Below are 50,671 nucleotides of genomic sequence, written 5' to 3' on the forward strand. Positions count from 1 at the left end.
GAAGCCGCTGCCGCCGGATATCATCTTGCGCCCCGCCTCCGCCAGCTCCGGGGTTATCACGGAGCTGGGCTTGGCTATGTTCTCCTTCATGACCATCTCCGCCTTCGGGTGGCACACTATGTTGCCCTCCCGGTCAAGGAGGAACCCGTAACCCTTGCCGAACACCGTGTAGGAGGTGATCATCTTCGAGAGCACCGCCAGGTCCACGTCTATGCCCGCCACACCAAGACGCTTGCCGGAGGAGTCCTTCACCGGAGTCGCAACGGTTATGACCAGCCCTCCGGTGTTGGCGTCCACGTAAGGGGCGGTGAGCACCACCTTGTCCTCCTGCACCGCCTGGATGTACCAGGGGCGCTTCCTGGCGTCGTAATCGGGCTTCTCCACCCAGTCGCCGCCGGTCCCCACCTTGCCGGAGGACTCCAGCCCCACGTACATCTCAAGCACGTTGAGGTCCTTGGCGGAGGCCTTGAAATACCGGGCCATGATGGGCTCCAGGTCGTCGTCGGTGACCGCCTTGCCGGTCTCCAGGAGCTCCGCAGCGCCGCTTGCTATGCCGAGGGTGAGGGTCTTGAGCTCGCTGAAGTACTGGTCCACCTGGTTGGCGCTGTTGTTTATCATCTCAAGCCCCAGGGTGTTAACCTGGTTGTTCAGGATGGAGTGGCTTTGATAGGCCACCGCCAGCACCATGGCCCCCAAGAGGACCGTTACCCCCAACCCCAACACCAACAGCTTCTTGGCTATGGAAAGGTTTCGCATAGGATGCCCCCCTCCGCAAAATATGATGCCTGGCTTCTCATACTACATCCTGTCCGGTTCTGTTGGTAGTGGCATAATTTTTAATTACAGTTGTTACTTAATGCCCCTCGGGGACATCTTTGACTCTGACAAGTTCAAGGCGGGAAGGGCAAGCCCCCTCCCGCCTTGGATCTGCGCCAAAACCTAATCGCTATAGTCACCGCCGCCCTTGGATGAGGAGTTGGGGGCCTTCTCGGGCCCGTACTGGGATCTCACCCCAAGGATCTTCCGCTCCGGGGAGGCGTTGTGGTCCGGACGGCGCAGGGCCACCTCCATAACCTTCTCGGCGGTCCCCTCGGCGCCGAAGGCCTTTATGAACCGCTCGGCCCACCAAGCTATCTCGTCCACTATCCGCTCCTTCACGTGATCCGGCTCCTCCATTATGGCGTCGTGGAACGGCAGGTTCAGCTTCTTGTAGTCACCGCTCTTGCGGCTCATCCCCTTGGAGTCGCACCACTCCACCATCCGGTTCCAAAGCTCCAGGCTCACCCCCCTGGAGGGGTCCTTGACGTATGAACCGTCCCTTATGACCGCGTTGCCCGTGTCCTGGTCCATCTCAAGGCCGAACACCACGTTCTGGAAGAGAGTTGCCACGTTGCCCTTCCTTATGCCGTACTGGCGGAAGGCCTTGACCTTCTCAAGGGGAGTGCCCGATATGCCGTGCTGGGCTATGGCCACCCCGTAGGGGGCTATGGCGTCGGCTATCTCCTTGGTCCTGTTGAGGTCTATCCCCTCCACCACCCCGGCGGAGGCGTCGTAGGTGCCGTGCAGGCTTCCGTTGGATATGGCAAGGTAGTCCGGGAAAACGCCCCAGGCGTTGAGCCCTCCCACGAAGTAGAGGGCCTCCTCCACGGTGGACAGCTCCCCCGCCCCCTTTATCTCCCCCACCTCCACCTCAAGGCCAAGGCCCGAGGGTATCCAGTCCGCCAGGTCCCGGGTGGCCCTGAGGTTCTCGTAATCCGGAAGGTGCGACGCGTCCAGCGCCACGGAGGTAAAGCCCCGGGATATGATGTGCTGCAGGTGGAAGACACCCTTCAGCACGTCCTCCTCCCCCTTGATGCCGTAGTGGTCCACGTGGAGGGCGAAGACCACCCCGTGCCCCATCTCCCGGGAGAACTCCAGGGCGTACTCCGGTATGTTCTCGTAGTTGGCCCCGCAGTAGGTGGACTCCGACTTGGCAAGCTCCAGGTACACCGCGGCGCCGCACCTCTTGGCCCCCTTGAGAACCCCCTTTATCACCAGCGCGTTCCTGGCGTTGGCCGCGAGGGCTATGGCCCCCGCCTCCTTCATGGCCTCCGCTATGTCCCTGCCGCTCACCAAAGCCACGTCCTCCCCGCCGAAACGGGCCTGAACGTTCAACGGCCGGCGCTTCAACAGCTCCTTATAGGAACTTTTGTTAACATCCACCATGGGGAACACACTCTCCTTCCTGTTTAAACGGACCTGCGGCCCGATATGTGCAGCCTTTTGCCCTTTATCTTAATCCAAAGGCAACCCAAGCGCCAGCCTCACGCTCTCCGTGGGGTTGCCCTGGTCATCCCAGCCCATCAGGTTGTAGAACATCATAAGGGCCTTCCGGTACTCCTCGGGGTCTATGGGGCTGTCCTTGAACGGCCCGTGGGGCAGGGGTTGGTGCATCTTCCCGGGGAGCATGTCGTCCTCCATCGAAAGCCCAAGGCGGCGGTTTATTATCCTGGCGGCGCAGTGCCCCCGGTGGCCCATCTTGGATATCTCAAGGAGGGAGGTCTTCCAGCCAGTCATGGACTCCACCAGGTCCGGGATCCGCTCCAGCGGGAAGTAGCTCCGGGGGGCGAAGACGAAGTAACATCCCCCCAGGTGGTTTATGGCCCCCCATATCTTCCAAAGCTCCGCCATGGCCGCCACCTTGGAGGGGGCGAAACCGGTGAGGTCCATGCTGTCCAGTATCCCAAGGGGCTTCACCGCCTGACAGCCGAAGGACTCTGGGTTCGTAAAGAGGGTGTCGTAGGGTACCTGAAGGTGGTCAGCCCCAGCGGCGGCCACCCCGTAACCCAAGGCCACCCCCACCTTTCCCCTGGGGTCGTGCATGGCCATCTCCTGCCCCTTTATGGTAAGGCACAGCTTCTCGCTGCCCCGGCCTATGCGCCGGGCGGCCCTGTAGGTACCCTCCGCCAGAACGTCGCCGATGCCCACCCGGGAGGCTATGAGCTCCACCATGCGGAGCATCCCCTCCGCATCGCCGAAGCCCTTCAGGTTCGCCTCCTCCCATGTGACTATCCCCTCCTCCACGCACTCCATGAGCCACGCTATGGACATGCCGCAGGAAATGGTGTCAAGGCCGAAGCGGTTGCAGAGCTCGTGGGCCTTCAGCACCGCCTCCAGGTCGTCCACCCCGCAAAGGCAACCGAAGGACGCCAAGGTCTCGTACTCAGGCCCACCGTAGCGGGGGTCCGCGTTGAAGCGCCCGCCGCCCGCCACCCGCTTGCACCGGACCGCGCAGGCAAAACACCCCCCCCGGTCCAAAAGGTACCGGTCCGTGAGGGCCTCATGTCCTATCTCATGGGCCCCCTCGAAGATACCCTCACGGAAGTTCCTGGTGGGGAGCATGCCCATTGAGTTAAGACCCATCAGGGTGGCGGAAGTGCCGTACCGGTGAAGCCCCATGGCCCCGGGATGATCCCTCCAGCCCGAGAAGAGCCGCTGAAGCTCCGCCACCATCCCCCGGTCCTTGGGCTCCAGGGCCTTAGGGGGAGGGCACGCCACGGCCTTAACGTTCTTGGAGGCCATGACAGCCCCCATGCCCGCCCGGCCGTTCACGTGGTGTAGGTCGTTTACAAGGCACGAGAACCGGACCCCCCTCTCCGCCGCAGGCCCCGCCACCACGGCGGTGCAGCGGCCGTGCCGCTCGTAAAGGGCGTCCATCACCTCGCCGGTCTCAAGGCCCCGGAGGAACTCACCATCCAACACCGAAACCTCCCCGCCCTCCACCCAGAGGTAGCACATCCTGCCGTGCCGGCCCGTCATCACCACGGCGTCGACCCCCTGGGACCTCATGGCGGGGGCGAAAAACCCCCCCCCCCCGCCCTCCCCGTATCCGAAGGACAGGGGGCTTCTGGCGTAGGCGCCGTAGCGGCACATGCCGTGAAAGGGCATCCCCGTGAGAAGCCCCGCCGCAAGGATGAATACGTTGTCGAGCCCCAAGGGGTCCACGCAGGGGGATAGCCTTTCCATCAACACCGGAAGGGCCAGCCCCTTGCCCCCTCCCCACCGGCGGGTCTCCACCTCGTCCACCTTCTCCCGCCTGGTCTCGCCGGAGGTAAGATCCACCCAGTACCTGTTAAGCTCCATTCCCAGAACCTCCGTTCCTGTTCGAAGAATGCCTGAAACACTCCACCCCGTGGTCGTCCACCGCCCCAACGGCCTGCATGAGGGAATAACAAACCACCGGCCCAACGAAGGCGAACCCCAGGGACTTGAGCCGCCGGGAGAGGGCCTTGGACTCCTCGGTGCTGGCGGGAAGGGCCTCCCATATGCTGCGGCGGTTCACCCTGGTCACCCCCCCCACCGCGGACCAAACCTCATGGGATAGGGACAGCCCCCGGTCCCACATGGAAAGCAGCGCCCTGGCGTTGTTCAGCACCCCCAGGACCTTGCGGGGGCTTCTTATCATAAACGGCGCCTCAAGGGCCCTCATCATCCCATCTTCGTCCATTTCAGCCAACTTGACCGGGTCGAAGCCGGAGAGGGCCCCCATCAAGAAGGGCCTCCTCTTCAATATGAGCAGCCAGGAAAGCCCGCACTGGAACACCTCAAGGCAGAGGTGCTGGAAGATCTTGACCTCGTCCCTCTCGGGAGTTCCCCACTCCCGGTCATGGTATTCGATGTACAGCGGGTCCTTAAGGGCCCAGCAGCACCTTACCCTTTCATCCCCCATGGGACACCCGGGCCGCCTGGGTCCTCACCGCAGCCTCCGCCACCGCCCGGGCCACCGCGGGAACCACCCGGACGTCCAAGGGGTCCGGGATTATCCGGTCCGGCTCCAGGGAATCCTCCACCACCGCCGCTATGGCCATGGCGGCGGCCAGCTTCATCTCCTGATTTATCTGGCACGCCCTCACCGACAAGGCCCCCTTGAATATGCCGGGAAACCCAAGGCAGTTGTTAACCTGGTTCGGGAAGTCGCTCCTGCCGGTGGCCACCACGAAGGCCCCGGCGGACTTGGCCTCGTGGGGAAATATCTCCGGCGTGGGGTTAGCCATGGCGAACACCACCGGCCGCTCCCCCATGGACCGGACGGAATCCCCGCTGAGCAGCCCTCCCTTTGAGACCCCGATGAAAACGTCCGCCCCCTTGAGTGCATCCTCCAGGCTCCCCTTGACATGGGAGGGGTTCGTCCTTTGGGCAAGCTCCCGCTGGCGGTCCGAGAGCCTTGGGTCCAAAGGGTCCATGACGCCGTACCGGTCACAAAGGACCATGTCTTGAGCCCCAAGGTGCATCAGCATCTCCGCTATGGCGGACCCCGCGGCGCCTATGCCGTTCATCACCACCCGGCAGTCCCGAAGTGGGGTACCCCGGAGCTTAAGGGCGTTGATTAGCCCCGCCGCCACCACCACCGCGGTGCCGTGCTGGTCGTCGTGGAACACCGGGATGTCCAGCCTGTCCTGCAACTTCCGCTCTATCTCAAAGCACCGGGGGGCAGAGATGTCCTCCAGGTTTATACCCCCAAAGGATACCGACACCTTGGAGACCACCTCCACGAAGGCGTCGGGATCCCGCTCGTCAACGCAGAGGGGAAATGCGTCCAACCCGGCGAAGGACTTAAAGAGACAGCACTTGCCCTCCATGACCGGCAGCGCCGCCAAGGGACCTATGTCCCCAAGGCCCAACACCGCGCTGCCGTCGGTCACCACCGCCACGGTGTTTCCCTTGGAGGTCAGCTCATAAGCCTCTTCGGGGTCCTTCTCTATGATCCTGCAGGGCTCCGCCACCCCCGGGGTGTAGGCAAGGGAAAGGTCCTCCCGGGTCCTGAGGGGCACCCGGCTCTGAACGGATATCTTGCCCCGGTGGGCCCTGTGGAGCTCCACCGACCTCTCGTAAACGTCGCTCATTGGGAACATCACTCCTTCCGATGTAAAGCTACGCCAAGGATGATGAAAAATCAAATGTTTATCAACCCTACCACAGGGGTTATACTTACAGTTATAGCAGCGCGGGGAGGATGGTTACTTGCGAGCGGCGGACCCCTACAGCTTGATACTGGCGTTCCTGACGGTCCAGGCGGCTGTCCTGGGGGCACTTCTGGCGGACCTCAACAAGGACAGGGACGCCAGGGATTCCGGCTTCCTCCTGGGGAGGGTTCTCCAGATCCTCGGGTGGTCCATGATATTCTACAGGGACGTGCTCCCGGACTGGATGTCCGTGAGCGTGGGCAACTCCGTCATGTTCGCCGGCATATGCCTGGACGCCACCACGTTGGTTAAACTCTCAAGGCCCACACCCCGCTGGTTTCGCCGGGCGGCGGTGGCCATTCTGGCCTCCTTCGTGGGGACGGTGCTCCTGGAGCTCCCAGGGGCCTTGCGGCGGGACCAGGTGATGATGATAGGAACCTTAATCCACGGGAGCCTCATGGCGGTGAGCTCCTACATGTTCTTCTCCGCCCCTAAGACGTCCCCCCTTAGAATGGTGCTATCCGCCTCCTACGGCGCCGCGGCGGCGGTGCTCTGCTGGAGGGCATGGTGGCTTACGGGAATAAGCCTGTACCGCCTCACGGATCCATCGCTGCCCCAGGTGGCCTCCATACTGGCCGCCTTCGGCATATCCACCGTGAGCGCCATATCCTACGGACTCCTCAAGAAGGAATGGGCCATCCAGCAGATGCGGGTCCTGGCGGACCAGGACGGGCTCACGCACCTGTACAACCGCAGGGCCTTCATCCGCATCGGCGGCGAGATGTTCCAGCGGGCCCGTTCCAACGGGACGCCCCTTTGGGCCATGATGATAGACGTAGACAACTTCAAGGATATAAACGACACCTACGGCCACAGCGCCGGAGACGAGGTCATATCGGACTTGGCCTTCATAATACGAAAGGTGCTGGCGTGCCACACCACGTGCCGCTACGGCGGCGAGGAGTTCGCGGCCCTCATCCTCGACGCGGACCACCCCAGGGCCTTAGCCCTGGCGGATGCCCTGATAGAAGAGGTGCGGCGGAGCTCCGTCATGGGCATATCGTACACCGTGAGCATAGGCCTTGCTCAGATGAAGGACCACAAGAACGTCCACGGCCTCATCAACGACGCCGACGCCGCCATGTACCTGGCCAAACGGTTAGGACGCAACCGGGTTGAGGTTTACCGGCCGGGGAACCCCTTTGGGGCGGCACCCCTTATGCCGGAACAGGGAGGGCCAAAGGCGCCGGAAGAGGCCATGCACAGCTATTGACCCCTTAAGGCCCTCATCACCCGGGGCGGTGGCTAAAAAGCGGTTTTGCTGTTACCATTGCCCAAGGCCCGAAGGCCCAAAGGAAGGACGTGATATGATGGGGCTTAAGGTGGAGAAGAACGACCGGGTAAGGGTTCATTACGAGGGCACGCTGGATGACGGCACCGTCTTCGACTCCTCTGAGGGCAGGGAGCCCTTGGAGTTCGTGGTGGGGTCCGGCGCGGTCATAAGCGGCTTCGACTCCGCGGTCATTGGCATGGCGGAGGGGGAGAGCAAGGATGTCAACATCCCCTGCGGGGAGGCCTACGGTCCCTGGAGCGAGGAGCTGGTGTTCAACGTCCAGCGGGAGGCGTTCCCATTCGAGCCCGAGGAGGGCATGGTGGTTCGGCTTAGCCTCCCCTCGGGGGAGGACATGGCCGCCACGGTCTGCGCCGTGGACGAGCAGATGGTCACTCTGGACGCCAACCACCCGCTGGCGGGGAAGGACCTCAACTTCCGCATAACCCTGGTGGAGATAGACCGGCGGTAGCGAAAGACAAAGGCCTGGGAAGGGGGCGGATGCCGTGACGGGACCCTACGGGAGCTTCCTGGATCTCGCCAGGGAACGGTTCAGCTTGAGAAAGTTCTCCAGCCGCCCGGTGGAGGACGGGGTGCTCCTTCGTTGCGCCGAAGCGTCGCGGCTTGCTCCCTCGTCCTGCAACGGTCAGCCCTGGCGGCTATTCATGGCCAACCGCCGGGAGGTGGTGGAGCTGCTAGGGGAAGCCGCCTTCGGCGGCCCTTACGGCATGAACTCCTTCGCAAAGGCCGCCCCCGCCCTGGTGGTGGTGGCCTCGTCCCCCCTGCCCTGGACCGCCCGGATCGGGCAGTTCATAGGCGGCGTGCCCTTCGCCCCCTGCGACGCCGCGGTGGCGGCGGAGCACTTCGTGCTTCAGGCCCAAAGCGAGGGCTTGGGGAGCTGCTGGATAGGGTTCTTCAACTTCAAGGCCGTCGCCCGGTTTCTGAAGCTCGAGAGGGGGCTTAGACCCCTCTTCATGCTGGCCCTTGGATACCCCCCCGAGGGGTTCGCCCAACCCAAACGGGTCCGAAAACCCCTGGAGGAGCTGGCAAGGCTCCTATAGGCCACTGCAGGGGAAGACGTCCCACATAACCACAAGGGCCCGGGGAACAGCCCCGGGCCCTTGCGGCCTTCTGCGTCCCGCAACAGGCTTACGGGGCTTGGGCGCCAGGCTCAACCAAGCCTTAAGAAGACACCGCGGCCCAAGGCCCGTTACGTTAAGGCCCCGGCCCGGCGGGCCTCCCGGATGACGTGGTACATGGAGTCATCCCCCTTGACGAAGCCGTCTATCCCAAGGCTTCCCATGGCGCTCCCCGCCGCGGGATCGTCGGGCCCAAGGGACAACAGGGCGTCGGCGATGCTTTTAGCCCAGGACCCGTCAAGGTCCGCCCGCACCGCCACCGCGTCCTTTGGGATCTCATCGGTGGTGGCCAGCACCACAAGAGGGGAAAGGTCCTTTTTCCTGGCCGCCCCATCCCAGGCGTCGGTGTAGGTGGCCCCCGCGTCCACCTCTCCGGACAACACCGCGTCTATCACCCGGTCGTGGGTACCAAGGAACCGGACCTCCCCCAGGTCCCGCTTGGGATCCAGCCCGGACTTGGCCATCAGCACCCTAGGGTAAAGGTATCCGGAGCCGCTTGAGGCGTCCACAAAGGCGAACCGCCTGCCCTTGAGGTCCGAAAGGCCCCTTAGGCCTAGGTCCTTCCGGGCTATTATGAGCCCCCTATAAGAGGGGCGGCCCTTTACCTTCGGGATCCCAAGCACCCTCATTGGCACCTTCTCCGCCGCCACCACGTACGCAAGAGGCGAAAACCAGGCCACGTCAAAACGTCCTTCCCTCAGCCCCTCCCCAAGGGAGCCGTAGTCATGGGAGACGAAGACCCGGCACCGCCGGCCGAGCTTTTCAGCCAGCCTCTCCACGATGGGGCCGTATGAGGCCCTTATCTCCTCCGGGGACGTGAAGGGCGTAAAACCCACCCAAAGCTCATCCTCTGGCCTCACGGCCAGCACCCTCCTCTGAAGCTCCTCTACGCTGAGTCCCATGCGCCTTAGACTCTCCGTGAGCTTAGCGGCGGACTGGGCCTCCTTCGACAAGAGCCTGTCCATGCCCTGGGCCTCCGACGCCCCCGACGACGCGTCCTCCGCCACGGCGGAGGTGCTCAGGGCAAGACCCTCCGCCAGCTTGGACTGGGCAAGCACCATGCACGTCATCTCCCTAAGGCGCCTCCCAAGCTCCAAGGCCGCGGAGCCCGCCTGCTCCACCGACGACGACGTGGCCCTCATGACCGAGCTACCCTCCAAAAGGCCGTCCCTGGTGCGCTCCATGGCGGCGGAAACCTCCTTCAGCTTAACCCTAAGGTCCCCCATGGATTCGTCTATCCGCTTGGCTATGTCCTGGGTGGAGAGGGCCAGGTTGCCCACCTCCCGGGCCACCACGGAGAAACCCCGCCCCGCCTCCCCAGCCCGGGCGGCCTCTATGGCGGCGTTCAACGCCAGCATCTGGGTCTGTCTGGTGACCCGGCCTATCTGAGAAAGGAGGGCGCTCACCTGGTCCGCCGCCTCCACCAGGCCATCCAAAAGCTCCTCGTTGGCCCGGGCGGCCCGCTCCAGCTGGGACAGGAAACCATCCATCCTCGACATGTCCGACAGGGCCCCCTGGATGAGGTCCTTAGCCCTTGCCTCCGTCCGGGACGCCTCCTCGGAGAACTCCTCCAGCCGCTTAAGCTCCCCCGAAAGGCTTAAAACCTCCCCGGATACCTTCCTCATCCTCTCCCCCATGGCGGACATCCTGTCCCTTATGGACATAACCCCTCTCCTCAACTCCTCCGCCGCCTTGCCCTGCAACGCCGCGTCAAAGAAGGACTGCTGCAGCTTAAGCCCCATCTCCTCCACCGCGTCAAGCAACATGGACACCACGGACCTGTCCTCCGAAGACATGGCAAAGAAAACCTCCTCATATATGGGGGCCCGGATCTATCCCTCTCTTAAGGTTCTCTTGGGAAGGTCCCGTTATTAACGCTTCCAAAGGATTCTAAACAATATAAAGGATACCTTCAATCGCCATGGCATCGAAGGGGCTTTACTTGTCTTAGGAAGGGGTGTAATATCTACCAAAACGATAGAGATGGTGGTGTTTGGATGGCCATAAACCAGAAGTGCCAGTACGCCCTAAGAGCCCTCTACGAGCTGTCCGTCCACTACTCCTCCGGGCCGCTTAAGACAGCCCAGATAGCCCAGTCCCAGGGGATACCCAAGAAGTTCCTGGAGGGCATCCTGGGGCTTCTAAAGTCCCTGGGGTACGTCAAGTCCCACCGGGGCAAGGACGGGGGATACTCCCTGGCCAAGCCGCCGGGGGAGATCTCCGTTGGGGAGGTCATCCGGGGAGTTCAAGGCCCCTTCTCCCCCGTGGAATGCCTCGTGGGGGAGAACCGGTGCCAGTTGAACGGCCGATGCAGCTTCCGCCCCCTTTGGGAGAGGGCCAAGGCGGCCCTGGAGGAGGTCTACGACCGCACCACCTTTCAGGATCTATTAGACCAAAACATACCCCCCGCGTCGGGGGAGCAGCTAAAATCGAAGGGAGGACCCTCGCATGAACCCCAGTAGAACAGTGTACCTGGACCACTCCGCCACCACTCCGGTGGATCCTAAGGTGGCGGAAGCCATGATGCAGTACTTCACCGATCAGTACGGGAACCCAAACAGCCTCCACCGGTGGGGCAAGCACACCAGATCCGCCATGGACGCCGCAAGACAGCAGGTGGCGTCCCTCATAGGGGCGGACCCCAAGGAGATCGTATTCACCGGCGGCGGGAGCGAAGCGGACAACCTGGCCATAAAGGGAGCCGCCTGGACCCTCAAGGACAAGGGACGGCACATCATAACCAGCGCCATCGAGCACCACGCGGTGCTGGACGCCTTCAAGTGGCTGGGGAAGAACGGCTTCGACGTCACGATCCTTCCGGTGGACCGGGAGGGCTTCGTGAACCCTGAGGACCTCAAGTCCGCCATCAGGGACGACACCACCCTGGTGTCCATCATGATGGCCAACAACGAGATAGGCACCGTGGAGCCCATAGAGGAGCTGGGGGCCATATGCAAGGACCGGGGCGTCCTCTTCCACACCGACGCGGTGCAGGCGGCGGGTCACGTGCCCCTGGACGTGAAGTCCCTGCCGGTGGACATGCTCACCATGGCGGCCCACAAGATGTACGGCCCCAAGGGCATAGGGGCCCTCTACGTCCGAAAGGGCTTAAGGCTAACCCCCCTGATCCACGGCGGCGGCCAGGAGTTCGGCTTGAGGTCCGGCACCGAGAACGTGCCCCTCGTGGTGGGCTTTGGGGTGGCGGCTGAGATGGCCTCCCAGCGACTAGCCGAAGGGGAGCACCTAAGGGAGGCGGCCCTGAGGGACCGCCTGATCCGCGGGGTGCTGGACAACGTGCCCGACTCTTTCCTCACCGGAAGCCCCGAAAGGCGCCTTCCCTTCCACGCCAGCTTCTGCATACCCCGCATAGAGGGGGAGGCCATGGTGCTCCGGCTGGACTTCGCCGGCATAGGGGCCTCCAGCGGTTCCGCCTGCACCTCCGGAAGCCTGGACCCAAGCCACGTGCTGCTGGCCATAGGGCTCTCCCACGAGACCGCCCACGGGTCCTTGAGGCTCACCCTGGGCAAGGACACCACCGAGGACGACGTGGACTACGTTATAAGAACCCTACCCCCCATAGTTAAGACCCTGCGGGAGATGTCCCCCTACAAGGCCTAGCGTAGGGGATGAAAATAAAGAGGAGATGATACCATGGCTTACTCCGAAAAGGTGATACAGTACTTCATGAACCCGGTGAACGTGGGAGAGATGGAAAACCCAGACGGCGTCGGGGAGGTTGGGAACCCCAAGTGCGGAGACGTGATGAAGATATACCTCCGCATAAGGGATGATAAAATAGAGGACATAAAGTTCCAGACCTTCGGCTGCGCCGCCGCCATAGCCACCAGCTCCATGGTCACCGAGATGGTGAAGGGCAAGACCATCCAGGAGGCCCTTCAGGTGACCAACAAGGACGTGGCGGACGCCCTTGGAGGCCTTCCGCCGGAGAAGGTGCACTGCTCCCTGCTGGCGGAGCAGGGCATAAAGGCCGCCATAGAGGACCATTTGCGGCGCAAGCGGGGAGAGGCCCCCGCCCAGAACGGGGGGGTGTGCTTCTCCGACCACGACCACCACGAGGGGAGCGATAGCCGTGCCGCCGATTGAGGGCAAGGTCACAGCGGTATGCACGTCCAGGGAGAAGGGCACCGTGAAGGATCGAGTTGGGGAGGCGCTGCTCAAGGCCGATTTCGGCCTTGAGGGGGACGCCCACGCAGGCTCTTGGCACCGGCAGGTGAGCCTGCTGGCCCAGGAGGACATAGACATGATGGCCCAGAAGCTCTCCACCGTGAGGAACGGCAGCTTCGGGGAGAACATCGGCATAAGCGGCATAGACCTTCCATCCCTCCCGGTTGGGACCAAGCTGGAGGTGGGAGAGGCCCTTCTTGAGGTCACCCAGATAGGCAAGGAGTGCCACACCCGCTGCCAGATCTACCACGCCACCGGGGACTGCATCATGCCAAGACGGGGCATCTTCTGCCGGGTGCTCCGCTCCGGGCTGGTGCGGGAAGGGGATGCGGTAAGGGTTTTAGAAGCCTAAGATCCACCCCCCGGGGCTCCCTGCGCGGACCCTGGGGGGCGGTTTTTAAATTTAAAACCCACAGGGGGGTGAGGGGTTGGAGGATAAGAAACGGGTCATTCAGGAATACGTCCCCGGCAAGCAGGTAACGCTGGCCCACATGATATGCAACCCAAGGCCGGAGCTGTGCTCCCTTGTGGGGGTCGAAAAGGTGGGGGCCATAGGGATAATGACCATAACCCCCGGCGAGGGAGCCATCATCGCCGCGGACATAGCATCCAAGTCCGGGGACGTGAGGATGGACTTCATCGACCGCTTCACCGGCTGCGTGCTCTTCACCGGAGACGTGGCGGCGGTGGAGAGCTCCCTTGAAAACGCGGTGCGCACCCTGTGGTCGGTGCTGGGCTTTACGCCGGCCCCCATCACCAGGACCTAATGAACCCCCACCATAGGATAATGGTCATAGGCCCCTCTGGAGCGGGGAAGACCACCCTGCTCAAGTGCCTTGGCCTGTGCGAAACGTCCTGCAAAACCGAGGCGGTGTGCTTCTCCTCCAAGGCGGTGGACACCCCAGGCGAGTTCTTCGAGATACCGCGCTTCTACCACGCCCTCATAACGTCATCCACAAAGGCGGCCCTCATCTTGCTGGTGGCGGATCCCACAAGACACGTACGATTCCCCTCCATGTTCACCAGGGCCCTCAGAGCCCCATCCATCGGGGTGGTGACCAAGGCGGACCTGGCCTCCGAGGAGCTGTTGCTTAAGGCGGAAGGGGAGCTCAAAAGCGCCGGGGTATCCAAGGTTTTCAGGGTGTCTTCGGTCACAGGGCACGGTATGGAAGACCTCAAGGGCCACATAATGGCCCATGGCATCTTCGATCAACAACCCCCTGAGGTGCCAACGGTGGAATGACGCAAAGGGCGGGCCCTACAGCCCGCCCCTCAAAGGTGAAAAACTAAGGCCCCGCAGGATCACATAAGGGCCGCCACCAGATCCCTGTGGGGGGAGGCTATCACCGACGAGCTCACCACGCCGCCCTCGTCGCCCAACCGCTTCTCACAGGCCCTGACCGAGGCCTCAACGCTTCCAAGGTCCCCGGTGAACACCACGAACCCCTTGCCCCCAAGGCCCCGGGCTATCCGAACCTCCAACAGGTTTATCGAAGCCGCCTTAGCCGCCACGTCAGCGGCGGTTATGGCCGCCACCGCGGATATGGTCTCCACCAGCCCCAGGGCCTCCACCCCCCCAAAATCGGCGGTGCCGGTCAAGGCCGGTATGACCGATGGGTGCACGTTGGGAAGCACGTGGGAGTCCACGGTGAAAATCCCTCCCACCAGAACCGCCTTGTTCACCGCGGTCCTCACCGCGTCCACCTCGCCGGATATTATGCTCACGTACTTGCCTGGACATATGGGGGAGGAGAACAGAAGACGGACCTCCGAAGCCTTGAGCATGGCGTCCGCCGCCTCCACCCCCTTGGGCACCGTCTTGTACTCCATAAGACCTATGGCTAAGCTCAAAAACAGCACCCCCTTACGATACCTGTATCACCATGCGATCCCCCAGCACCTCCGACACCACGCCGGGCAAGGGGGCGTGAACCCCGGCGGATACCTCTCCATCGGGGCTGGCCACCAGCTGCCCCTGACGCACCGTATCGCCGGGGGAAACCACCGGAACCGCCGGAGCCCCTATGTGCTGCTTAAACTTCAACACCAACCGCCCCCATGGGAACTCCACGGACTCCCCCAACTCCGTATGTACCGCCCCGTACTTTCCAAGCCCCAGGCGTCCTAAAAGCTTGCCCGCCGGGAATCCCCGGTACTTACGGAAAGGATTGACATCCTTAGGAGCGCTCCTGTGAGGATTCCTTATCCCCAGGCTGGACATCCTGAGCTTCAGCTCCCGGTTAAGCTTCCAGGGCTGAAGACCCATGACGCAGGCCACCTCGCACATGCCGCACTCGCAGCACAGGAAGGCCTCCGTGGACGCCGCATCCCTCTCACAGGTGTCGTTGTACGCCGCAAGACGCATCAGCTTGTCGGGCCTCAGCTTGTGCCCCAAAAGGTATCGGGGGCAAAGGTCCGTGCACAGCATGCAGTGACAGCACGCGGTCTTGGCTAGCCTCATCATCTCCGGCAGCTTCCTCATCTTGGAGACCACCAGGGGATGATCCCTGGGAAGCACTATTATCCCCTTGGTAGTCTTAACCACCGGCTCCGAGGGATCCTCCACCACCTTGCCCATCATGGGCCCCCCGTCTATGGCCACCCAGTCCTTCACCAAAGCCCCTCCGCACACCTCCACCGCCTGGGCAAAGGAGATCCCCACCGGAACTCTTATGGTGGCGGGCTCCGCCACCTCGCCGCAAACGGTCAGGTACTTGTGGGTGACGGGAAACCCTTCCAGAGCCCTTGACACGTTGTACATAGTCTCCACGTTCATAACCACTGCCCCTACCTCCAGAGGTATGCCCCCCTCGGGGACTATCTTCCCTATGGCCTCGTAAACTAAAACCTGCTCATCCCCCGCGGGGTACACGTTGGGCAGGACGTGAAGCCTAAGGCCGGGATACCTGCCCACGGCCGAACCAATCAAATCCAAAGCCCTCTTGTACTTGCCCTTGAACGCAAGAACTCCCTCCCTGGCCCCCAAGGCAGAGACCAGAAGGTACATGGTTTTAAGGAGCTCCTCTCCCCGGGCCGCAGCCAAAAGCTGATCCACCTCAAGCAGGGGCTCGCACTCCGCCCCGTTCAGTATCAGGTGTTCAAAGGCCCCTTTGAGCTTTACGTGGGTGGGGAATCCAGCCCCCCCAGCTCCCACCACCCCCGCATCCCTTATCCTGACAAGAAGATCCTCCATAGGAACCCCTCCCAGCTCAATCCTCAAGAGCCGAACACCAGCGTCTTTATCACCACCGGAAGCACCCGGCCCTTCGCAAGGGGACGGCCTATGTCTATGTAATCCCCATTGCCCACCTTGACCCCGTCAAGGCTTATAACCTTCACTCCCTCGGGCAGCCTGCTGGAAAGGGCGTACCCCAAAGCCTTCCCCATGTCCCGTTCCAACACCACCACAAGAACATCGGTTCCCATAAGGTAACCCCGAAGGCCCTCTATTATGCTCTCCGCCATCCGCTGAACCTGCTCAAACGTGGGGTTCTCAATCCCCCTAAAGGCAAAGGCAACGGTCTGATGGGCCCCTTGGGAATCGATAAACCAAAGGACCTTGTCCCTCAAAGCCTGGGATAGACACCCCTCCTCCTCCGCCCGGGTAAGCTTCAGTATGGGCATGTTCCTTAAGGGGAAAACCGCCTGATCGCTGAAACCTATGGTGCTGCCGCTGAGCTCCACCGAGTGGCTGCCCGCCCCTATGACGGTGGCCCTTATGGTCTCCTTAGGTCTTACACCGCCGCCCAGCGAGAAAAGCCGGGTGCCCCTCACCGCCCTTCCAAGCAGCACCCCAAGGTCCCCGTAGGCGAAGGGCTCCAGGTGGTCGCCGCCGTATACGCAGTCCCCCACCCCGCCGGATATCAAGACTCCATCCAACTTGACGCCCGGATCCCTCAAGTCGTGGGAGGTAAGCATCTCCATGAGCAAAGAGGTCCTTGGAACCAGCCCAAACAGCTCGTCCAAAAGCCCCGCCATCCTGGCGCATATGGCGTTGGCCGTCTCAAGGTCCAGAAAATCCCCCTCTTCCAGCAAAACCCCCATGGACCTTAAAAGGGGCCTTATGGAGGAAGACACGTGCTCCACCCTGCCGCCGCTCGAAACCCTTATCAACCGGCCTCCCACGTTAAGGCACGAGGTGTCCCACACCTCCCCACAGCTGAAAACCGCCGCGTTGGAGGTGCCGCCGCCCATGTCCACGTTGGCCACCACCGACCCCTGGGAGCGGGATAGGGCCTCCGCCCCGGACCCCTTGCCGGCCAAGATACCCTCCAGATCCGACCCGGCGGTGGCCACCACGAAATCCCCCGCCAGCCCCTCCATGCTCTCCAAAACCGCCTGGGCGTTCTCCTTACGGGCGGTCTCGCCGGTTATTATCACCGCCCCGGCGTGCACATCTTCCCTCGACATGCCCGCAAGTCGATACTCCATCTCCACGATCCGTCGGACCGCCTCCGCGTCTATGGCAACCGGCGAGAGGAGGGGGGTAAAATATATGCCGCTCCTGTACGTCACCCTCTTCTCCACCACCGCAACCCGGGGCACGGCGCCAAACCCGCCGCCCTCATCTATTATCAGCTCGCTGAAGACCAGCTGGGTGGTCGTGGTGCCTATATCGATGCCTACGCTGGCAAGACGGTCCGACAAGTCCACCAACCTCCGTGATTCCCGCGCCTCTAATACTCCTTGTCGTAACCGGCGGGAAGGTTCATGTACATTGCCACGTAAAAGGCGCTGCTCAACCGGTTAAGGGCCCTCACTATGTCCTGCCTCAAAAGTCCCTGGTCCTCCCTGTAAAAGGCCGCAAAGGCCGCCAACTCCGCCTCCCGGGTCCTAGCCCTAAGCTGGTTCAAACCGCAGCATATCCGCCCCATCGAGTAGTGGGGCCTTATGTGCCCCCTGCCAAAGGCCTTCCTTGGGTTGTGGGACATGCTCCGAAGGGCGTCCCAGTCATGCCCAAGCAGCGGCGTCTCCTCCACCGGCGAACCGGTCACCTCGGCCCTCAAGATGGACCTTATGACGGTGAGGAAATCCTCCAAGCCCTCCGCCAGACCCTGATTGCCCTCCTCAAAGGCCAAGGCCTGCAGGGCTATGACCTCCGCCTGAAGTAAGTCCAGCTTCCCCCTGAAGGCTATCACCGGATGCCCCTTGTTAACCAACCGGTTGCCGTGGAGGTGGGTCATGTGCTCCGGCTTATGGGCCAAAACACCCCCATCGGGGCCCACGAAACGGGCAGATGCAGCTTCCGAAGACCCCGCCGCGGGGGATGGCGCCGACGCTACCCCGCCCCCCAGCTCCCCGGCGGAATCCCCGATCACCAGCTCTATCTTACGGTCCGACAGGTACTGCCTCGCCGATGGGGTCACTATGGTCCCCCGATCCACCACGTACCGGCGGACGTCCTTCCCCCCTATCTGGGCCCGAAGATCCTGCTCGGTCACAAGCTTCAAGGAGATCCCCCCAATCGCCTCACTGGGAGGCCCAGTCCGCAGGGTAGGTCACGTAAAGGAACCTCACGAAATCAGGGGTGCTGAAGTGTATGGTGCTGTTGGCGGGGATGTATATCACATCCCCCTTGTTGCCCACCACCCTACGGCCATCCACCACTATCTCCAAGGTACCCTCTATGACGTAGTCTATCTCATCGTATCTCAAGGTCCACTTGAAGGCGCTCCTCTCCATCTCCATAACGCCGCAACCGAGCCTCGGGCTCTCCTCAAGGGTGAGAACGTCCTTGAGGAACACCCGGTCCGAATCCTTTCCGGTGTCAAACCTCTCGGGCTTCACCGTCCCCAGCCTTACGGAGAGCACGCCGCTTGGGTCCACCCGCTTCTCAAAGGATGCCTTCTCCTCCCCTGATCCACCCTCCGACAAAAGGTCCTTAATGACTTCCCGTATCATGGATTTGAGCTCTTCCCTGTCCAAACGGCACACCCCCTCATCGGCTCCGTCGTAAGAAGCCAACGGCCTGCGCAAAGAACTCCTATAACGCCATCCCCTCCGGTCCCCACCTATAAGACCCGGGAGAGGATCGGAAAACATCCATACCCTCTTACTTCGCCTCTCCATTGGCAGGGGTGAACTTGCAGGCCAGGATAACGGCAGTTATGCCGCCCACCAGCTTGCCCACTATCATGGCCAATATGAGCCCCCGCTCAACCCCGGCGGTGAACCCCAGGTGATCGCCGAACACAAAGGCGGCGCTGACCGAGAAGGCCACGTTTATTATCTTGCCCCTCTCGTCCATGTCCTTCATCAGGGTGAACATGGGGATGTTGTTCGCCAAGGTGGCTACCATCCCGGCGGCGGAGACGTCGTTCATGCCAAGCCTCTTGCCAAAGGCCATGAGGGGCTCTTTAAACACCTTGGTTATGACCGCCACCATCGGGAAGGCCCCCGCAAGCACTATGGCTATGGCCCCGATCACCCCGATGGCCTCCGAAAGGGGCGCCAAAGCAAATGGGGACCCCTCGGGGAAAAACCGGAAGGGGGAGAGGGCCTCTATTATCCCCATCGCAAGCCCTATGGTTATAACCGACACAACCCCCTTGCCAAACACGATAAACCCCTTGATCATAGCCTCCGGTATCATCTTCAAACCCGCCGCTATGAGCACCGAGAAGAGGACCACCGGGATCAGGTTCATCAACATGACGTTGAAGGGGAACTCCTTGTTCAGCATCAAAAGCCCGCCCGCAAAACAACCAAGGGGTATGGTGACCATGCCTATCAGTATGCCCTTGGCCAGGGCGGCGTGATCCTTCTTCTCTATGATCCCAAGGGCCACCGGTATGGAGAAGACGATGGTGGGCCCCATCATGGCTCCAAGAATGATCCCAGCGAAGCGTCCCACCTGGGGGTTCTGGGCCATCTTCATGGCCAAAGGATACCCCCCCATGTCGCAGGCCAAAAGGGTGGTGGCAAACATGGCGGGATCCGCGCCCATCATCCTGTAAAGGGGAACTATTATGGGCTTGAGCAACTCCGCCAACATGGGGGCTATGGTGATAACACCTCCCATGGCCAACATCAGAGATCCCATGGCCATGAACCCTTCCTCGAACTTCTCACCCAACCCCATCTTGTTGCCCAAGAACGCCTTGTCCACGGCTCCCAAGACCATGAAACCCGTCATCACGTAGAGGATGATATCGTTGATACCCATGAGCGTTCACCTCCATATCCCCACAGTTAACCCCAAGGTGGCATCACCCCAAGAGCGACTCATCCACCTCCACCGAGTCTATGATCCCCACTATCACCGCATCCACCGGCACGTGCTCCCGGTCGAAAACCATCCTCGCGGAACTGCCCTGGGACACCAACACGTGATCCCCTATGCCGGCCCCGGCGGCGTCCACCGCCACAAAACCTCCCCCAGGACCGGACTTCACCGGCTGTACCACGAAGAACTTAAGGCCGTTCAGGCTCTCGTCCTTCTTGGTGGCCCAAACGTTGCCCACCCCCTTGGCTATTATCAACCGCCGCACCCCCTCACCACATCAATCCCCTTGACCCTCAGGAGATCCATGCACAGGGGGGTTATTATGGCCTTGGCATCCACCAGTATCTCCCTGCAACCCTCCGGGCACCGATCCTTTATCTCCCTCTCCGATATAAGCCGCATCCCCCGAAGATCCAGGGCCCCCTTCTCATCCCTCTCTGCCTCAACGATAGCATCGCCCGGGGCCGAGGCCACATGTAAGGGAACCCCCGCAATCTCCGACGGGGACGAAACCAGCCGGACCCCGAAGGAACAAAGCCGCTCAAGGCAGCTCCGGTAATGCTTACCAAGGGGTTCTTGGGGTGGTAGAAGATCCATCCACCCAAGGGCTTCCTTCAGAAGAAACACCTCCGCCCCCCGGGAAAGGCCCCCCACGAGGGCCTTTGACACGGCATCGCACCACATGCCCAAGGAACACGCCACCAGCTGGCATTGATCCAGCCTCGGGACCAACAGGCGGTCAAAGCCCTCCGCCCCCAGGGCCTCCCCCATAAACACCAGATCGCCCCCCCAGGAGGACGGTAGGCTGCCGGGCTCCCCCAGCACAAGGAACCCGCCTCCTCCGGAGCATCCCCCCTCAAGCCGCCTCATTACCTCCTTAACCACCGCGTCTATCAACCTAGCTTGATCCAAAAGGATCACCCCCAAAGCTCAACGCCCTTCAATCGGGCATCCCATGGCTATGCCAAGGGGAGTTACGAGAAAAGGACGGCGCGGCACGAAGGCCCGCAGCCCAACCTCCGAGCTTATCACCCGCTCCATCCCCGGGAACGAGCACGTGCCCCCCACCAGAAACAGGTCCTCGGCCCCAGCTCCTTGGATAAAGCGCTTTATTATGGTGCCCATCTTCTGGAACACCGGCTTGACCACGCTGATAAGCTCCGGCTGAACCCTTGGATCCCGCTTCAACGCCTCCGCCTCCTCAAAGGCTATCCCCCGGTTGCCGGCGATGACCAGGGACACGTGGGTACCACCGGTGGGCTCATCGGTCACGGACACCAGCTCGCCTCCCTTGAAGAGGGCTATGCCGGTGGTGCCGCCGCCTATGTCCACCACCGCCCCGTCCTCCACCCCAAGGACCAGGTTGGCGGCGGTGGGCTCGTCAAGGATCTCCATCACCTCGAATCCAGCCCCCTCCGCCACGTATCGGTGGGCATCGCAGTCCCTTGGGGAAGTGCCGGGGGGAACCGCCACCGCGGCGTCGCAAAGCTCCGTTCCGATGCGCTCCTCCAGCAGGGCCTTAAGCCCCCGGACTATCCGGGAAGCCCCGGCGAAGTCAACCACCAAGCCGTCCCGGACCACCGAGGCCTCCTCCATATCCCACGACACCGGCCGCCCCTGTGAATCAACCACCACCAGCACTATGGAGGCGGTCCCAAGGTCCACCCCAACCCGGAGGGGAGGGACGAAGCTACTAAGGGGCTCCTCCCTAGTCCTAAAAGCCTCTTCCAAGAGGACGTCCACCCGGCGGATAAGCGGCGGAACCTCCAAGCAACGGCCAGGATCGGTCATGGCACTATGTTCCCCCTTACACCCTTTCTATACCCACAGGCGTTGGCCTCGTCGTAGTCTATGTGCATGGCAAGGCTGTACTTGGGGGAGACCCGGACCAGCACTTCCTCAAAGATCACGGGACGCCCCCCATTAACCCTCACCTTTACACGATCTCCATCCCTTACCCCCAAAAGAATGGCGTCATCGGGGGTCATGTGGACGTGCCTGTGGGCCACTATGACCCCCTCGTCCAACCGGACCTCCCCGTTGGGGCCCCTTATGACCAACGAGGCGCTGCCGCGGAGGTCCCCCGAGTCCCTGACCGGAGGGGATATGCCAAGGTTCAAGGCGTCGGTCATGGACACCTCCACCTGGGTCCTATCCCTCTCCGGCCCAAGGACCGCCACGTTCCGCATGTCCCCCTTTGGCCCCACAAGGGTCACCCTCTGGGAGCACAAGAACTGGCCCGGCTGGGAAAGGGGACGCTCGGGGGAAAGGGAAGCCCCCTTGCCGAAGAGGGCCTCCACGTGGGGGGCGCTGAGGTGGACGTGCCTGCCCGAGGCCTCCACCTCAAAGGATATCCGCCCCCTCAAGGCCCACAACACCCGCTCCGCCAGGGCATCCAGGTCAAGCCCATCCGGCAGCGGACCCGCCCCCTCCCTCGGGCTCACCATGGCCTACGCCCCCTGGGGCTTCGACTGGTCCAAGCTCGGAAGTATGAACTCCACCTCCGGGTGGGGCCGCGGGATCACGTGCACCGAGATCAGCTCCCCAACCTTGCTGGCCGCCGCAGCCCCCGCGTCAGTGGCGGCCTTCACCGCACCCACGTCGCCTCTTACCATCACCGTGACCAGCCCGCCACCCACCATGACCTTGCCTATCAACGTGACGTTGGCGGCCTTCACCATGGCATCCGCCGCTTCCACCGCTCCAACCAACCCCTTGGTCTCTATCATGCCCAGCGCCTGCATGTTGTTGCTCATCTTCACTACCCCCTTTTAAGATTTATTAAACACAGCCGAACCGCAACCACTTCAAACCCTCAGCCGGGCATCTCAATGCCCCAGGCGCTTGAGAAGCCGATCCGCTATCCTGTCCACCAACTCCTCCAACTGGCAATCCCGGTCTACCGCCAATCCCGCCTCGCGGGAAGGAGCCCCCTTGAGGTCCCCTATCTCCTTGGTGCCCCAGGCCACCCGCCTTACGTTTATGAGGTGCATTGGCCCCACGTTGTCGGAGGTGGCGTTGTGCCCCGCGGCGCCGCACCCCAAGGTCATGGAGGGGAAAAGCCCCGTGGTGGCCCCCACGGCCCCCAGGGAGGAACCGGCGTTCACTATCACCCTGGAAACCGGCTTCTTGAGCCCAAACTGGCGTATGACCTCCTGGTCGTTGGAGTGTATGGCCAAGGTGTGCCCCGCCCCCTCAAAGTCCAGAAGCCTTATGCACAGCTCGCAGCACCTCTCCCAGCCCTCCTCTGAGTAAAAGGCCAGCACGGGACACAGCTTCTCCTGGGAGAAGGGGTACTCCTTCCCCACCCCTTGCCCCTCCGCCAGGAGCAGCCGGGTGCCCTCCGGGATGCTTATCCCCGCCTCCCTGGCGATGAACTCCGGGCTCCTGCCCACGGTCCTGGGGTTCATGAGCCCCGAGGGCTGGAATATGGTCCTCGCCACCTTGGCCGCGTCCTCCGGGGGTAGGAAGTATCCACCCTGGCGGACGAACTCCCGCCTTACCTCCTGCTCCACCACGCGGTCCACCACCACGGACTGCTCGGAGGCGCAGATGGTGCTGTAGTCGAAGGTCTTGCTCTCCATTATCCGGGACACCGCCCTTTGGATGTCCGCGGTGCGGTCTATGAAGGCCGGGGTGTTCCCGGGCCCCACCCCTATGGCGGGGGTGCCGGAGCTGTAAGCCGCCCTCACCATGGCGGCCCCTCCGGTGGCCAGGATCAGGGACACGTTCTCAGGCCTCATCAGCTCCTGGGTACCCTGGGGAGTGACCATGGACATGCAGCCGAACACCCCCTCGGGTCCTCCCGCCTCCTCCACCGCCTTGGAGAGCACCTTCACGGTCTCCATGATGCAGTTCCTGGCGCTGGGATGGGGGGAGAAGATGATGCTGTTAGCCCCCTTCAAAGCTATCATGGCCTTGAATATCACCGTGGAGGTGGGGTTCGTGGATGGGATGAGCCCCGCCACAACCCCCACCGGCACCGCCACCTCAAACAGCCTGCCCGCCGGGTCCTCCCTTATGATCCCCACGGTGCGCATGCCCTTTATGGCCTCATATACGTCCCTGGCGGCGAAGAGGTTCTTAAGACGCTTGTCCTCGGGCTTGCCGTAACCGGTCTCCTCGTGGGCCATCCGCCCAAGCCGTTCCGCGTTCTCAACCCCAGCCCTGGAGACCGCCGCCACCAGCCGGTCGATCTCATCCTGCCCCATGGAGGCTAGGACCCGCTGGGCCCCCTTAGCCCTGGCAACCAAGTCCCTTACCTCCTGGATCGACATGAGATCCCTGTCCCTAACCTGCACCGCCATCACCTCCTCCCTCTCCCATAAACGACCTTATCTCCCGCAAAAGCTCCTCCTTAGAGGCGAACTTTATCCTCTTCCTGCTCATCCCCACGGGGAGGGACCTCGCAAGCCTCCTAAGCTCCATCACCGTCATTGCCTCCAGCTCACGGTCCGAAGGGGAAGCCTCCTTTTGGGGGCTAATGGGAACTGAGGCTTCGCCTCCACCATTAGGATCCACCAGGAACCCATGGGCTGAATCGGTTTCCTCCGCCGGCTCACTCCCGCCGGAGGGTGGAACTTCCTGGCCGCCAGGGGCCGGAACCAGCATCTGCCAAACCTCCCGGTGAGGGCGGGGTATGACGTGCACCCACCTCATGCCTACCCGAAGCTTCTCCACCGAGGCGGCGGCCGCGTCCACCGCGGCCCTGACGGAGGCCACGTCGCCGGCCAGCAAAACGGTTACTATCCCCCCCTTGACCTTGCGGACACCCAACAGGGTCACCGACGCGGCCTTAAGGGCGGAATCCGCCGCCTCCACCGCCCCCAGCATCCCAAACACCTCCACCATGCCGAGGGCCTTGCCCGTGATGCCGCCGTCCCATCCCATTGGGCAGGCCACTCCCAGAGCCCGGACCCTAGAAGAGCAGCGGGTTCTCGGCCACGAATATCACCGCCTGGGCGAAGGCGTCGCAGGCGGCCTTACAGGCGGACTGGGAACCGGTGAGCAAACCCCCGCCAAAGTTGGTCTCCGAAGGAGGGCCGTAGAAAGCCGCCAGCCTCACGTCCGCGGCCTTCAACGCCGCATCCAGTGCGTACATGGCCTCCAACGGAGGGGCTATCAGGTAAGCCAGGGCCTCCCCCTCCTTTATCCCCGCCACCTTGGAGAGGTAGCTGCCGGTCCTGGATATGCAGTGGGCGTAGTAAGGTATGGTGTCGTCGTCGTTGGCGGACACGAACCACGCCTCGTTCTCTATAAAATCCGCTATGGCGTTGAGCCCGCTGCGGACCTCCGCGGGGTTGGGGCCCGCTATTATCCCGATGATCTCCCCCGCCAGCTTCGTGTTGGCATTCGCGGCCCCGCCGTAGAAGGACTTGGCGTACACCACCTCCACGTCCGCCTTCTTGGTGGCCTCGTCCAGGGCGGTGTAGGTCACGTCGTCGCTGTCAGCGGTGACCATGCCAAGGCTCCTCTGGTCGGGCCTAAGGCCCAGGGCCGATGCCATGTCGGGGTTGACGTTGGGAATTATCTTTACGCTCAAAAGCCTCGCCTTCAGGGGATCTCCCTTCATCTTCCTTCCCTCCTTAAGGGCTCGTTTTAAAGCTTAAGATCTATCCCGCTTACCTTCTTGTCCAGCATCAGCCGGATGATCTCCCCTATGTAGCCCCCCGCCTCAACCGCCGGGGTGCCTCCCCGGTGGATGTTGGACACCACCGTACGCCTGGCCTCGGGCATGCCAACGGTGCCCCGGTAGGTTATGTAGGCGGACATGCTCTCCGCGGTGACCAATCCGGGCCTCTCGCCGATCAACACGCAGACCACCTCTGCGCCGGTAACCTCGGATACGACGTCCATGGCGGGAACCCTGCCGTACTTCACGAAGAAGGGCTTGGGCAGCTTGATCCCCGTGGCCTCCAGCGCCTGGGATATGGCCTTGAAGGTGTCCATGCCGTTGGCCTCCACCGCGGTGGTGCTGAGCCCGTCGGACAGGTAGACCAACACCTTGGGAGGCTGGGGCACCATGGACTTGATCACCCCCTTGGCCTCCTCGGAGAACCTCCTCCCCAGGTCAGGCCTGGTCAGAAACTGGTCCTTGTCGGAGCAGAGGGTCTGGACCAACTTAAGGTCGTTGGCTTTAAGGAACTCGTCGGATATGTCGCTGAACACCGCGTCCTGGGCGGCGGCATGGTCCGCCCTAAAGCGCAGCAGCGTGTCGGTCTTGTAGCGGGGCCCCGCCCTCCAAACCCCCAGCCTGGCGGGGGTCTTCTCCTTCATCGCCATGAGGGCCTTAGGGTCCTTGGGCTCCGGCACAAGACAATGCTTCCTTATGTCCAGCTGGGTTATATCGGGCAGGGCCTCCGCCTCCAGATCCTGAAGGCTGCCCCCCGGCGCCTTGGTGGCCTGGGGCTCCTTCACACCCTCCTGCCCCGCCTCCCGGGACCCCATCTCCATCAGTATCTCCTTCACCAGCTGCTTCAGCTCAAGCTCCGTCACCATCTCTACCATCCCTCCCATCAGCAGAAGATGGAGGCATCCCCGGCCCGGTCGGTCAGGGCGCCGTTCTCCATGATCCCCCATTTCTCAAGCCAACGCTCGAACTCAGGGATGGGGCGCACCTTAAGCAGCTGCCTTAAAGTGGGGGTATCGTGGTAGCTGGTGCACTGGTAGTTGAGCATCACGTCGTCCCCGTGGGGTATCCCCATGAAGTAGTTGCATCCCGCAGCGGTCAAAAGCACCGCCAGGTTCTCCACGTCGTTCTGGTCCGCCTTCATATGGTTGGTGTAGCAGGCGTCGCATCCCATGGGTATTCCAGTGAGCTTGCCCATGAAATGGTCCTCAAGGCCCGCCCTTATGACCTGCTTGCTGTCGTACAGGTACTCCGGACCTATGAACCCAACCACGGTGTTGACCAGGAAGGGCTTGAACCGCTTGGCGAAACCGTAACAGCGGGCCTCCATGGTGACCTGGTCCGAATCGAAGTGGGCGTCCGAAGAGAGCTCCGACCCCTGGCCGGTCTCAAAGTACATGAAATTAGGCCCCACGGACGTGCCCTGACAGGCCGCCAGCTCCATGGCCTCCGCCAGCATCTGGGCGCTTATGCCGAAGGCCTCGTTGCCCTTCTGGGATCCCGCTATGCTCTGGAAGAATAGGTCCGTGGGTGCCCCCTGGCGCACCGCCTCCATCTGGGTGCTTACGTGGGCGAGCACGCAGATCTGGGTGGGTATCTGGTACCTCTCCTTTATCTCCTGGAAGCTGTGAAGTATCTTCTTCACGTTCTCCACCGTGTCGTCCACCGGGTTGAGGCCTATAACCGCATCCCCTACCCCGTAGGACAGACCCTCGAATATGGAGGCCCTGATCCCTTCCACGTCATCGGTGGGGTGGTTGGGCTGAAGCCGGGACGCAAGGGTCCCGGGCAACCCTATGGTGGTGTTGCAGTGGGCTGGAACCCGGATCTTGCTGGCCCCATATATGAGATCCATGTTGCTCATGAGCTTCGCCACTCCGGCTATGACCTCGCTGGTAAGCCCACGGCTTACGCGCCTTATGTCTTCCCCGGTGGTGCGGTCCGACAGTATCCACTCCCGAAGCTCGCCTATGGTCCAGTTGCGTATCTCCGCGTAGACCCTCTCGTTCACGTCGTCCTGGATTATCCTGGTTACCTCGTCCTCCTCGTAGGGCACCACCGGGTTGTTCCGCAAGTCCCCCACCGTCAGGTTCGCCAAAACGTGCTTCGCCGCCACCCGCTCCTCCATCGACTCGGCGATTATACCCGCCAGGCGGTCCCCGGACTTCTCCTCGTTCGCCTTGGCAAGTACCTCCTTAACGCTCCCGAACTGGTACACCCGACCAAAAAGCTTGGTCTTAAGCTTCACCTCTCCATCACCTCCAACCGCTCAAGGTCTAAACCGAAACGCAAAACCCCCATAAACCAAAAACCCCGGCCCCCACGCGCCCATAGGCATGCAAGCCCAGCAACGCATGGGGCCCCGGGGTCACGCGGAACCTCAAGTCCTCCTCCACGAAAGGTCTCCTGGCTTACCTTCATCCTTTGCCGCACCTTCCCGGGCATACCCCAGTGGCATCACGCGGCATCGTCAGGATCACAGTGGCGGCCCCGCGCCGAACTCCCATCGGCTTCCCTGGATCGTGGAAGGATCTCTTAAACACTACGCAAGCGATAAACAGATGCACCGTTCAACAAGAACAACACCACTGCCGTATCAAGATTATCCACGCAATCTAAAATAGTCAACCCATAGTCCAATGTTGTATTTTTATAAAGCAAGCACAAATTTCACCGGGGTGCAATAAAGACATGAACCCGCCGAACCATTCGAAGTACCTGAACCCTAAAGACCATCGAGCCCCACGGGAAAAACCAAAGGGGGCTAAAGAGGAAGGCCAGAACGCCAAAGATGAAAAAATGGATCCCCCAATACCCTAAGTTAGACCCACCCAGCCCGCGGGGGCTTCATACATACCCTTTGCTTAAATCCCCCATAAAAGCTAAACTTATCCCATGCCATACTAGGGGGGAAGTAACTTGAATTCTCTAGCTTCCAGCGAACAGGTAACCGTCAAAGGACTGCCCATATCCCCAGGCCTTGCCAAAGGGGTGATACTCCGGATCCACCAAAGGCCCTTCCAGCACTCCGGCTCACCCCAGGTCAACTCCGAGTACGACAAGCAGCGCTTCCGGGATGCCCAGGAAAGGGCCATAGAGCAGCTGAAGGCCCTGGCGGACTCCACTAAGGCCACCCTGGGGCCCGAGAAGGCCGCCATCTTCGAGGCCCACCAGCTCATGATCCAGGACCCCATGCTGGTGGAGGCCATACTGGCCGCCATCATGCAGGGCCAGTGCCTGGAGGACGCCATAGTGGACGCCACCCTCTCAATAAAGGCCCAGTTCGACGCCCTGGAGGACCCGTACTTCAAGGAGCGGGCGGCGGACATCCTGGACATAGGGCAGAGGCTCTTCCGCATCGTCACCGGCGGGGAGGACATAAGCCAGATCGACGACCGGCAGGACTACGTCATAGTCACCGACGAGATAGCCCCCTCCGACGCGGCGGTGCTGGGCATAAAGCGGAACGTCAAGGCGGTGGTCACCGCCCAGGGAGGCCCCACCAGCCACTCGGCCATACTCCTCAAGGCCCTGGAGATCCCCGCAGTGTCCGGCATACCCATCGACGACAGCTTCAAAAAGGGACAGGTCATCCTGGTGGACGGCGTGGGCGGCGAGGTGGTGCTCTTCCCCTCCGAACAGTTCGAAGAGGCCTTCGACCGTCGCATAAAGGCCCAGGAGGAGACCCGGCTTAGGCTCAAGGACCTCAAGGGGAAGCCCAGCGTCACCAGGGACGGGGTTTCGGTCCTCCTCTTCGGCAACATCGCATCCCCCAAGGACACCCAAAAGGTGCTCAACTTCGGCGGCACCGGGGTGGGGCTCTTCCGCACCGAGTTCCTCTTCATGGGCCGCTCGGACGCACCCTCAGAGGACGAGCAGTTTGAGGCCTACAGCGAAGCTATCAAATCCATGGCGCCGCACCCGGTCATAATCCGCACCCTCGACGCCGGAGGCGACAAGGAGGTGCCCTACATCAAGGGACTGGTGGGCGAGGAGGCCAACCCCTTCCTGGGGCTCAGGGCCATAAGGGTCTGCATGGAGTACCGGGAGCTCTTCATGACCCAACTCAGGGCCCTGGCCCGGGCTTCCGCCTTCGGGAACCTCAAGATAATGCTGCCCATGGTCACAAGCCTCTGGGAGGTGCGGACCGCCAGGGCCATGCTGGCGGAGGCCATGCTCAGCGTCAAGGACTCAGGACACCAGGTGGCGGACCACATAGACCTAGGCATAATGATAGAGGTCCCCGCCGCCGCCGCGTCGGCCCACGCGCTGGCCAAGGAGGTGGACTTCTTCTCCGTGGGGACCAACGACCTGGTGCAGTACACCCTGGCGGTGGACCGGCAGAACCCAAGGCTCCTGCAGTGGTACGAACCATTCCACCCGTCGATAATCGCACTGCTGGAGAACACCGCAAGGGCGGCCCACGAATCGAACATAGAGCTCGGCATGTGCGGCGAGATGGCGGGAGACCCGCTGGCGCTGCCGCTACTGGTGGCTTTGGGCTTCCACGAGCTATCCATGTCCGCCCCACGGATCCCCTGGATACAGGACTACCTCATGAGGCTCACCAAGGACCGATGCGTGGACCTCTTACAAAAGGTTCGGACCATGGACTCCGGCTCGTCCATACGGGAGGAGCTCACCCGCTTCATGGAGGAACACCAGGCGTGAGCCGCTAAAACCAAAGGGCTGCGAACCAGTCGCTAAGAGATCGAATTATCCACCCCTTCAACATGAAGGCCAGGAAGGACCCGACCCAGAGGAAAGGACCGAAGGGCACCGGGTCCTTCCTGTTTAGGCGCCCCTTGAGGACCATTACGATGGCCCAAAGGCCGCCTATTATAACGGCGAAGTATACCCCAAGAAGGGCGCCGATGGGGCCTAAGAAGGTGCCAAGGCCGCCCATTAGAATGGCGTCCCCTATCCCCATGCGGCCAAAGGAGACCACCACGATCACCGCAAGGGGAAGGAAACCCCCAAGGCCGCCCAAAAGGGCCCACTTAATCCCTACTATCCCACCGTTCAGGAACCCCAACCCCACCCCGACGAGGAAGGACGCCGCGGACACCGCGTCGTAAACGTAACCGCTCTCCCGGTCGGTCACGGCGTGGAAGAGGCCGAAGGCGAACATGGCCATGCAGGACGCCGCCTTCAACCCGGGGCCGAATACGTAAACCGCCGCCCCAAAGGCAAGGGCGGTGAAGGCCTCGTAGAAGAGGTACTCCTTGGGTATGTAGGATCCGCAGGTCCTGCACCGACCCCGGAACCAAAGGAACGACAGCACGGGGATCAGGTCCCCGGTGCTGAGCTGCCTGCCGCAGGACTCGCAACAGGACCTCTCCCGCCCCCAAAAGGGACGCCCCGTCACAAACCGGTGGGCGGCGGTCTCTATGAACGACGCCACGCAAGCCCCAAGTAGAACCGACATCACCGTCATAAGCCATTTCAATGTATCATCTAAATACACTCAAAACCACCTCGCGAAGGGATGGTGAACTGCTTGCCCATAGTTGAGATCCACATGCTGGAAGGCCGGGACGCAACGGCCAAGGAGGAGCTGGTGAAGAGGGTGACCGACGCGGTGTGCGCCTCCTTGGGAGTCCAAAGGGAACAGGTGCGCATAATCATAAGGGAGATGCGGAAGGAGGATTACGCCGTGGGCGGCACCCTCTGGTCCCAAAGGACCTAACCCTGGGAAGGAAGGACCTCCATGGCCTCCCTGAACCGGCGGTGCTGCCAAAACCACTGCTCCGGGTGCCGCCTTATGGCCCCCTCAAGGGCCCGGTTAACCGCCTCCACCCCAAGGGCTATGCGGGACTCCCGGTCCCCGCCCTCGTCCCACCGCACGGGGCTGAACCTAAGCCGATGCCGAAAGGGCCCCTCCCGCCAGGCCTCAAGGAGCACCACCGGCATCCCCGTGAGGTACCGAAAGACCGAAGGCCCCTTCACGGTGGAGGTCCTGTGCCCGAAGAACTCCGCCGGCATGCCCTCTCCACCCCCGTGCTGGTCCGCCAGGACCCCCAGCACCGCCCCCCCTTTAAGGGCCTTCAGAGCCCGGGACATGTGCTCCCCCTTGGAGATGGGCCTAACCCCGCCCTTGCGGCGGAAGGCATCCAAAAGGTCCGCCTGGCCGCCGTTCTCCGGGGGACGCACTATGGGCATGAGCGGATAGCCCGACTGGGCCATCCAGAACGCCGCCAGCTCCCAGTTCCCAAGATGGGCAGTCACCAATATGACGCCTCGCCCCTCCCCCAGGGGCCGGTCCAGCTCCTCAAGCCCTTCGGCGGACTTGACCCAATCCAGGGCCAGCTCGGGGCGCACGTTAAGGGCAAGGCACTCCACCAACATCCACGCCAGGTGGTCCACCGCCCGGCGGTACAGGGCCTTCAGCTCCTGGTCCGAAAGGCCCTCAAGGGCCAGGGCCATGTTGTACCTGGCCACCTTGCCCCTGGGATCCATGGCCACGAGGAGCCCCCGCACAACCCTCTGCATCACAAGGGCAACCGGGTACGAGAGGGCCCCCTTGCCGAGGGCCCTTAAGGCCTTATCCTGAAGGGACACTCCCTAGCCCCTCCGGATCACCAGGTGGTACTTCTTCTTGCCCAGCCGGAAGATCACGTACCTGCCGAAGAGCACATCCCTCTCCTCAAGCCGGTGATCCTCGTCTATCCTCCTGCCGTTCACGTAGACCCCGCCGCCCTTAAGCAGCCGCCGGGCCTCCCCCTTGGAGGCGGTAACCCCCGAGAGGGCCATGAGGTCCACCATGGAGTCCCCCACGGACATGTCCGCCAAGGACGCGGGGATCTCGCCCTCCAGCACCTTGACGGTCTCCAGGTCCGCGGAGCTGAAGTCGCAGTCCCCGAAGAGGATCTCGCTGGTTCGAGCCACCCGCTCCGCCACCGCGGAACCGTGAACCCTGGAGGTTATGTCCATGGCAAGCATCCGCTGGGCCCCACGCTTCTCCGGGGACCTCAGGTGCTCCGCCAGGACGTGGTCTATCTCCTCCTCGGGGAGGAAGGTGTACATCCGGAAGAGCCTGGGCAGGGCGTCGTCCTCCACGTTCATCCAGAACTGGTAGAACTTGTAAGGGGAGGTCCTCTTGGGGGACAGGTACACCGCCCCCTCCTCGGACTTGCCGAACTTCTGCCCCGTGGAGGTAAGAAGAAGCGGGAAGGTGAAACCGTAGGCCTGGCCCCCCTCCTTCTTGCGGATCAGGTCCACACCCGCCAGGATGTTGCCCTGCTGGTCGTTGCCTCCCATCTGGAGCTTGCAGCCGTAGGTCCTGTACAGGTGCCAGAAGTCGAAGGCCTGAAGCAGCATGTAGGACATCTCCGTGTAGGTTATGGACTTGTCCGGGTCCTCCAGGCGGCTTCTTATGTACTCCCGGCTTATCATGTAGTTCACGGTGAAGAACTTCCCCGTGTCCCTCAAAAAGCCTATTAGGGACTGTTCCTTGAGCCAGTCGTAGTTGTTCACTATCACCGCCCCGTTGGGGGACCTGTCGAAGTCCAGGAACAGGGAGAGCTGCTCCCGGATGCACTCCATGTTGTGAACCACCTGGTCCTGGGTGAGCAGGGGCCGCTCCTTGGTCTTCCCAGATGGATCCCCTATGAGCCCAGTCCCGCCCCCCACTATGGCCAATGGCCGGTGGCCCAGCCGCTGCAGCCACGCAAGCCCCATTATGGGCACCATGTTCCCCACGTGAAGGCTGTCCGCCGAAGGGTCAAACCCCACGTAGCCCGTCACCATCTCGGACTCAAACAGCCCCTTAAGCCCCTCGGGGGCGCTGCACCACTCCACGAGCCCCCTGCGGCTCAGAACGTCCAGGGGATTCGCCCTCACCGTGTCGCTCATCTCCAACTACCTCCCCGTCTATCGCTTTGGGGGATTGTACCACTCCATCCTCCCAGATTCCGCATCCTGAAAAACCAAAAGCACCGGGCTCATGGACGACAGGATGTCCCGCACGTCCCCCTTTGCCTTCTCGGAGAAGGGGTTGTCGTCATCCAGCCCCAGCACCCCCATTATCCCCATGGCGTCCTCCACCGCCTGCCCCAGCTCCGGCAGGTTGGCGTATATCCACCCCAGGTTCGACCCCATGACAGCCTCCGGCAGGGCCCCCCGGGACTCCCTTATGGTGTTGGGGGATATGAGCCCAAGCTCCGCCTCCTCCCCGTTGGAGGCGGCGACCATGGAGAAGGGCAGTTTCGTGTAGCCCCCGCTCTGGTACCCGCTCATGGGCTGGGCGGGGGCTCCAAGGAGAAGCTTATCCCACACCCCCTTGGCCAGCTCCTCCCCCGCCTTCCCGGAGGATGGGAAGCTTAAGAGCGCGCCTGGCATCTCAAGCCAAAGCACCTCGGTCCTGCCTCCTAGGCTCAACACCACCGGGCTGGACAATATGGCCCCCTTGCCCTCGGGGGTCAAACCAAGGGTATCAAGCCAGCGGCCTATGGCGTCCATGAAGGGGACCCGCTGGGACTTGCCCTCCCCCACCTTGAACCCCATGGCCAAGGCCACCGGAGAGGCCACCCGGAAGTTGAGGGCCGACCAGTCCGCCCGGTCAAGGGAGTCCAACAGGGCTATCTTAGACCCCTTAAGCCGCCACCGAGCCTCGCCTGCGGGGACGAAGCCCCCCTCCTTACCCCCCTCAAGCCGGCGGAACGCCGCCTCCAGCTCAACCTCGCCGCCTTCGGAGCCGTCCTTCTGCCCAAGACGACCCCCGTCGCCGAAGGCCAGGTGTCCCTCCCAGGATGACTCTACATCCCATCCCCTTAAGAGGGGCTCCCCCTCGCCGGAGGACAGCCCCATCATATGCTCAAGCCCCTCCCGGCTTGAGCAGAAGAGCAGCGTACCCTCCCGATATGCCATGAAACCCACCCCGTCCCCAGAAGGGGACGACACGGCGAAGACGCCGTCCCCCGAAGAGGCCGCACCGTATCCATTCGCCAGCAGCCCCGCCGGAAGCCTGCCATCCTTGAGGGCCCCATCCCCCCCGGTAAGATGGGCGGCGAAGTGCACGTCCCCCTGGGGTTCAATCCTCTGCAGCAAGGCGAAGCGGTCTATCAAGTCCGCCGAAAAGGGCAATTCCGAAGCCCCAAGGGGCGACAGGACCGTCAGGAAGGACCCCACCACCCCCAGGTCCCCCTTCCTCCCCTCAAGGCAGACCCAAGGCACCCCCTGAACATCGGGCATGAAACGAACCAGCTGGGTCCTGCCCACCGCTCCGAACACTATCCAGTAGGCCACAGCCCCCAACAGCGCCACCATGGCCAACCCGGCCAAAACGTGAAGACCCACGGACAACCGGGATCTCAGCGCCCCTTTTATCGCCTTAAACTCCAAGGCCTCATACCTCCATTGATGTCAATCCAAAAAAATCAACCGTGAAAGCCCCAAGGGCAGGGCAGACTAGCGCATCCTCTCGGCGGTCTTAAGAAGCGTCCTGGAGGACTCTATGAGGGGTATTACCTCCCTGGGCACCTCCCCGTCGGACAGCTTGTCCCTCAAGCCCACCGAAAGGGAGGCTATCTCCGCCAAGGCCTCCAAGACCTCGTCCCTTCGGCTCCTCTGGAACGGCACCGGCGGCATCACCTCCGCCAGGGCCTCATCCCCCGCCTTCCGAAGGTTTATCTCCTCGCCGCGGCGGGGGACTATGGCCCGGTAACCCATCTCCCCCAGGGACCTGGCCAAGGCCTCCGATGACTTGGGCTCCCCGTGGGTTACTATGAACAGAGGCCCGGACTCAAAGTGCCCGGCCCAGGTAAGAAGGTCCCGCTTGTCCCCGTGGGCGGAGAAACCGTTCACCGTGTGGATCTTGGCCTGAACGTTGATCTCCTCCCCCGCTATCTTGAGCAGCTTCTCCCCCTCCACAAGACGCCTCCCCAGGGTTCCCCTGGCCTGGTATCCAACTATCACCACGTGGCACGAGGGCTGCCAGAGGTTGTTCTTAAGGTGGTGGACTATGCGGCCCCCGGTGCACATGCCGCTTCCCGCCATGACCACCGCGTGGGACATCTGGTTTATGGACCGGCTGTCGTCCACCGACGCCACGTGTCTTAAGTTCCTGGGGGAGAACGGGTCCTCCCCGGCCCTTATCAGGGTCTGCAGCTCCTGGGACAGCATCTCCGGGTGGGCCCTGTATATGTCCGTGGCCCTCATCCCCATGGGGGAATCGAAGAATATGGGAACCGAGTTGGCCTGGGGGAAAGCCCTCTGGAAGAGGTTCAGCTCGTAAAGCACCCGCTGGGCCCGGTCCACCACGAAGGTGGGGATCAGCACCTTGCCCCTGGCGTTTAGGGCCTCGGATATTATGGACCGGAACTCCTCCCGGGTGCTCTCGTTGTCCTTGTGAAGACGGTCGCCGTAGGTGGACTCTATTATCACGAAGTCCGCGTCCTCTATGATGGAGGGGCTCTTCTCCATGACCGTCTTCATGGGCCCCAAGTCCCCGGAGAAGACCAGCTTCACGTCCCTGGAAGGCCCAAGCCACACCTCTATCATGGCGCTTCCCAGTATGTGCCCCGCGTCCCGGAACCGCACCTGGAACCCCGAGTTGAGGTGCATAACCTCATCGTAGGAAACGGGCCGCAACAGCCTTACGGCCCTATCAACGTCGTCTACGTCGTAAAGGGGTTCCACCGGGGGCAGCCCCTTCCTTACGTTCTTCCTCGTGCGCCACTCCGCCTCCTCCCGCATGAGGTGCGCCGAGTCCCGCCATAGGACGTCGCAGAACTCCACCGTGGCGGAGGTGGCGAACACCGGCCCCTTGAACCCCTGTTTGCACAACAGGGGTATCAGCCCGCTGTGGTCCATGTGGGCATGGGTCAGAAGCACCGCGTCTATGTTGGCGGGGTTGAAGGGGAAGTATCCCCCCTTGGACGACTTGGACAGGTCCTCCTCGTCCTTCCCCTGGTGGACCCCACAGTCCACCAGCACCCGATAATTGTCGGTCTCAAGAAGGTAACAGGACCCGGTGACCTCACCGGCGGCCCCAAGAAATTTTAGGTTCACCCCAAGACCTCCTCCCAAGGTTTCAACTTCGTCCTACGGCGACAACCGATGAAGCCGATTCCAGCGCCTAAAGATAGAACAGGCAGCGAACCTCGCAGCCTCCGCCGGGGGACGATATCACCTGCAGCTCCGCCCCCATGAGGGCGGCCCTCTCGCTCATGTTCGCAAGCCCCCTGTGGCCTGAAACCCTAAGGGACTTAAATTCCTTAGGCGGAACAAAACCACTACCGTCGTCCCTTATATAAAAGCAGAAAATCCCATTTTCCTCAAACGTACCAATCTTGAAACTTCTGGCGCCGCCGTGGCGGCAGCCGTTGTTCACCGCCTCCTGGAAGATCCTCATGAGAGGAAGGGCCTTGTCGTCGCCGATCCTCTCCTCAAGGCCTGGGACGTCCACCTGGATGTCAACCCCCCATTGGGCCTTAAGCCTCAACGCCAGCTCCTGCAGCGCCTGCTCGATCCCCAGCTCCACCCAAGGAGGCGCCAGGTGGTCGCAAAGCCCCCTAAGCTCCCTCACGCACTCCCGGGCCGCCTCCTCCGCCATACTTAGCTCCTCACCGGCCTTCGCCGGGTCTTCGATGATCCGCATGGCCAGCCTTATGCGCTGCATGAGGGCCGTCACCGCCTGCAGGGGCCCGTCGTGGATCTCCCTCGAGACCCGCTCCTTCTCCTCCTCCTGCACCCGTATGAGGTCCTTTACGTAGCTCTTGTCCAGGGCGGAGGCCCTCACCGCCTCCTCCGCCAGGCCCCGTATGGCCTCCTTGAGCTCCTCTATCTCCACCACCCCGCCGGAGGACTCGCCGGATGGGACCTCCTCCCCCAGCTTCAGGCACGACACCTCCTGGCTAAGGCGCCGCAACGGCACCACCACCCAGCGGCCCAGGAGGAACATTCCCCCAAGGCCAAGGAGCCCAAGGAAAACCATGAGCACCGGCCAAAGCTGGGAGAACCTCACCATGGGGCCCATCAACTGTCCCCAGGGAACCGCGGCTATCACGAATACCTCCTGGTTCACCGGGGTCACCGCCACGGTGTACCTCTCCCCGGACCTGTCCTTGGCCTCCAGCGCCTGCCCCCCCGGCAAACCCAAGGTCCAAAGCCCCACCAGACCCTGGGATCCCGGCGAACCCGCCAACAGCTGCCCCTGATAGTCCACCACCGCCATCATGCCCGGCACCGTGAGGTCCCCTATAAGACGCCTCATCCTCATGAACCCCATGGGGCCCATGTGCCCCATGAACGGATCCGCCAGCGCAAAACGGGCCCTCTCTGCCACCCCCGAAGAGAGGCTCATAACGTACGAGCGGGACACCGACTCCAGGGCGTCCCGGGCCTTCAGGAACCCCACAAAGGCGGCCCCCACCACCGCCACGGACATCAAGGACATGAGCCCGAAAAGCCCCGGCAGCAGGTACCTCCGGAAGGACGCCCCCATCAATCCTCCCCCTCGCCGGAGGAAAGCAGCTGGTCCAACGTCATGAACCCATGCTTAAGCCCCAGGAGCAGGGCCTCGGTCTTGTTCCGGGCCCCGAGCTTCTGGTACACCGACGCCAGGTGGGCCTGAACGGTTCGGTCGCTTATTATGAGCTTGGAGGCTATCTCCTTGCTGGACAGCCCCTTGGAGGCCAGAAGCAAAACCTCCCTCTCCCGCTGGGACAGGTCCTCCACTGGGCCCGAGGCCACCAGGTCCGACGCCTCCAGATCCAGGAACAGCCGGCCGCCGGCCACCGTCCGGATCGCCTCGCATATCACCTCCGGCGGGGAGCTCTTGAGCACGTACCCCTTGGCCCCAGCCTTGAGGGACGCCGCCACGTAGGGCTTGGCGTCGTAAGATGTGAGCATAAGACAAGCGGTCTTGAGCCTCATCTGGGTCACCCGCTTGGCCACCTCCACCCCGTCAAGCCCCGGCATCCTTATGTCCAAAAGGGCCACCTGGGGCTTGTGCTCCTCTATGCCCCTCAAGGCGGACTCCCCATCGGAGTACTCACCCAGGATGGATATGTCCGCCTCCCTCGCCAGCAGGGCCTTAAGCCCCTCCATGGTAAGGGGATGGTCGTCCGCCACTATTACCCTTATCATTCTCCCCCAAGCCCCAGCTGGGCCTCCACCGGCCGCAAGGCCTCCAGCACCTCCTCCATCAGGCGCTCCAGGGGCATGCCAAGCATCTGGGCCCCTCTTTCTATCACCGACCGGTCAACCCCCCGGGCAAAGGCCTTGTCTTTCCACTTCTTCTTGAGGGACTTGACCTCCAGGCCCACGAGGGATCTGGAGGGCCGCACCAGGGCCACGGCGATGATAAAGCCGGTTAGCTCATCCACCCCGTACAGGGCCCTCTCCATGTAAGTCACGGGCTCAACCCCGGTGAGCTCGAAGGCGTGGGCCTGAACGGCCCTTATTATCCTCCTGTCAACCCCCGCCACCTCAAGCCACTCCACGCAGGCCTCGCCGTGGCGGTCCGGGCACTCCTCCCAGTCCAGGTCGTGGAGAAGCCCCGCCAACCCCCACAGGTCCTGATCCTCCCCCATGGAACGGGCCATGTGCCGCATGGCGGCCTCCACCGCCAAGGCATGCCTTATGTGGGACTCATCTCTGTTGTGGGACCTTAAAAGCGCCAAAGCCTCTTCCCTGGTCAATAAAATCACCATCCTAATCACCTCTAGCCACCGGCAGGGGGCCTAGAAATTAAAAACGAGGGTCAGGACCGAGCCATGACCCTCACCAGTATCCCCGCCTCCGCCCTAAGGGAGCGGGCCAGCTCATCGGGGTAGGGATGCAGGAACACCACCTCCCTCACGCCGGCGCCTATAAGCGCCTTGGTGCAGAAGGCGCAGGGCTCGTGGGTGCAGTAAAGGGTGGCTCCCTTGGTGGGAACCCCCATGGCGGCGGCCTGGCATATGGCGTTTATCTCCCCGTGGGACCCTCGACATATCTCGTGCCGCTGCCCAGAGGGGATCCCAAGGGCCTCCCTTAGACACCCCACCTCCAGGCAGTGGGAGGTCCCCCGAGGGGCGCCGTTGTAACCGGTGCTCACTATGTACTGGTCCCTAACCAGCACCGCCCCCACCGACCGCCTAAGGCAGGTGCTCCTGGTGGCCACCTGCTCCGCTATGCTCATGAAGTACTCGTCCCAACTGGGTCTTGTATCCAAAAGCCGCACATCCGCCTTTCCTTAAGGAAACTTTCACCAAACCCGCGGTACTCTACGCCCGCTACCCCCCCAGGGGAACGTCCAGTATCCGGGGGACCGGTATCTCCGGCGGAGGGCCCACTATGCGGCGGGTCTCCTCCATGGTTATGTCGAACAGCGCCTGGGTTATGGCGAGCTCCGTGAGATCATCGGTCTCATAGGGGATGGAGAACCGCCTGTAACCGAAGCGCTCCGCGAAATAGGCGCAGTTGGCAACCCCGCCGGTCCTCTCCAACATGGCCTCCTCAAGGGCAACCAAGAACCCCTCGTCGTCGAAGAAGGGATCCCCGCTTATGAGGGCCAAGGCCTTGCACTGGTCAAGGGGCACCCTGCCGTCGAAAACCCAACAGAACGTTATGCCCACCCGGACCTCCGGGAGATTCTCCTGGAGGTCCTCCAGGAACAGGGCCATATCATCGGAGTAAGAGAAGAGCATGGTAAACCCAAGCCCCAAAGCCCCCCTGCCGGGATCGCACAGGTGGTCCCTGAAGAGGGCGCCTCCGCTGCCCCCCCGGAAGCTCCTTATGAACAGAAGCTCGCTGTCCATCTGAAGCGCCATGGCGCCCACCCGGAAGAGCCGGTCGCTGTAGAGCCGGTTCCCCATGAGGGGGGAGTAGTCCACCGAGTAGGGTATCCAGGACGCTATGTCAAGATCCAAGTTCCGGTCCCAGTAGGGGAGGGCCGCCAAAGGGCTACTCCCTCTCCTTTAGAAGCCTCGCCACCGTCTCCACCATCAACGGTATCTCAGGCTTGGATATCTGGGCGTCGGCCCCAACGCTCTGGGCCTTCCGCTTGATGTCCTCCGCCACTATGGACGAGAACACTATAACCGGCATATCCTTAAGCCTGGAAGACTCCTTGACAAGGCGGGTTAGGGCAAGTCCGTCCAGCTTGGGCATCTCTATGTCGGTGATGAGCAGGTCGAAGTGGTCGTCCTCGTCGTTAAGCCTGTCCCAGGCGGCCTTGCCGTGGCCCACCAGCTCCACGTTGTGGAAGCCTCCCTCCGCCAGGGCGTCCTGGATGAGGCGCCTTATGAGGGGGGAGTCCTCGGCCACCAGTATCTTGTAGCTGTTGGGGTCCCCCACAATGGAACTCACCTTCTTGGCGTGATCCGAGTCCATCTTGAAGAACTCCGCCATCTGGGGGTTCACTATCTGCACTATCCGCTCGTAGTCCAAAAGCAGGATGTTCCGGCCGTCCCTCTTTATGACGTACAGGGCGTTCTCCCCAAGGAAAGTCCCGGTGAGCGACGAGTCGAGCTCATCGGCGCTTATGCGGTAGATGCGGTCCACCGCGTCCACCACAAACCCCAGCTTCATCCGGTTGAACTCCGCCACTATCAACTTGCTCTGCTCGTCCGGCAGGGGGGACTCGATGTTCAGGTATATCCTAAGGTCCACCAGCGGGATGACCTCCCCCCGTATGGTGGTTATTCCCCTCATGGCCGGGTGGGACTTGGGCACCGGCCTTACGCCGGTCCACCGAAGGATCTCCCTGGTCTTGTCCACGTTGATGGCAAAGGGCTGGCTGCCCAGCATGAAAACAACCACCTGCCACTCGTTGGTGCCCACTTCGGTCAGGATCTTCTCGTCCTGCATGCCATCACCCCATCTTCCGGTTATGACCTATCTGTTATGCCCCCCATTATAACCTCAAGAAAGCGTTTTTTAGCATGGGTACACCCGGAAGGCGAGATGTCTCTTGAACACGTCCCGGAAGGACTCCTGGTGGGCCAAAAGCCCCCACACCTCGAACTGGCACTCCCCCCCGGAGTATATCTCCATCTCCACCTTCCCCTTGCGGTGTTCCTTGAACCGGGCGGACCTCACGGACCCGGTGTGGCTCCGGTCCAATGTCTCCGCCAGCCGAAGGAACAACGACAGCACCTTCACCCGACACTGCTGCTCCGGGGAGAGCTCCTTAAACTGGAGGTGCTTCTTCCTGGGCGCCTTCTTCCGGTGGTACATGGCCACCGCCGCCATCACCTTAAGCTCCTCCCGCTGGAAACCCAGCATGTCGGAGTTGCTTATTATGTAGTGGCTGTGGAGGTGGTGGTTCGAAAAGGATATGAACATCCCCACGTCGTGGAGCATGGCGGCGTAACCCAAAAGCTGGCGGTCCTGCTCGCCAAGGCCGTGAAGCCCCTCCGCCCGGGCGGAGTCGAAGAGCCCAAGGGCCAGGTCCCGCACCCTAAAGGCGTGCTCCTCGTCGAAATGGCACAGCCGGCCAAGCCGGAGCACGCTCATCTCCCGCACCGAGGAACCGCTTCCCATGGTGCGCTCCAGGTAGTCCAGCAAAAGGCCGTCCCGAAGCCCCCGGTCGGTGGCCTCCAGGTAGGGCACGCCGGTGTCCTCCATTATGGTCTCCACTATGGCACCGCCGGCCACTATTATGTCCGCCCTCTCGGGCTGGATCCCCGGGTACCCACGACGGGAGCTCCCGTCCATGGCCCTAAGCTCCCGAAGAATCTCCCTCAGCGTCTCCAGCGTTATGCGGCGGGATCCGTCCTTCCGCCTTATGGCGCACATGTCCGCCAGGTTGAGGAGCGTGCCGGAGCTGCCGTACCCCCCCATAAGGGGGCCTAAACCACCTATCCTCTGAAGGGCCCTCACCGACGAGTCCCGCACGTGGCTCTTTATCCTGGAGTACACATCCTCCCCCATGGGGGCCGATGGGGACTCCACGAAGAGGTCCGTGAGCCTTATGGCCCCAAGCTTCAGGCTGTCCAGGAACTTATGCTCCTCCCGGTCTCCCACCACCAGCTCGGTGCTGCCTCCCCCTATGTCCATGAAGAGGTAGTTCCCTTCCCCCATGTGGACGTTCCTCGACACCCCAAGGTATATGAGCCGGGCCTCCTCAAGCCCCGATATGACGCTCACCTCAAGCCCCGCCTCCTCCTTGAGGCGCTCCAGCAGCACGTCGGCGTTCTCCGCGTCCCTGGTGGCGGAGGTGGCCACCGCCACCTTCTCGTTGGGCCCGTAGGACTCCAAAAGCCGCACCAGCCGTCCGCACACCGTTACGCACCGGTCCATGGCCTCGTGGGTTATGCGACCCTCCGGGAACTCCCCCTCCCCAAGGCGGATCATCTCCCGCTGAAGGTTGACCACCGAGAACTCCGTGCCCTGGAAGCGGACCACCATGAGCCTCACGGAGTTGGTGCCTATGTCGAAGAACCCCACGTGCTTCTGTTCCATCACAACCACCTCACTATGAGGCTCCTGCCCGAGACCAAAACGAAAAGGTCCTTCTTCCTCTCCAGGGCCATCATCACCGTGGGGGACACGGGCTTGCCCAACGTCATCACCACCCGGTCCTTCATGGCGGAGCACCGCACCTTCCTGTCCGAGCCCTTCCGGTCCGCGTCCAGGGCATCCGCCAGCCGCAATATGCCCGCTATCCACAGGAGCCTGCGCCGGTCCTTCTTGGACAGCCTCCGAAAGGCCCGGTGGTCCTTGGACGGCAAGGCCTTCCGGTGATACCTGGCGGCGGCGGCCACCAAGGGCCCCTTCCCCGTAAGGGGCAGCTCCATGGCCATTATCATCTCGTAGGAGCTCTTGTGGTGCCCCGCCTCACCCCGGGAAAGCCCCACGTCGTGGAGCAGCGACGCCAGCTCCAGCACCGCCCTGCTCTTGGCTCCAAGGCCGTGCAGATCCGACAGGTCGTCGAAGATCTTAAGGGCCAGGCGCCTCACCGAGGCCGGGTGCTCCCTCTCCACCCCCTCGGGAAGGGCCTCCATGGCCCAATCAAGGATCAAATCCCGCCCCTTCACGCTCCCACCTCCGCTATGGAACCCGCAAGGGTGGACAAACGGTCGAAGAAACGGCCCTCCAACATCTCCCCGTAAAGGGCCCTTGCGGCCTCAAGGCCCCGCATGGAGTCCTCCAACCGATCCTCCCTCACCTTAAGAAAACCCTTGGCAAGCCTTCCCATGGGCCTTGGGTGTCCAAAGTACTTCACCGTGAGCTCCCTCTCCTTCTCAAGATACCGCTCCGCGAGACTAACCCACACAAGCCCGTCGTGCTCCCGCCCAAGCTCCCGCTGAAGGGCCTTGAGGGGCTCCAGAAAGGGGGATACCGCCTCATCGCCCAAGACGGAGCATATCTCAAGCCCGTAGCGCAGGATCTTAACCTTTATCCTCATCCGGTGGTGCATCTCCGGCGAGTCCCCCGGAAGGTACGCCCCGAGCTCCAAAACCCTCCTTGACATGACGCTTATGCCGAAGGCCAGCCTGGCGGGGGCCCCGCAGTCAATGTCTTGGGACAACAGCACCTCCTCCAGCGGGTCCTCCAGCACGCACAACCCGGAAGACCCCTCGAGCCAGTCCATCACCTGCTCAACCCGCCGCTGCTCCTTAAGGCGCCTTTGGGTTATCCTCAGGAGAAACCTCTTCACCCCCGCAGAGTAGGGCTCCCCGACCCTCTTGGCGAAACCCCTAAGCCACTCCCCCTGCACGTCCAGATCCCTGGCCCTTCCGAGCTCTCCCGTAAGGGCCTTGAGCCCCGAGGCCTTCTCGTCCGGAAGCCCCAGAAGGGGCCCGAAAAGCCAAAGGGCCACCCGGGCCCGGCGGGAAGCCACCCGCATCCTGTGCAGGGCCTCCACGTCGCGGTTCTCCCGGACGCCGGGCACCTCCGCCCTCACCGCCTTGAGCCTCTCCCGCAGGACCCCGGCGCAGAACTTAGCTCCAAGCCTCATGCCGCCCACATGGCACCCCCTCCCAGCAAGAACTTCGGATCACCGGAACTCCTTCGGGTGCCAAAGCCCCCGGTTCTCTATCAACCACCCTTGGCTGTCGAACCCCTCGGCGGAGGGGGGGGAATAGGTGCCGTCGGGGTTGAGGTAAAAGGCCCTCCGGCGGTCCAGCATCTGGGGGATCAGAACGAAGCGCATCACCGCGTCCTTAAGCCGCCGATCCTCCAGGGGGAACAACAGTTCCACCCGACGGTCCAGGTTCCGGGGCATCAGGTCCGCGCTTCCAAGGTAAACCCTGGGATCCCCGCCGTTGTAGAACGCGAAGACCCGGGCGTGCTCCAGGAAACGCCCCACTATGGACACCACCTCTATGCGGTCGCTCAGGTCCTTAACCTTGGGCTTAAGGCAGCACATGCCCCGCACGATGAGGAACACCGGCACGCCGCTGCGGCTCGCCCGGTACAGGGCCTCTATGCACCGCCGGTCCACCAGGGCGTTCATCTTCATTATTATGGCCCCCCCCAGCCCCGCAAGGTGGTTGCGAACCTCCCGGTCTATGAGCTCCAGCAGCTTCCTCCTCATGGCGGAGGGGGCGGTTATTATCTTCCGGTAGGAGTCCTGTTTGGAGTAGCCCGTCAAGGCGTTGAAGAACTCCGAGGCGTCGGCGCCTATGTCCGGATCGCAGGTCAAAAGCCCGAGGTCGCTGTACACCGACGCGGTGGCGGCGTTGTAGTTGCCCGTGCCCAGGTGCACGTAGCGCACTATGCCGCCCTTCTCCCGGCGGACCACCAGGCATATCTTGGCGTGGGTCTTAAGCCCCGGCACCCCATAGACCACGTGCACCCCCTCCGCCTCAAGGCGCTTTGCCCAGCCGATGTTGTTCTCCTCGTCGAACCGGGCCTTGAGCTCCACCAGCACCGACACCTGCTTGTCCTGCTGCCTTGCCTCCAGGAGGGCCTCCACCACCGGGGAGTTCGCCCCCACCCGGTAGAGGGTCTGCTTTATGGCCAGCACCGACGGGTCGTTGGCGGACTGGCGGATGAAGTCCACCAGGGGGGAAAAGGAATCGTAGGGATGGAACAGCATCACGTCCCTGGAGCGCACGGTACGGAACAGATCCCTGCCGGGGGACATGTCCTTGGGGATGAAGGGCTGGAAGGGGCGGTCCTTCAGGTCCTGCCGCTTAAGCCGCCACAGCTCCATGAGGCACGAAAGGCCAAGTGGCGGCGTTAAGGGGTAGACCTGGTGGGGCAGGATGTTGAGGTTCTCCGCCAGCATGTTCCTTATCCTCTTGGGGGCCCGCTCCTCTATCTCAAGCCTCACCACCGAGCCGAACTCCCGCCGGTCCACCCCCTCCTGGATGGACTCCAGAAGGTCGTCCGCCTCGTCCTCCTCTATCTCTATGTCCGCGTCCCTGGTGACCCTGAAGAGGTACGAGTCCTCCACCCGGTAGCCCGGGAAGAGGCTGTCCAGGTTCATCCTTATGAGCTCCTCGAACCACATGAAGCGCTTGCCCCCGTCAAAGAGCCCCATTCGCTTAAGGGGCTTGTCCTCATCGAGGGGGATGGGCATGAGCCTTGGGAACGTGTCGGGCACCTTGAGCCTGGCGAAGCGCTCCCCCCGCTTCTGGTCCTTGAGGATCACCGCCAGGTTGAGGCTCAGGTTTGATATGTGGGGGAAAGGATGCCCCGCGTCGAAGGCCAGAGGGGTCAGTATGGGGAATATCTCCCGGTCGAAGAAGCGCTTCATGTATCCCCTCTGCTTATCCTTGACCGACTCAGGCTGGACGAAGGATATTCCAGCCTTCTCCAGCTCCGGCAAAAGGTGGTTCCGGAAGCACCGGTCCGCCCGGTCCAGAAGGGCTGTAACCCTCTCCCGCAGGGCCCCCAGCTGTTGGGAAGGGGTCATCCGGTCCGGGGGCAGTTCCAGGAACCCCTCGTTAAGCTGCCTCACCAGCCCGGAGACCCGGATCATGAAGAACTCGTCCAGGTTGTTGTAGAAGATGGACAGGAACTTGGCCCTCTCGAGAAGGGGCCACGATGGGTCCATGGCCTGCATTAGCACGCGCTCGTTGAAGTCCACCCAACTGAGCTCCCGGTTTATGAAGCACCCCGGGCCGGACGAAGGCTCCTCCGTCTGCGCCGGGGCGCTGCCCTTCCCTCCTTTGGGCTTCCTCAAGCGGACACCGCCCCCTTTAAATCATTTATCTAATTAAACATGATACCACGGGAGATCCGTCAGGTACCGATCAGGCCCGCAAGACGGGCGGCGATCTCGTCCTCCCGCAGCGGCGCATCGGGGGAGGGCCTGCCGAATAAAAACCCCTGGGCCATGGGCACGTTGAGCTCCATCAGGGCCTTAAGGTCTTCCACGTCCTCCACCCCTTCGGCTATTATCCTAGCATCCACCCCCATGGCGAAGTAGACCAGGGCCTTTACAAGCCTCCGCCTGTAACCGGAGGCGCCTATGCCCCGGACTATCTCCATGTCGAGCTTTATGAAATGGGGGGTGCACCGGACCAGCGTCACAAGGCCCGAGTCCCCGGAGCCGAAGTCGTCCAGGGCTATCCTAAACCCCTGGGAGGCGTAGTGCTCCGTCATCATGGCAAGCCTGTCCCTGTCCCCGTCGGAGCTGTGCTCGGTTATCTCAAGGACGAAGTTCTCCTGGTTAAGACCGTAGGCCTTGAGCTGGGAAAGGGTAAACCCCCGCTGAAACCGGGGGTCCTTGAGGACCTTGGGGCTCACGTTGATGAAGAAGGCCCTCTCCCTCAAGGGACGGGGAAGCTGGGACACCGCCCACATGGCGGAAAGCCTGCAGGCCCGCTCAAGGTCCCATGTGGCGCCCTCGCTCTCCGCGGCGGAGAACATGGCCAAGGGGCTCTCAAAGGGGGGAATCCCCCTGGAGAGCACCTCATAGCCGTAAACCGTCCCGTCCACAAGGCTCACTATGGGCTGGAAGACGCTCCGGACGCCGCCGGACCTTATGAGATCCTTAACCGAACCCACCGAGCTCCGGGACGCGCTATAGCGAACGTCCAAAGTCGCATCACCCATGGCACATGTTACGTAAGCTCCGCCACCGTCTGGTTAACGGGCTCTTCCCATTCCGTTAACACTCCCCGGCGCTTGAGCTCGTTCAGTGCGTCGAACAGGTTCCTGTAGAGGTACCGCACCGTGAGGGAGCTCACCTCCCTCGGGTTGTCGCTTAGGTTCAGCAGGCACCCCTCAAAGGACCCGCTGGTGCAGTTTATGACACTCAGCGCCTCTATCTCGTCCCGGCTCATTCGGACAAGATCCCTGTGGCTTAAGAGGGTCACCCTCACGCCCATCTCCTTGAGCCTCTTGGCCAGGAACATCCCTATGCCGCTTCCCGCCACGGCGTGGCTTTGCCGGAGCAGACCGCCGTCGGACAGGTGCCTTACCATGGCCCGCACCACCGGCGGCACGTGGAACCGGTGTTCCGAGAAATAGGTGCTGTAGCCCTCCAGGTCGAACACCGGATCGGTGAAGCACACGTGGGCGTTAAAGGGGCGGATGAGGGCGGCGGGGGCGTCGATCACGAAGGGCCCCATGGTCTCGTCCATCTCGTCCAACAAAAGCAGATCCCCAAAGTGCCTCTGGGCAAACCGCACCAGGGCCCTCACGTAAGGGTTGGAGCTGTCGCTGTGGTTTCTAAGCAGCGACACCTTTATCATCCCATAGCTCAACGGGACCACATCCTTTCTTCACCCCGGGGGGAGGATAATTGGTCCAGATTATGAACACCTTTTGGGATTTTGTGAAGCCCCGGCCCTAGGGCCGGGGCTTCATCAGTCCAGGGGGCCTAGTATGCCCCTTCTTGTTATGGAGAAGTCGAACCGCACCGGGTCCAGGGGGTCCGCCTCCATGAGGCGGTCGGTGAGCTCCTTGGCGGCCTTGAGGTCCGGGGAGGAGCGGCTCACCAGCCCGAAGGACCTGGCGAAACGGAACATGTGGGCGTCCATGGGGACCAGCAGCGCCGAGGCGGGTATCTCGCTCCAAAGCCCCAAGTCCACCGAATCCCGTCGCACGAGCCACCGGAGCATCAGGAACCACCTCTTGCAGGCCCCGCCGCCGGAGGGAAGGGGCAGGAGGAACCGGTTTCCAAGGCCCGTGAGGTCTCCCAAGAGCCTGGAGAAGCCCTCCAGGGCCCCTATGAGCTCCTCCCGGTTGGAAGGCGGCCTCTCACCCATGAAAGCCCCCTTTATGGAGCCGTAGCGCCTTAAGAGCTCCCCTACGCCGTTAAGGAACCGACAGGTGTCTTCGGGACTTGTGAACCGGTGGCACACCTGAGGCGCCACCCTCCCGGCCGTGAGGTGCTCGTAGGGGGAAGGCCCCAGGGGGGACATTATGGACCCTAGGGCCTTGAGTATCTGGGCCACCCGGCCGTAGGCGTAGGCGGAGCATATAAGAGCCGCCACCTCCGCGTCCCTTGGGTCCCCGTAAGATCGGACCACCTCCAGTGGGTCCGGGCTTATGAGCTCCGGCCGATGATATAGACGATACGTCTCCTCCAGGAAGGAGGCCAGCTCCTGCTTCACTTCAGCTGGTTGAAGACGAAGGTGGGGGCGTTCTTGGGGGACTTGCCCTTCTTTATGAGGTGGTAGTCCGAGTAGGTCAGGGGCTCCCCGGGGGACACCACCCGGGAGGATATGACCTCCCCGAAGAACATGCGGTGGGTGAAGATGTCGAAGGCCCCCACCACCCTGGCCTCCAGCACCGACAGGGCGTAGTCAAGCACCATGGGCACCCCGGTGGAGCCCAGCTCGTACTTGACGTTGCAGAACTTGTCTATGTCTCGGCCGCACTTGAAGCCGAACTGGCCTATGAATGTCATGGGGGCCTCGGAGGACAGCACCGATATGGAGAAAAGCCCCGACTCCCCTATGTACTCGGTGGTGAGGTTGGACTTGTGAAGGCACACCGCCACCCCACAGGGGTCTCCGGTTACCTGCATCGCCGCGTTGGCCACCTGGCCGTTGTAACGCCCCTCGGAGTTCAGGGAGGAGACTATGTACATGCCGTAGCTGAAGCTGAAAAGGGCCTTAGGGTCTATGTTCTTCTCCAAAGCAATACACCCCCCGCGCAAAACCCGGGGCCCCTTAAAAGGCCCCGGCCGTATTAAGAAACCACCGGCGGTCCGAAGCCGCTAGCTATTGCGAAGGAAACTTACCGCTGGGCAAGCTCCCGGTCCAGCAAGAGGATCCCATGGACGCTTCCCTTGAGCATCCTTATGCGGGCCAGCACCTCCTCCGCCGAGGCCTCCTCCTCCACCTGCTCGTTTATGAACCACTGGAGCATTATCTGGGACGGGTAGTCCTTCTCCTGCAACGCCAGCTCGTAGAGGCCGTTGATGAGGGAGGTCACCTTGCGCTCGTGGGACAGAACCTCCTCAAACACCTCCTCCGGGGAAGCCCAGGCGGTCTTGGGGGCCTCTATGGCCTTGAGCTCCACCTTGCCGCCCCGCTCAACCAGGTAGTGGAAGAACTTCATGGCGTGGCCCCGCTCCTCCTCCGCCTGCTTGTGCATCCAGTGGGCAAAGCCCTTCAGGTTCTCCCCCTCGAAGTGGGCCGCCATGGAAAGGTACAGGTACGAGGAGTAAAGCTCCGCCTGAATCTGGGAGTTTATGGCATCCTTCATCTTGTCGGATATCATCGAACGTCCCTCCTTGAAAAGATTTTAGTTTAGGTCCTTTTTACTCCCCCTTTGGGGATAAGTCAAGGGACCTTTTTGATTCTCCACCACCCCAAAGGCTTTTTCAAGTGTTCAACGGGCAGCCCCTTGGGGCCAGATGCGCCCGTCCTAAAGGGGCTTTCCAAAACCCGGCCACTTATGGATAATGGCCCCCAAACGGGATCGCCACGCCCTAAGCTTAGCGGCGGCTTGAGCCGCAGGAGCCACGGGGGAAGGCCATAGAGGGCTTGATTCAAGACAGCGTCAGGGGGATGAGGGATGGATCTGGAGAGGATACGGGCACTGCGGGATGACATAGACCGGATAGACCAGGAGCTGATGGAGCTGATCTTAAGGCGCCTTGAGGTGGCAAGGGAGATAGGGGCCGCCAAGGGGGGGCTTGGGGTCTACGACCCCCGGAGGGAAGAGGCGCTGGTAAAGAGGCTTGCGGAGGCGAACCCGCACCTTGGGGAGTCCCTGATCCGGGCGGTGATGGGGGAGATAATGGGGGCCTGCAGGGCCGTGCAGGGGCCCTTTCGGGTGGCGGTGATGGGTCCTAAGTGGTCCCACTCCCACGAGGTGGCGGCCAGGGTCTTCGGCGCATCGGCGGAGATGCTGTTTACAAGCTGTCTCTTATACACATCT

At 62.3% G+C, this 50,671-nt stretch carries 52 protein-coding genes, 2 pseudogenes and 1 riboswitch; of the genes and pseudogenes, 12 read left to right on the forward strand and 42 right to left on the reverse strand.

From position 1 onward, the window contains the following. The 5 genes from N2315_04080 to N2315_04100 all read right to left on the reverse strand — a co-directional run. Positions 1 to 756 (reverse strand): cache domain-containing protein (locus N2315_04080; protein ID MCX7828372.1); only part of this gene is annotated, 756 nt, incomplete at its 3' end. Positions 757 to 939: 183 nt separating this feature from the next. Then, entirely contained in the window at positions 940 to 2,205 is a 1,266-nt protein-coding gene (locus tag N2315_04085; protein ID MCX7828373.1) for a class II fructose-bisphosphate aldolase, read from the reverse strand. A gap of 69 nt (positions 2,206 to 2,274) precedes the next feature. Then, positions 2,275 to 4,122: a hypothetical protein gene (locus N2315_04090; protein ID MCX7828374.1), complete on the reverse strand. Its 1,848-nt coding sequence runs from the start codon at positions 4,120 to 4,122 to the stop codon at positions 2,275 to 2,277. After that, complete coding sequence (locus N2315_04095; GenBank protein MCX7828375.1) at positions 4,112 to 4,708, reverse strand: DNA-3-methyladenine glycosylase I; 597 nt, start codon at positions 4,706 to 4,708, stop codon at positions 4,112 to 4,114. Before N2315_04095 ends, N2315_04090 begins: the two co-directional genes overlap by 11 nt. Next, positions 4,698 to 5,882, reverse strand: coding sequence for an NADP-dependent malic enzyme (locus N2315_04100; GenBank protein ID MCX7828376.1), 1,185 nt, complete (start codon positions 5,880 to 5,882; stop codon positions 4,698 to 4,700). Before N2315_04100 ends, N2315_04095 begins: the two co-directional genes overlap by 11 nt. A gap of 118 nt (positions 5,883 to 6,000) precedes the next feature. Here N2315_04100 and N2315_04105 point away from each other — a divergent pair, with 118 nt between their 5' ends. The 3 genes and pseudogenes from N2315_04105 (at position 6,001) to N2315_04115 (ending at position 8,333) form a co-directional block, all read left to right on the forward strand. Continuing rightward, entirely contained in the window at positions 6,001 to 7,215 is a 1,215-nt protein-coding gene (locus tag N2315_04105; GenBank protein ID MCX7828377.1) for a GGDEF domain-containing protein, read from the forward strand. Between the two features lie 115 nt (positions 7,216 to 7,330). Beyond that, positions 7,331 to 7,744, forward strand: a pseudogene (locus N2315_04110) (peptidylprolyl isomerase). A gap of 34 nt (positions 7,745 to 7,778) precedes the next feature. Continuing rightward, positions 7,779 to 8,333: a nitroreductase family protein gene (locus N2315_04115; protein ID MCX7828378.1), complete on the forward strand. Its 555-nt coding sequence runs from the start codon at positions 7,779 to 7,781 to the stop codon at positions 8,331 to 8,333. A 149-nt stretch (positions 8,334 to 8,482) separates the two neighbouring features. Here the strand turns inward: N2315_04115 and phnD are convergent, their stop codons facing one another. Continuing rightward, positions 8,483 to 10,207, reverse strand: a complete 1,725-nt coding sequence (gene phnD, locus N2315_04120; protein ID MCX7828379.1) for a phosphate/phosphite/phosphonate ABC transporter substrate-binding protein — start codon at positions 10,205 to 10,207, stop codon at positions 8,483 to 8,485. A gap of 201 nt (positions 10,208 to 10,408) precedes the next feature. Between phnD and N2315_04125 the strand changes: the two genes are divergently transcribed. The 6 genes from N2315_04125 (at position 10,409) to N2315_04150 (ending at position 13,839) form a co-directional block, all read left to right on the forward strand. After that, positions 10,409 to 10,873: an Rrf2 family transcriptional regulator gene (locus N2315_04125; protein MCX7828380.1), complete on the forward strand. Its 465-nt coding sequence runs from the start codon at positions 10,409 to 10,411 to the stop codon at positions 10,871 to 10,873. Further along, entirely contained in the window at positions 10,860 to 12,029 is a 1,170-nt protein-coding gene (gene nifS / locus N2315_04130; protein MCX7828381.1) for a cysteine desulfurase NifS, read from the forward strand. The genes N2315_04125 and nifS overlap by 14 nt, the downstream gene beginning before the upstream one ends. A gap of 33 nt (positions 12,030 to 12,062) precedes the next feature. Further along, positions 12,063 to 12,515: a Fe-S cluster assembly scaffold protein NifU gene (gene nifU, locus N2315_04135; protein ID MCX7828382.1), complete on the forward strand. Its 453-nt coding sequence runs from the start codon at positions 12,063 to 12,065 to the stop codon at positions 12,513 to 12,515. Continuing rightward, positions 12,502 to 12,948: an MOSC domain-containing protein gene (locus tag N2315_04140; protein MCX7828383.1), complete on the forward strand. Its 447-nt coding sequence runs from the start codon at positions 12,502 to 12,504 to the stop codon at positions 12,946 to 12,948. Before nifU ends, N2315_04140 begins: the two co-directional genes overlap by 14 nt. Before the next feature lie 76 nt (positions 12,949 to 13,024). Next, positions 13,025 to 13,363: a BMC domain-containing protein gene (locus N2315_04145; protein ID MCX7828384.1), complete on the forward strand. Its 339-nt coding sequence runs from the start codon at positions 13,025 to 13,027 to the stop codon at positions 13,361 to 13,363. Continuing rightward, entirely contained in the window at positions 13,318 to 13,839 is a 522-nt protein-coding gene (locus N2315_04150) for a EutP/PduV family microcompartment system protein (protein ID MCX7828385.1), read from the forward strand. The genes N2315_04145 and N2315_04150 overlap by 46 nt, the downstream gene beginning before the upstream one ends. A 59-nt stretch (positions 13,840 to 13,898) precedes the next feature. Here N2315_04150 and N2315_04155 read toward each other — a convergent pair whose 3' ends face one another. From N2315_04155 to N2315_04230, 16 genes and pseudogenes are all read right to left on the reverse strand, one after another. Beyond that, positions 13,899 to 14,447, reverse strand: coding sequence for a BMC domain-containing protein (locus tag N2315_04155; GenBank protein ID MCX7828386.1), 549 nt, complete (start codon positions 14,445 to 14,447; stop codon positions 13,899 to 13,901). Positions 14,448 to 14,460: 13 nt separating this feature from the next. Continuing rightward, complete coding sequence (locus N2315_04160; GenBank protein ID MCX7828387.1) at positions 14,461 to 15,789, reverse strand: SLBB domain-containing protein; 1,329 nt, start codon at positions 15,787 to 15,789, stop codon at positions 14,461 to 14,463. A 23-nt stretch (positions 15,790 to 15,812) separates the two neighbouring features. Further along, positions 15,813 to 17,243 (reverse strand): ethanolamine ammonia-lyase reactivating factor EutA, encoded by a 1,431-nt coding sequence (gene eutA / locus N2315_04165; protein MCX7828388.1) that lies wholly within the window; start codon positions 17,241 to 17,243, stop codon positions 15,813 to 15,815. 29 nt (positions 17,244 to 17,272) lie between these two features. Further along, entirely contained in the window at positions 17,273 to 18,037 is a 765-nt protein-coding gene (locus N2315_04170) for a hypothetical protein (GenBank protein ID MCX7828389.1), read from the reverse strand. A gap of 28 nt (positions 18,038 to 18,065) precedes the next feature. After that, complete coding sequence (locus N2315_04175) at positions 18,066 to 18,560, reverse strand: cupin domain-containing protein (protein MCX7828390.1); 495 nt, start codon at positions 18,558 to 18,560, stop codon at positions 18,066 to 18,068. 88 nt (positions 18,561 to 18,648) lie between these two features. After that, on the reverse strand, positions 18,649 to 19,761 hold the full coding sequence (locus tag N2315_04180) for an ethanolamine utilization protein EutH (GenBank protein MCX7828391.1): 1,113 nt from the start codon (positions 19,759 to 19,761) through the stop codon (positions 18,649 to 18,651). A 43-nt stretch (positions 19,762 to 19,804) separates the two neighbouring features. Continuing rightward, positions 19,805 to 20,077 (reverse strand): EutN/CcmL family microcompartment protein, encoded by a 273-nt coding sequence (locus N2315_04185; GenBank protein MCX7828392.1) that lies wholly within the window; start codon positions 20,075 to 20,077, stop codon positions 19,805 to 19,807. After that, positions 20,074 to 20,733: a hypothetical protein gene (locus N2315_04190; GenBank protein ID MCX7828393.1), complete on the reverse strand. Its 660-nt coding sequence runs from the start codon at positions 20,731 to 20,733 to the stop codon at positions 20,074 to 20,076. Before N2315_04190 ends, N2315_04185 begins: the two co-directional genes overlap by 4 nt. 18 nt (positions 20,734 to 20,751) lie before the next feature. Continuing rightward, positions 20,752 to 21,612 (reverse strand): ethanolamine utilization protein EutJ, encoded by an 861-nt coding sequence (gene eutJ / locus N2315_04195; protein MCX7828394.1) that lies wholly within the window; start codon positions 21,610 to 21,612, stop codon positions 20,752 to 20,754. Continuing rightward, entirely contained in the window at positions 21,609 to 22,268 is a 660-nt protein-coding gene (locus N2315_04200; protein MCX7828395.1) for a phosphate propanoyltransferase, read from the reverse strand. Before N2315_04200 ends, eutJ begins: the two co-directional genes overlap by 4 nt. A gap of 3 nt (positions 22,269 to 22,271) precedes the next feature. Next, positions 22,272 to 22,565: a BMC domain-containing protein gene (locus tag N2315_04205; GenBank protein MCX7828396.1), complete on the reverse strand. Its 294-nt coding sequence runs from the start codon at positions 22,563 to 22,565 to the stop codon at positions 22,272 to 22,274. Positions 22,566 to 22,649: 84 nt separating this feature from the next. Then, a complete protein-coding gene (locus N2315_04210) occupies positions 22,650 to 24,122 on the reverse strand; it encodes an acetaldehyde dehydrogenase (acetylating) (protein ID MCX7828397.1) in 1,473 nt (490 codons plus the stop codon). A gap of 298 nt (positions 24,123 to 24,420) precedes the next feature. After that, a pseudogene (locus N2315_04215) lies at positions 24,421 to 24,693 on the reverse strand (BMC domain-containing protein). Positions 24,694 to 24,739: 46 nt separating this feature from the next. Next, positions 24,740 to 25,393, reverse strand: coding sequence for an ethanolamine utilization microcompartment protein EutL (eutL, locus tag N2315_04220; GenBank protein MCX7828398.1), 654 nt, complete (start codon positions 25,391 to 25,393; stop codon positions 24,740 to 24,742). A gap of 26 nt (positions 25,394 to 25,419) precedes the next feature. After that, on the reverse strand, positions 25,420 to 26,238 hold the full coding sequence (eutC, locus tag N2315_04225; GenBank protein MCX7828399.1) for an ethanolamine ammonia-lyase subunit EutC: 819 nt from the start codon (positions 26,236 to 26,238) through the stop codon (positions 25,420 to 25,422). A 98-nt stretch (positions 26,239 to 26,336) separates the two neighbouring features. Further along, positions 26,337 to 27,698 carry an ethanolamine ammonia-lyase subunit EutB gene (locus tag N2315_04230; protein MCX7828400.1) on the reverse strand — a complete coding sequence of 454 codons (1,362 nt, stop codon included), beginning with the start codon at positions 27,696 to 27,698 and terminating at the stop codon, positions 26,337 to 26,339. A gap of 130 nt (positions 27,699 to 27,828) precedes the next feature. Next, positions 27,829 to 28,003: riboswitch (cobalamin riboswitch) on the reverse strand. Between the two features lie 366 nt (positions 28,004 to 28,369). Between N2315_04230 and ptsP the strand changes: the two genes are divergently transcribed. Next, on the forward strand, positions 28,370 to 30,121 hold the full coding sequence (ptsP, locus tag N2315_04235; protein ID MCX7828401.1) for a phosphoenolpyruvate--protein phosphotransferase: 1,752 nt from the start codon (positions 28,370 to 28,372) through the stop codon (positions 30,119 to 30,121). A 4-nt stretch (positions 30,122 to 30,125) separates the two neighbouring features. On the opposite strand, the gene N2315_04240 is transcribed toward ptsP, so the two are convergent. Continuing rightward, on the reverse strand, positions 30,126 to 30,887 hold the full coding sequence (locus tag N2315_04240; protein MCX7828402.1) for a prepilin peptidase: 762 nt from the start codon (positions 30,885 to 30,887) through the stop codon (positions 30,126 to 30,128). 63 nt (positions 30,888 to 30,950) lie between these two features. On the opposite strand from N2315_04240, the gene N2315_04245 reads away from it, so the two are divergent. After that, a complete protein-coding gene (locus N2315_04245) occupies positions 30,951 to 31,139 on the forward strand; it encodes a 2-hydroxymuconate tautomerase family protein (GenBank protein MCX7828403.1) in 189 nt (62 codons plus the stop codon). Here N2315_04245 and N2315_04250 read toward each other — a convergent pair. From N2315_04250 to N2315_04340, 19 genes are all read right to left on the reverse strand, one after another. Then, positions 31,136 to 32,011 (reverse strand): lysophospholipid acyltransferase family protein, encoded by an 876-nt coding sequence (locus N2315_04250; GenBank protein MCX7828404.1) that lies wholly within the window; start codon positions 32,009 to 32,011, stop codon positions 31,136 to 31,138. The two genes, N2315_04245 and N2315_04250, sit on opposite strands and share 4 nt — an antisense overlap. 3 nt (positions 32,012 to 32,014) lie before the next feature. Continuing rightward, on the reverse strand, positions 32,015 to 33,304 hold the full coding sequence (gene tyrS / locus N2315_04255) for a tyrosine--tRNA ligase (protein ID MCX7828405.1): 1,290 nt from the start codon (positions 33,302 to 33,304) through the stop codon (positions 32,015 to 32,017). Positions 33,305 to 33,322: 18 nt separating this feature from the next. Then, positions 33,323 to 34,792: a hypothetical protein gene (locus N2315_04260; protein ID MCX7828406.1), complete on the reverse strand. Its 1,470-nt coding sequence runs from the start codon at positions 34,790 to 34,792 to the stop codon at positions 33,323 to 33,325. Positions 34,793 to 34,858: 66 nt separating this feature from the next. Further along, entirely contained in the window at positions 34,859 to 36,460 is a 1,602-nt protein-coding gene (locus N2315_04265; protein MCX7828407.1) for an MBL fold metallo-hydrolase, read from the reverse strand. 67 nt (positions 36,461 to 36,527) lie between these two features. Continuing rightward, positions 36,528 to 37,895 carry a sensor histidine kinase gene (locus N2315_04270; protein ID MCX7828408.1) on the reverse strand — a complete coding sequence of 456 codons (1,368 nt, stop codon included), beginning with the start codon at positions 37,893 to 37,895 and terminating at the stop codon, positions 36,528 to 36,530. Beyond that, on the reverse strand, positions 37,895 to 38,539 hold the full coding sequence (locus N2315_04275; GenBank protein ID MCX7828409.1) for a response regulator transcription factor: 645 nt from the start codon (positions 38,537 to 38,539) through the stop codon (positions 37,895 to 37,897). Before N2315_04275 ends, N2315_04270 begins: the two co-directional genes overlap by 1 nt. Beyond that, entirely contained in the window at positions 38,536 to 39,093 is a 558-nt protein-coding gene (locus N2315_04280; GenBank protein MCX7828410.1) for an HDIG domain-containing protein, read from the reverse strand. Before N2315_04280 ends, N2315_04275 begins: the two co-directional genes overlap by 4 nt. 62 nt (positions 39,094 to 39,155) lie before the next feature. Next, the gene (locus tag N2315_04285; protein ID MCX7828411.1) at positions 39,156 to 39,608 is read right to left on the reverse strand and encodes a cytidine/deoxycytidylate deaminase family protein; all 453 of its coding nucleotides are present in this window, start codon (positions 39,606 to 39,608) and stop codon (positions 39,156 to 39,158) included. Between the two features lie 61 nt (positions 39,609 to 39,669). Further along, positions 39,670 to 40,335 carry a hypothetical protein gene (locus N2315_04290; GenBank protein ID MCX7828412.1) on the reverse strand — a complete coding sequence of 222 codons (666 nt, stop codon included), beginning with the start codon at positions 40,333 to 40,335 and terminating at the stop codon, positions 39,670 to 39,672. 4 nt (positions 40,336 to 40,339) lie between these two features. Continuing rightward, positions 40,340 to 41,245: a chemotaxis protein gene (locus N2315_04295; protein ID MCX7828413.1), complete on the reverse strand. Its 906-nt coding sequence runs from the start codon at positions 41,243 to 41,245 to the stop codon at positions 40,340 to 40,342. A 69-nt stretch (positions 41,246 to 41,314) separates the two neighbouring features. Beyond that, positions 41,315 to 42,841, reverse strand: coding sequence for a Ppx/GppA family phosphatase (locus N2315_04300; protein MCX7828414.1), 1,527 nt, complete (start codon positions 42,839 to 42,841; stop codon positions 41,315 to 41,317). Next, positions 42,841 to 43,416 (reverse strand): HD domain-containing protein, encoded by a 576-nt coding sequence (locus N2315_04305; protein ID MCX7828415.1) that lies wholly within the window; start codon positions 43,414 to 43,416, stop codon positions 42,841 to 42,843. Before N2315_04305 ends, N2315_04300 begins: the two co-directional genes overlap by 1 nt. Then, positions 43,413 to 44,339: a CHAD domain-containing protein gene (locus N2315_04310; GenBank protein MCX7828416.1), complete on the reverse strand. Its 927-nt coding sequence runs from the start codon at positions 44,337 to 44,339 to the stop codon at positions 43,413 to 43,415. Before N2315_04310 ends, N2315_04305 begins: the two co-directional genes overlap by 4 nt. A 39-nt stretch (positions 44,340 to 44,378) precedes the next feature. After that, on the reverse strand, positions 44,379 to 46,514 hold the full coding sequence (ppk1, locus tag N2315_04315; GenBank protein MCX7828417.1) for a polyphosphate kinase 1: 2,136 nt from the start codon (positions 46,512 to 46,514) through the stop codon (positions 44,379 to 44,381). A 59-nt stretch (positions 46,515 to 46,573) separates the two neighbouring features. After that, positions 46,574 to 47,341 (reverse strand): EAL domain-containing protein, encoded by a 768-nt coding sequence (locus N2315_04320; protein ID MCX7828418.1) that lies wholly within the window; start codon positions 47,339 to 47,341, stop codon positions 46,574 to 46,576. 56 nt (positions 47,342 to 47,397) lie between these two features. Further along, positions 47,398 to 48,042, reverse strand: a complete 645-nt coding sequence (locus tag N2315_04325; GenBank protein ID MCX7828419.1) for a hypothetical protein — start codon at positions 48,040 to 48,042, stop codon at positions 47,398 to 47,400. Positions 48,043 to 48,144: 102 nt separating this feature from the next. After that, positions 48,145 to 48,894 (reverse strand): TIGR02757 family protein, encoded by a 750-nt coding sequence (locus tag N2315_04330; protein MCX7828420.1) that lies wholly within the window; start codon positions 48,892 to 48,894, stop codon positions 48,145 to 48,147. Further along, the gene (locus N2315_04335) at positions 48,891 to 49,421 is read right to left on the reverse strand and encodes a flavin reductase family protein (protein MCX7828421.1); all 531 of its coding nucleotides are present in this window, start codon (positions 49,419 to 49,421) and stop codon (positions 48,891 to 48,893) included. The genes N2315_04330 and N2315_04335 overlap by 4 nt, the downstream gene beginning before the upstream one ends. Before the next feature lie 101 nt (positions 49,422 to 49,522). Continuing rightward, on the reverse strand, positions 49,523 to 50,008 hold the full coding sequence (locus tag N2315_04340) for a ferritin (protein ID MCX7828422.1): 486 nt from the start codon (positions 50,006 to 50,008) through the stop codon (positions 49,523 to 49,525). Positions 50,009 to 50,305: 297 nt separating this feature from the next. On the opposite strand from N2315_04340, the gene N2315_04345 reads away from it, so the two are divergent. Continuing rightward, a partial coding sequence (locus N2315_04345) for a chorismate mutase (protein MCX7828423.1) occupies positions 50,306 to 50,671 on the forward strand: 366 nt, incomplete at its 3' end.

The organism is Thermanaerothrix sp. (genome assembly GCA_026417795.1).
Lineage (GTDB): Bacteria > Synergistota > Synergistia > Synergistales > Synergistaceae > Thermanaerovibrio.

Bases quoted from the DNA above. Each gene is read 5' to 3' on its own strand.
- N2315_04085 (MCX7828373.1), bottom strand. From the start codon at position 2,205: ATGGTGGATGTTAACAAAAGTTCCTATAAGGAGCTGTTGAAGCGCCGG.
- N2315_04090 (MCX7828374.1), bottom strand. From the start codon at position 4,122: ATGGAGCTTAACAGGTACTGGGTGGATCTTACCTCCGGCGAGACCAGG.
- N2315_04095 (MCX7828375.1), bottom strand. From the start codon at position 4,708: ATGGGGGATGAAAGGGTAAGGTGCTGCTGGGCCCTTAAGGACCCGCTG.
- N2315_04100 (MCX7828376.1), bottom strand. From the start codon at position 5,882: ATGAGCGACGTTTACGAGAGGTCGGTGGAGCTCCACAGGGCCCACCGG.
- phnD (MCX7828379.1), bottom strand. From the start codon at position 10,207: ATGTCTTCGGAGGACAGGTCCGTGGTGTCCATGTTGCTTGACGCGGTG.
- N2315_04125 (MCX7828380.1), top strand. From the start codon at position 10,409: ATGGCCATAAACCAGAAGTGCCAGTACGCCCTAAGAGCCCTCTACGAG.
- nifS (MCX7828381.1), top strand. From the start codon at position 10,860: ATGAACCCCAGTAGAACAGTGTACCTGGACCACTCCGCCACCACTCCG.
- nifU (MCX7828382.1), top strand. From the start codon at position 12,063: ATGGCTTACTCCGAAAAGGTGATACAGTACTTCATGAACCCGGTGAAC.
- N2315_04160 (MCX7828387.1), bottom strand. From the start codon at position 15,789: ATGGAGGATCTTCTTGTCAGGATAAGGGATGCGGGGGTGGTGGGAGCT.
- N2315_04180 (MCX7828391.1), bottom strand. From the start codon at position 19,761: ATGGGTATCAACGATATCATCCTCTACGTGATGACGGGTTTCATGGTC.
- eutJ (MCX7828394.1), bottom strand. From the start codon at position 21,612: ATGACCGATCCTGGCCGTTGCTTGGAGGTTCCGCCGCTTATCCGCCGG.
- N2315_04200 (MCX7828395.1), bottom strand. From the start codon at position 22,268: ATGGTGAGCCCGAGGGAGGGGGCGGGTCCGCTGCCGGATGGGCTTGAC.
- N2315_04205 (MCX7828396.1), bottom strand. From the start codon at position 22,565: ATGCAGGCGCTGGGCATGATAGAGACCAAGGGGTTGGTTGGAGCGGTG.
- eutL (MCX7828398.1), bottom strand. From the start codon at position 25,393: ATGAAGGGAGATCCCCTGAAGGCGAGGCTTTTGAGCGTAAAGATAATT.
- N2315_04240 (MCX7828402.1), bottom strand. From the start codon at position 30,887: ATGACGGTGATGTCGGTTCTACTTGGGGCTTGCGTGGCGTCGTTCATA.
- tyrS (MCX7828405.1), bottom strand. From the start codon at position 33,304: ATGAGCGACACGGTGAGGGCGAATCCCCTGGACGTTCTGAGCCGCAGG.
- N2315_04270 (MCX7828408.1), bottom strand. From the start codon at position 37,895: ATGGGGGCGTCCTTCCGGAGGTACCTGCTGCCGGGGCTTTTCGGGCTC.
- N2315_04275 (MCX7828409.1), bottom strand. From the start codon at position 38,539: ATGATAAGGGTAATAGTGGCGGACGACCATCCCCTTACCATGGAGGGG.
- N2315_04295 (MCX7828413.1), bottom strand. From the start codon at position 41,245: ATGCAGGACGAGAAGATCCTGACCGAAGTGGGCACCAACGAGTGGCAG.
- N2315_04300 (MCX7828414.1), bottom strand. From the start codon at position 42,841: ATGGAACAGAAGCACGTGGGGTTCTTCGACATAGGCACCAACTCCGTG.
- N2315_04310 (MCX7828416.1), bottom strand. From the start codon at position 44,339: ATGAGGCTTGGAGCTAAGTTCTGCGCCGGGGTCCTGCGGGAGAGGCTC.
- N2315_04340 (MCX7828422.1), bottom strand. From the start codon at position 50,008: ATGATATCCGACAAGATGAAGGATGCCATAAACTCCCAGATTCAGGCG.